This is a genomic window from Corallococcus sp. NCSPR001 (genome assembly GCF_017309135.1).
Classification (GTDB): Bacteria; Myxococcota; Myxococcia; order Myxococcales; family Myxococcaceae; genus Corallococcus.
On record NZ_JAFIMS010000002.1, the window covers coordinates 8,676,802 to 8,732,897 of the forward strand.

48 protein-coding genes (2 of these 48 only partly in view) are annotated in these 56,096 nt (G+C 71.3%); 23 read left to right on the forward strand and 25 right to left on the reverse strand.

Annotated features, from left to right (window positions below; genetic code table 11):
* The 3 genes from JYJ93_RS36905 to JYJ93_RS36915 form a co-directional block, all read left to right on the forward strand.
* On the forward strand, window positions 1-19 hold the final stretch of the coding sequence (locus tag JYJ93_RS36905) for a phosphoenolpyruvate carboxykinase (GTP) (RefSeq protein ID WP_206799347.1). Its footprint begins 1,775 nt before the window's first position; 19 of the gene's 1,794 nt are visible here — the last part of the coding sequence; the start codon falls outside the window, past its left edge; the stop codon is at window positions 17-19.
* Window positions 20-158: 139 nt separating this feature from the next.
* On the forward strand, window positions 159-989 hold the full coding sequence (locus JYJ93_RS36910) for a hypothetical protein (protein ID WP_206799349.1): 831 nt from the start codon (window positions 159-161) through the stop codon (window positions 987-989).
* Window positions 989-2,428: an ABC transporter substrate-binding protein gene (locus JYJ93_RS36915; protein ID WP_206799350.1), complete on the forward strand. Its 1,440-nt coding sequence runs from the start codon at window positions 989-991 to the stop codon at window positions 2,426-2,428. The genes JYJ93_RS36910 and JYJ93_RS36915 overlap by 1 nt, the downstream gene beginning before the upstream one ends.
* Here JYJ93_RS36915 and JYJ93_RS36920 read toward each other — a convergent pair.
* The 6 genes from JYJ93_RS36920 to JYJ93_RS36945 all read right to left on the reverse strand — a co-directional run bounded on the left by JYJ93_RS36920 (window position 2,406) and on the right by JYJ93_RS36945 (window position 7,323).
* Window positions 2,406-3,584, reverse strand: coding sequence for a pyridoxal phosphate-dependent aminotransferase (locus JYJ93_RS36920; protein WP_206799352.1), 1,179 nt, complete (start codon window positions 3,582-3,584; stop codon window positions 2,406-2,408). The two genes, JYJ93_RS36915 and JYJ93_RS36920, sit on opposite strands and share 23 nt — an antisense overlap.
* Window positions 3,581-3,859 carry a hypothetical protein gene (locus JYJ93_RS36925; protein WP_120552248.1) on the reverse strand — a complete coding sequence of 93 codons (279 nt, stop codon included), beginning with the start codon at window positions 3,857-3,859 and terminating at the stop codon, window positions 3,581-3,583. Before JYJ93_RS36925 ends, JYJ93_RS36920 begins: the two co-directional genes overlap by 4 nt.
* A 115-nt stretch (window positions 3,860-3,974) precedes the next feature.
* Window positions 3,975-4,670: a dethiobiotin synthase gene (gene bioD, locus JYJ93_RS36930; protein WP_206799354.1), complete on the reverse strand. Its 696-nt coding sequence runs from the start codon at window positions 4,668-4,670 to the stop codon at window positions 3,975-3,977.
* Window positions 4,660-5,829, reverse strand: coding sequence for an 8-amino-7-oxononanoate synthase (gene bioF, locus JYJ93_RS36935; protein ID WP_206799356.1), 1,170 nt, complete (start codon window positions 5,827-5,829; stop codon window positions 4,660-4,662). Before bioF ends, bioD begins: the two co-directional genes overlap by 11 nt.
* Window positions 5,826-6,851, reverse strand: a complete 1,026-nt coding sequence (gene bioB, locus JYJ93_RS36940; RefSeq protein WP_206799358.1) for a biotin synthase BioB — start codon at window positions 6,849-6,851, stop codon at window positions 5,826-5,828. The genes bioF and bioB overlap by 4 nt, the downstream gene beginning before the upstream one ends.
* 202 nt (window positions 6,852-7,053) lie before the next feature.
* On the reverse strand, window positions 7,054-7,323 hold the full coding sequence (locus tag JYJ93_RS36945) for a GlsB/YeaQ/YmgE family stress response membrane protein (protein ID WP_120561896.1): 270 nt from the start codon (window positions 7,321-7,323) through the stop codon (window positions 7,054-7,056).
* A 180-nt stretch (window positions 7,324-7,503) separates the two neighbouring features.
* Between JYJ93_RS36945 and radA the strand changes: the two genes are divergently transcribed.
* Window positions 7,504-8,865: a DNA repair protein RadA gene (gene radA, locus JYJ93_RS36950; RefSeq protein ID WP_206799360.1), complete on the forward strand. Its 1,362-nt coding sequence runs from the start codon at window positions 7,504-7,506 to the stop codon at window positions 8,863-8,865.
* A 12-nt stretch (window positions 8,866-8,877) separates the two neighbouring features.
* Here the strand turns inward: radA and JYJ93_RS36955 are convergent, their stop codons facing one another.
* Together JYJ93_RS36955 and JYJ93_RS36960 are read right to left on the reverse strand one after the other, a co-directional pair.
* Window positions 8,878-9,495, reverse strand: a complete 618-nt coding sequence (locus JYJ93_RS36955) for a hypothetical protein (RefSeq protein WP_206799361.1) — start codon at window positions 9,493-9,495, stop codon at window positions 8,878-8,880.
* A 171-nt stretch (window positions 9,496-9,666) separates the two neighbouring features.
* Window positions 9,667-11,385, reverse strand: a complete 1,719-nt coding sequence (locus JYJ93_RS36960; RefSeq protein WP_206799363.1) for a hypothetical protein — start codon at window positions 11,383-11,385, stop codon at window positions 9,667-9,669.
* Window positions 11,386-11,625: 240 nt separating this feature from the next.
* On the opposite strand from JYJ93_RS36960, the gene JYJ93_RS36965 reads away from it, so the two are divergent.
* On the forward strand, window positions 11,626-13,107 hold the full coding sequence (locus tag JYJ93_RS36965; RefSeq protein ID WP_206799365.1) for a HAMP domain-containing sensor histidine kinase: 1,482 nt from the start codon (window positions 11,626-11,628) through the stop codon (window positions 13,105-13,107).
* Window positions 13,108-13,113: 6 nt separating this feature from the next.
* On the opposite strand, the gene JYJ93_RS36970 is transcribed toward JYJ93_RS36965, so the two are convergent.
* Entirely contained in the window at window positions 13,114-13,692 is a 579-nt protein-coding gene (locus tag JYJ93_RS36970) for an NUDIX hydrolase (RefSeq protein ID WP_206799367.1), read from the reverse strand.
* Window positions 13,693-13,845: 153 nt separating this feature from the next.
* Between JYJ93_RS36970 and JYJ93_RS36975 the strand changes: the two genes are divergently transcribed.
* Window positions 13,846-15,255, forward strand: coding sequence for a sigma-54 dependent transcriptional regulator (locus tag JYJ93_RS36975; protein WP_206799368.1), 1,410 nt, complete (start codon window positions 13,846-13,848; stop codon window positions 15,253-15,255).
* 197 nt (window positions 15,256-15,452) lie between these two features.
* Window positions 15,453-16,499 (forward strand): TetR family transcriptional regulator, encoded by a 1,047-nt coding sequence (locus tag JYJ93_RS36980; protein ID WP_206799369.1) that lies wholly within the window; start codon window positions 15,453-15,455, stop codon window positions 16,497-16,499.
* Between the two features lie 12 nt (window positions 16,500-16,511).
* Here JYJ93_RS36980 and JYJ93_RS36985 read toward each other — a convergent pair whose 3' ends face one another.
* A complete protein-coding gene (locus JYJ93_RS36985; protein ID WP_206799370.1) occupies window positions 16,512-17,054 on the reverse strand; it encodes a hypothetical protein in 543 nt (180 codons plus the stop codon).
* Window positions 17,055-17,189: 135 nt separating this feature from the next.
* Between JYJ93_RS36985 and JYJ93_RS36990 the strand changes: the two genes are divergently transcribed.
* On the forward strand, window positions 17,190-18,245 hold the full coding sequence (locus JYJ93_RS36990) for a hypothetical protein (protein WP_206799371.1): 1,056 nt from the start codon (window positions 17,190-17,192) through the stop codon (window positions 18,243-18,245).
* A 12-nt stretch (window positions 18,246-18,257) separates the two neighbouring features.
* Here JYJ93_RS36990 and JYJ93_RS36995 read toward each other — a convergent pair whose 3' ends face one another.
* A complete protein-coding gene (locus JYJ93_RS36995; RefSeq protein ID WP_171427373.1) occupies window positions 18,258-18,572 on the reverse strand; it encodes a tetratricopeptide repeat protein in 315 nt (104 codons plus the stop codon).
* Between the two features lie 61 nt (window positions 18,573-18,633).
* Here JYJ93_RS36995 and rsfS point away from each other — a divergent pair, with 61 nt between their 5' ends.
* The 4 genes from rsfS (at window position 18,634) to JYJ93_RS37015 (ending at window position 21,624) form a co-directional block, all read left to right on the forward strand.
* A complete protein-coding gene (gene rsfS, locus JYJ93_RS37000; RefSeq protein ID WP_171427372.1) occupies window positions 18,634-19,182 on the forward strand; it encodes a ribosome silencing factor in 549 nt (182 codons plus the stop codon).
* A 4-nt stretch (window positions 19,183-19,186) separates the two neighbouring features.
* Entirely contained in the window at window positions 19,187-19,651 is a 465-nt protein-coding gene (locus JYJ93_RS37005; RefSeq protein ID WP_014394001.1) for a 23S rRNA (pseudouridine(1915)-N(3))-methyltransferase RlmH, read from the forward strand.
* Window positions 19,652-19,718: 67 nt separating this feature from the next.
* Window positions 19,719-20,864, forward strand: a complete 1,146-nt coding sequence (locus JYJ93_RS37010; RefSeq protein WP_206799372.1) for an RNA ligase RtcB family protein — start codon at window positions 19,719-19,721, stop codon at window positions 20,862-20,864.
* A gap of 58 nt (window positions 20,865-20,922) precedes the next feature.
* Entirely contained in the window at window positions 20,923-21,624 is a 702-nt protein-coding gene (locus JYJ93_RS37015; RefSeq protein WP_206799373.1) for a ComF family protein, read from the forward strand.
* Here JYJ93_RS37015 and JYJ93_RS37020 read toward each other — a convergent pair.
* Window positions 21,611-22,420, reverse strand: a complete 810-nt coding sequence (locus JYJ93_RS37020; RefSeq protein ID WP_206799374.1) for a Uma2 family endonuclease — start codon at window positions 22,418-22,420, stop codon at window positions 21,611-21,613. The two genes, JYJ93_RS37015 and JYJ93_RS37020, sit on opposite strands and share 14 nt — an antisense overlap.
* A gap of 119 nt (window positions 22,421-22,539) precedes the next feature.
* Complete coding sequence (locus JYJ93_RS37025) at window positions 22,540-22,857, reverse strand: DUF3817 domain-containing protein (RefSeq protein WP_120592816.1); 318 nt, start codon at window positions 22,855-22,857, stop codon at window positions 22,540-22,542.
* Between the two features lie 242 nt (window positions 22,858-23,099).
* Between JYJ93_RS37025 and JYJ93_RS37030 the strand changes: the two genes are divergently transcribed.
* From JYJ93_RS37030 to JYJ93_RS37055, 6 genes are all read left to right on the forward strand, one after another.
* A complete protein-coding gene (locus JYJ93_RS37030; protein ID WP_269012997.1) occupies window positions 23,100-24,146 on the forward strand; it encodes an SIS domain-containing protein in 1,047 nt (348 codons plus the stop codon).
* Entirely contained in the window at window positions 24,146-24,316 is a 171-nt protein-coding gene (locus JYJ93_RS37035; RefSeq protein WP_206799376.1) for a hypothetical protein, read from the forward strand. The genes JYJ93_RS37030 and JYJ93_RS37035 overlap by 1 nt, the downstream gene beginning before the upstream one ends.
* Window positions 24,316-25,494 (forward strand): N-acetylglucosamine-6-phosphate deacetylase, encoded by a 1,179-nt coding sequence (gene nagA, locus JYJ93_RS37040; RefSeq protein ID WP_206799377.1) that lies wholly within the window; start codon window positions 24,316-24,318, stop codon window positions 25,492-25,494. Before JYJ93_RS37035 ends, nagA begins: the two co-directional genes overlap by 1 nt.
* A 57-nt stretch (window positions 25,495-25,551) precedes the next feature.
* Window positions 25,552-27,591, forward strand: coding sequence for a glycosyl hydrolase family 18 protein (locus tag JYJ93_RS37045; RefSeq protein WP_206799379.1), 2,040 nt, complete (start codon window positions 25,552-25,554; stop codon window positions 27,589-27,591).
* A 260-nt stretch (window positions 27,592-27,851) separates the two neighbouring features.
* A complete protein-coding gene (locus JYJ93_RS37050) occupies window positions 27,852-31,514 on the forward strand; it encodes a DUF3857 domain-containing protein (protein ID WP_206799381.1) in 3,663 nt (1,220 codons plus the stop codon).
* Window positions 31,515-31,599: 85 nt separating this feature from the next.
* Entirely contained in the window at window positions 31,600-33,897 is a 2,298-nt protein-coding gene (locus JYJ93_RS37055; protein WP_206799383.1) for a hypothetical protein, read from the forward strand.
* A 21-nt stretch (window positions 33,898-33,918) separates the two neighbouring features.
* Here JYJ93_RS37055 and JYJ93_RS37060 read toward each other — a convergent pair whose 3' ends face one another.
* Both JYJ93_RS37060 and JYJ93_RS37065 read right to left on the reverse strand, forming a co-directional pair.
* Window positions 33,919-36,090 (reverse strand): bifunctional alpha,alpha-trehalose-phosphate synthase (UDP-forming)/trehalose-phosphatase, encoded by a 2,172-nt coding sequence (locus JYJ93_RS37060; protein WP_206799385.1) that lies wholly within the window; start codon window positions 36,088-36,090, stop codon window positions 33,919-33,921.
* Window positions 36,091-36,103: 13 nt separating this feature from the next.
* Entirely contained in the window at window positions 36,104-37,246 is a 1,143-nt protein-coding gene (locus tag JYJ93_RS37065; RefSeq protein ID WP_206799387.1) for a hypothetical protein, read from the reverse strand.
* A 229-nt stretch (window positions 37,247-37,475) separates the two neighbouring features.
* Here JYJ93_RS37065 and JYJ93_RS37070 point away from each other — a divergent pair, with 229 nt between their 5' ends.
* Together JYJ93_RS37070 and JYJ93_RS37075 are read left to right on the forward strand one after the other, a co-directional pair.
* A complete protein-coding gene (locus JYJ93_RS37070; protein ID WP_206799389.1) occupies window positions 37,476-41,639 on the forward strand; it encodes a DUF3857 domain-containing protein in 4,164 nt (1,387 codons plus the stop codon).
* A 246-nt stretch (window positions 41,640-41,885) separates the two neighbouring features.
* Entirely contained in the window at window positions 41,886-42,299 is a 414-nt protein-coding gene (locus tag JYJ93_RS37075; protein WP_206799390.1) for a cupin domain-containing protein, read from the forward strand.
* 76 nt (window positions 42,300-42,375) lie between these two features.
* Here JYJ93_RS37075 and JYJ93_RS37080 read toward each other — a convergent pair whose 3' ends face one another.
* Genes JYJ93_RS37080 through speD form a run of 7 tightly spaced genes read right to left on the reverse strand, consistent with a single transcriptional unit; the run spans window position 42,376 to window position 49,486 of the window.
* Window positions 42,376-43,656: a beta-eliminating lyase-related protein gene (locus JYJ93_RS37080; RefSeq protein ID WP_206799391.1), complete on the reverse strand. Its 1,281-nt coding sequence runs from the start codon at window positions 43,654-43,656 to the stop codon at window positions 42,376-42,378.
* 26 nt (window positions 43,657-43,682) lie between these two features.
* Window positions 43,683-45,314, reverse strand: coding sequence for an FAD-dependent oxidoreductase (locus tag JYJ93_RS37085; RefSeq protein ID WP_206799392.1), 1,632 nt, complete (start codon window positions 45,312-45,314; stop codon window positions 43,683-43,685).
* Entirely contained in the window at window positions 45,305-46,801 is a 1,497-nt protein-coding gene (locus JYJ93_RS37090; RefSeq protein ID WP_206799393.1) for a polyamine aminopropyltransferase, read from the reverse strand. The genes JYJ93_RS37085 and JYJ93_RS37090 overlap by 10 nt, the downstream gene beginning before the upstream one ends.
* Before the next feature lie 13 nt (window positions 46,802-46,814).
* A complete protein-coding gene (locus JYJ93_RS37095; protein WP_014393984.1) occupies window positions 46,815-47,042 on the reverse strand; it encodes a DUF350 domain-containing protein in 228 nt (75 codons plus the stop codon).
* A complete protein-coding gene (locus tag JYJ93_RS37100) occupies window positions 47,042-47,203 on the reverse strand; it encodes a hypothetical protein (RefSeq protein WP_206799394.1) in 162 nt (53 codons plus the stop codon). Before JYJ93_RS37100 ends, JYJ93_RS37095 begins: the two co-directional genes overlap by 1 nt.
* Before the next feature lie 19 nt (window positions 47,204-47,222).
* Complete coding sequence (locus JYJ93_RS37105) at window positions 47,223-49,139, reverse strand: DUF4178 domain-containing protein (protein ID WP_206799395.1); 1,917 nt, start codon at window positions 49,137-49,139, stop codon at window positions 47,223-47,225.
* Complete coding sequence (speD, locus tag JYJ93_RS37110; protein WP_120525197.1) at window positions 49,136-49,486, reverse strand: adenosylmethionine decarboxylase; 351 nt, start codon at window positions 49,484-49,486, stop codon at window positions 49,136-49,138. The genes JYJ93_RS37105 and speD overlap by 4 nt, the downstream gene beginning before the upstream one ends.
* Before the next feature lie 75 nt (window positions 49,487-49,561).
* Between speD and JYJ93_RS37115 the strand changes: the two genes are divergently transcribed.
* The 3 genes from JYJ93_RS37115 to JYJ93_RS37125 are packed head-to-tail and all read left to right on the forward strand — an operon-like array spanning window position 49,562 to window position 51,434.
* Entirely contained in the window at window positions 49,562-50,263 is a 702-nt protein-coding gene (locus JYJ93_RS37115; protein WP_242544069.1) for a peptidylprolyl isomerase, read from the forward strand.
* The gene (locus tag JYJ93_RS37120; protein ID WP_206799396.1) at window positions 50,260-50,994 is read left to right on the forward strand and encodes a phospholipase; all 735 of its coding nucleotides are present in this window, start codon (window positions 50,260-50,262) and stop codon (window positions 50,992-50,994) included. Before JYJ93_RS37115 ends, JYJ93_RS37120 begins: the two co-directional genes overlap by 4 nt.
* A gap of 23 nt (window positions 50,995-51,017) precedes the next feature.
* Window positions 51,018-51,434: a secondary thiamine-phosphate synthase enzyme YjbQ gene (locus tag JYJ93_RS37125; protein WP_206799397.1), complete on the forward strand. Its 417-nt coding sequence runs from the start codon at window positions 51,018-51,020 to the stop codon at window positions 51,432-51,434.
* Here the strand turns inward: JYJ93_RS37125 and JYJ93_RS37130 are convergent.
* The 3 genes from JYJ93_RS37130 to JYJ93_RS37140 all read right to left on the reverse strand — a co-directional run.
* A complete protein-coding gene (locus tag JYJ93_RS37130; RefSeq protein ID WP_242544070.1) occupies window positions 51,431-53,206 on the reverse strand; it encodes a L,D-transpeptidase family protein in 1,776 nt (591 codons plus the stop codon). The genes JYJ93_RS37125 and JYJ93_RS37130 overlap by 4 nt on opposite strands.
* A gap of 167 nt (window positions 53,207-53,373) precedes the next feature.
* A complete protein-coding gene (locus tag JYJ93_RS37135) occupies window positions 53,374-54,735 on the reverse strand; it encodes a sigma-54 dependent transcriptional regulator (RefSeq protein ID WP_206799400.1) in 1,362 nt (453 codons plus the stop codon).
* Window positions 54,732-56,096: the 3' portion of an ATP-binding protein gene (locus JYJ93_RS37140; RefSeq protein ID WP_206799401.1), read on the reverse strand. Its footprint extends 63 nt past the window's final position; only the last 1,365 of its 1,428 coding nucleotides appear in the window; the start codon falls outside the window, past its right edge; its stop codon occupies window positions 54,732-54,734. The genes JYJ93_RS37135 and JYJ93_RS37140 overlap by 4 nt, the downstream gene beginning before the upstream one ends.

A 56,096-nucleotide genomic window follows, 5' to 3' on the forward strand; every position in this document is an offset into this window, starting at 1 on the left:
CGCGCGCCTGGACGGCTGATCGCCGTCTGACGCCCCCTGAAGGCCCGTCCGGGGCCGCTTCCTCCCCTGTCGCGACAGGGGTGGGGGTGGCCCCGGCGCTTTTTTAAGGGGGCCAGTGCTTCGACGGCCGGAATGTTCGGCGCTAGGCTCCCCGCCCCATGAGACTGGTTTTCGTGTTGTCGCTGGCGCTGGCGCTGGCCCCGGGGTCCGCCCTGGCGCAGCGGGGTGGCTCCAAGGTCAACGTGCAGGCGCTGTTGAAGGAGGGCAAACGCCTCTACGACGCCGGCAAGTACCGCGAGGCGGCGGAGGCGCTGAAGCAGGCCAACGAGGCGCAGCCGCACCCGCGGCTCGTCTACAACATCGCCGTGGCGCTGGAGTACGCGGGCGAGCCCCGCGAGGCGATGAGCTTCTACCGGCAGTACGTCACGTCCTCCAGCGAGGACACCGACCCCGGCCTGCTGAAGAACAGCAACCGCGCCATCGACCGGCTGCGCGTGCAGCTGGACCGCGAGGACCAGGCGCAGGCGGCGGCGGACGCGGACAGGAAGCGCCTGGAGGCGGAAGCGGACGCGGCGCGGCAGCAGGCGGAAGCGGAGCAGGCCGCGGCCCGGCGCGCGGAGGAGGAGAGCGAGCGCCAGCGGCAGGCGGAGCTCAACCGCGCCATCAAGTCCTACCGCAACCAGCGCATCGCGGCGTTCGCCACGGGCGGCGTGGCGGTGCTGGGCGTGGGCGCGGGCGTGCTCTTCGGGCTGCAGGCGCGCGACCAGCGCGACCAGTTCGACAGCGCCAGCACGCTCGCGGACAAGCAGCGGCTGTCGGACAGCACCAAGAGCAAGGCGCTGCTCGCGGACATCGGTTTCGGCGTGGGGCTCGCGGGGGCCATCACCGCCATCATCCTGTATCCCAAAGAGGGCCCTCCCGCGCAGGGCGAGGTCCGCGTGACGCTCGCGCCGCGCGGCGCCGGGGTCGGCATGGAGGGTCGTTTCTGATGCGCGCGCTGGGAATGATGACGTTGGGCATGGCGCTGCTGTCGTCCGGGTGCAGCTTCACCACGGCGGGCGGCCTGTCCGAATGCACGACGAGCAGTGACTGCGGCGCCAACAGCGTCTGCACCTCCGGCTTCTGCCTGCCGCAGCCCGCCGGGTGCAACCAGGTGGTGGGCGCCACGTCCGCGGCGAACCCCATCGTGCTGGGCGCGGCGCTGCCGCTCACCAACGCGAGCGGCAACGCGGAGATTGAACAGCAGCGCTTCAACGGCCTGAAGCTGGCGCTGGACGAGGTGAACCAGGCGCAGGGCGTGGGTGGCCGCCAGTTCGTCATGTACGTCTGCGACACCGGCGCGGACAGCAACCGGGCGGTGACGCAGGCCAACTGGATGGTGAATGACAAGGGCGCGGTGGCGATCTTCAGCGCGGGCAGCGCGCAGACGCTCGCCATCCATGAGGTCACCACGCCCAAGAACGTGCTCTTGATGAGCCACACGGCCACGAGCTCCGCGTTCACCACGCTGTCGGACAAGAACGGCGGCAGCGTGGGCCTGGTCTGGCGCACCACGCCCTCGGACGTGCTCCAGGGCCGCGTCATCGCGAACGTGCTCCAGGGCGTCACGCCCATCAACGACCCGGGCGTGACGTTCACCCCTCCGACCAAGGTGGGCGTGGCGTACGTCAGTGACTCGTACGGAACCGGCCTCTTCGACGCCATCCAGAACCGCATCCCCAACAAGGACAACGTCGCGGGCGCGCAGTACAACCGCAACGAGGCCGTGAGCGGCGCGGTGGGCCGGCTGGTGTCCTTCAAGCCGGACATGACGGTGCTGGCGGGCTTCCCCGAGGACAACTCGCGCCTGCTGCTGGAGGCCATCGACGCGAAGGTGGGCATGGCCTACGGGAACCGCTGGTTCCTCACCGACGCCAGCAAGGACCGCACGCTGCTGACCTCCCGCAAGGAGGTCGAGACGGAGCTGTCGGGCACGTACGGAACTGCCCCCGCGTCCGCGCGTCCCAACGACGCCACGTACAAGCTCTTCGCGGACCGCTTCATCACCGCCTACAGCACGGACCCCGGGCAGTACTCCTTCACCGCGCACGCGTACGACGCCATGTACCTGGTGGCGCTGGGCTCGGCGTACGCGGTGGGCAATGACTCCAACAACCCGCAGCCGGTGACCGGCCCGCGCATCGCGGAGGGGCTCACGAAGCTGACGCCCGCGTCCGGCCAGACGGCGACCAGCTATCCCCTGGGCTCCACGCAGTTCACCGCGGCGCGCGAGGCGCTGCGCGCGGGCACCGTCATCGACGTCCGGGGCGCCAGCGGCGAGCTGAACTTCAACAACGAGACGGGCGAGGCGCCCTCCCCCTACGAGCTGTTCAAGGTGACGGGCACCACCTTCAAGACCGTGCAGCTCATCGACCCGCCGACGGACTGAGCACGCGCACCAGCGGCTCCAGGGCGGCGGTGAAGACCTCGGGCTTCGGCAGCAGCGACAGCACGAGGTACGCACCGCCGCCGAAGTCGTAGAAGTAGCCCGGCTGCACGCGCACCCCCTCCTCCAGGAGCCGCAGGCAGGTGGCCTCCTCGCCGGGGTGAAGGGGGATGCGCAGCACCGCGCTCCAGCCACCGTGCGAGGACACCACGTCCCACGCGGCGTCCGCCGGACGCGCTCGAAGCAACCGCTCCCGGTTGCCCCTCACCCGCTTCAACAACGCCTGCTGGAAGCGCTGCGCGTGCGCGAGGAGCGCCGGCAGCGCGAGCTGCACGGGCGTGGCCACCGACAGCACCGCGTCCGCCACGTCCTCCAGCCGGGCCAGGGCCTCGTCGCGCGCGTGCGCGGGGCCGCCCACGTGCAGCCACGCCAGCTTAAGGCCGGGCAGGCCCGCCACCTTGGACAGGCCGGAGAGTGAGAACGTCAGGCACGGCAGCGGACGCCCCGCCACGGACGTCACCCGTCCCGCTTCCTCATCCCACGCGAAGTCGGAGAACACCTCGTCGCTGATCAACGTGAGGCCGTGGCGCGCGCACACGTCCGCGAGCGCGTGCAGCTCCCCTTCATGGAGGAAGTGGCCGGTGGGGTTGCCGGGGTTCACCACCACCACCGCGCGGGTGCGCGCGTCGATGGCGGCCTCCACCCGGGCCGCGTCCAGCCCGAAGCCGTGCACGGCGGGCAGGCGGTAGGAGCGCGCGTGCACGCCCTCCAGGCGCGCCAGGACCTCCACCAGCGGGTAGCCGGGCGCCGGCACGAGGACGTTGTCCCCCGGGTCGCACAGCAGCTTCAGGATCCAGCCGTAGGCCTCGCTGGTGCTGGCGCTGAGCACGACGTGCGGGGCTTCCACGGGCGCCCCCCGCTGGGACAGGTGCGTGGCCACGGCCTCGCGCGCGGACGGCAGGCCGAAGGGCTCCGGGGCGTAGTCGAAGGTCCCGCGGTGGGCCCCGAGCTTCACGCGCGGCGGCGGCAGGCCCACGCGGGTGGGGTTGGTCTCCGCCAGGTCCAGCACGGGCAGCCCGCATGCGTGGCGCATGGCGAGGGCCTGGGACAGCGGGTTGGGCGTGCGCGGGAAGGCGGTGCGGAGCGAGAAGCGGCTCACAGCCCCGTCTGGAGCATGGCGCTGGCCACGCGGCGGATCAGCTCGCGGCGCAGCTCCAGGCGGCAGTGCTCGATGGCCTTCTCGTGCGGCCGGGGCAGTTCCGGGTTCCGGGTGCGGATCGCGGTGCGCAGGACCAGTTCGACCTTCGTCGGCTCAATCTGGAAGAGCCGCGGACCGTCTTTCTGGAGGAAGTAGGACAGCCCGCGCTGTTCGATGAGCTTCTGGAAGAAGCGTCGGACGTCCGCGAGGAGCGTGATGTCGATGATGTCCGCCATTCGTGCCGGCTTTCTCGCGCGGAAAAAACGGGCCGTCCAGATCACGGCCACCACCACGCGAAAACTTGCGCGACCTGTAGCACGCGCCTTTCCAGCGAACGCGGCGGAGGCCGATTTATCGGGCCTGCGCGCGTTCGGGCACCAGCGGCGCCAGCGCTCGCCGGAACGCCATCCGGCGCTTTTTTGCGTCCTCCACATACGGCACGGGACCCAGGACCTCCACGCCATGGCGGGCCTCCAGGTAGCGGCGGTTGTCCCGCTCCGCCAGGTCACGTCCGGGCACCCCGCGTGACAGCACCACCGCCCGCACGGACACCTCGCGCGCGGCCAGCGCCTCCAGCGACAGCGCCACGTGGTTGAGCGTGCCCAGCCCCGCGCGCGCCACCAGCACCACGGGCAGGCGGAAGGCCTGGATGAGGTCCACCACGTCGCGCTTCGAATCCACCGGGACGAACAGCCCCCCTGCCCCCTCCACCACCACGCTCCCGCGCTTCAGCTGCTTCCACGCCGCGAGCGTCACGCGGAAGTCCGGCTCCGTCCCCAGCCGTGACGCCGCGATGCCCGGGGCCAGCGGCGCCTTGAAGCGGTGCGGGCAGACGGCGTCCACCGGCAGCGTGCTGCCCGCGGCCTCGCGCATGGCCAGCGCGTCCGCCGGGGCCTTGAGGGACGCGCAGCCGCTCTCGTAGGGCTTGAAGCCCTGGGGCGCGTGGCCCGCGTCCTTCAGGAGCGACAGCAAGGCGCACGACACCTGCGTCTTGCCCACGCCGGTGTCCGTGCCGGTGACGAAGAACTGGAGTGCCTCAGGGGCCACGGGAGACTCCCACCCGGCGCAGGGCCTCCAGCGCCAGGTCGATGTGGCCCATCGTATGGGCCGCGGAGAGACAGAAGCGAAGCCGGCTGGTGCCCTCGGGCACGGTGGGCGGGCGGATGGCCTTCACCAGGAGGCCCGCCTCGCGAAGGCGCTTCGCCGCGTCCAGCGCGCGCGAGGGCTCGCCCAGGATGACCGGGAAGATGGCGCTCCGGGGTTCGGCGGGCAGTCCCAGCGCACGCAGACCCTCGGTGAAACGGTGGATGTGCCCCCACAGCCGCTCGCGCGGGGCGGGGTCATGCTCCACCAGGTCCACCGCGCACTCGGCGCCAGCGCAGAGGGCGGCGGGCAGCGCGGTGGAGTAGACGAACGGCCGGGCGCGGCTGACCAGCAGGTCCGCCACCGCGCGCGACGTGGCCACGTACGCGCCCAGCCCGCCCAGCGCCTTGCTCAGCGTGCCCATGCGCAGGTCCACGCGGTCCTCCACGCCCAGCGCCTCGCACAGGCCCGCGCCGCGCGCGCCCAGGACGCCGGTGGCGTGCGCCTCGTCCACCATCAGCGCGGCGCCGTGGGCCTCGCACGCGGCCAGGAGCTCGCGCAGCGGGGCCACGTCCCCGTCCATGGAGAACACGCTGTCCGTGACGACCAGCTTGCGCCGCGCGGGCGTCTCTTCCAGCGCGCGGGTGAGCGCGGCCACGTCCGAGTGCGGGTAGACGACGACGCGCGCGCGGGACAGCCGGCAGCCGTCCACCAGCGAGGCGTGGTTGAGGGCGTCGGAGAACACCGCGTCGCCGGGGCCCACCAGCGCGGGCAGGATGCCGGTGTTGGCCGCGTAGCCGGAGTTGAAGAGGCGCACGGCCTCCGCGCGCTCGAAGCGGGCGAGCCGCGCCTCCAGCCGCTGGTGCGGCACCATGTCCCCCACCACCAGGCGGCTGGCGCCGGTGCCCACGCCGTAGCGCTCCAGCGCGGACGCGGCGGCGGCGCGCACGGCGGGAGACGCCGCGAGCCCCAGGTAGTCATTGGAGGAGAAGTTGACCAGCCACCCGTCCCCCACGCGCACCTCGGCGCCCTGGGGTGAGTCGAGCGGCTCCAGCGCGCGGCGGAGGCCCTTCGCGGACAGGGCCTCCAGGTCGTCGCGCGCCCACTGCGTGGAGGGCCTCACCGGTCCTGCCGGGGCTCCAGGGGGCGGATGCCCGCCTTCTCCAGGAGCGCCATGTCCTGGGTGTACTCGGGGTTGCCGGTGGTGAGCAGCTTCTCCCCGAAGAAGAGCGAGTTGGCGCCCGCCATCATGCAGAGCAGCTGCGCCTCTTCATTCATCTGCATGCGGCCCGCGGACAGGCGCACCATGGCCTGGGGCATGAGCAGGCGCGCGGTGGCGATGGTGCGCACCATGTCCACCGTCTCCACGCGGTGCTGCTCCGCGAGCGGCGTCCCCTCCACGGGCACGAGCGCGTTGATGGGCACCGACTCCGGGTGCACCTCCTGGTTGGCCAGCGTGCGCAAGAGGTTGCAGCGGTCCTCCACGGACTCGCCCATGCCGATGATGCCGCCGCAGCACACGGAGATGCCCGCGTCGCGCACCCGGTCGAGCGTCTTCAGCCGGTCGTCATAGGTGCGGGTGGAGATGATGTCGCCGTAGTGCTCCGGGGACGTGTCCAGGTTGTGGTTGTACGCGGACAGGCCCGCCTCGCGCAGGCGCTTCGCCTGACTGTCGGTGAGCATGCCGAGCGTGGCGCACGCCTCCATGCCCAGGGCCCGCACGCCCTTCACCATCTCCAGCACGCTGTCGAACTGCGGGCCGTCCTTCACCTCGCGCCACGCGGCGCCCATGCAGAAGCGGGTGGCCCCGGCCTGACGGGCCTGCGACGCGGCGGCCAGCACGTCCGGCACCGCCATCAGCTTCTCCGCCTTCACGCCCGTCTTGTAGCGCGCCGCCTGCGGGCAGTACGCGCAGTCCTCCGGACACCCGCCCGTCTTGATGGAGAGCAGCGAACACAGCTGCACCTTGTTCTCCACGAACACCTGCCGGTGCACCGTCTGCGCCTTGTGCACCAGGTCCAGCAGCGGCAACTGGTACAGCGCCTTCACCTCCGCGAGCGACCAGTCGTGCCGCACCGTCACCCCTTCCGGGGCGGGGGCGGCGTGGTGGGCGTGGCCGTGGAAGGACTCGGCGGTGTCGGACATGCGGGCTCCTTGGGAGACGTCAGGAGGCCGACGGTGCGTGGCCCGGAGGCCATTGTCAACGCTCTTGGGACAGGGGGTTGACGACTCCCCTTTCTCCTCTGGGGGAGGCCCGCCCAAGAGGCCCGCAAAGACAGAAGGGACGCCCGCGCATGGCGGACGTCCCTGGCTGTCTCCCGCCTCATCGGTCGAGGAGCCCTACGGACTAGACGTGGACGCGACGGCCGCGGCCGGCGAGCCCCACGAGGAACAGCACGACCAGTGCGCCCAGGACGGAGAACAGCAGGCCCGTGGGGTGCAGGTCGAAGACCCGCCCGTCACGAGAGAACAGCGAACCGACGAAGCCGCCCACGAACGAACCGGCGATGCCCAGCAGCGTGGTGGCGATGAGCCCCATCGACTGGTTGCCCGGCATGATGGCGCGCGCAATCAGACCCGCGACCAGACCAATCACCAGAAACGCGATAATCCCCATGGCACTCTCCCTGTGTGGGGGGCGCGCTGTTTCGCGTCGCCCGTGGACCAGAAACTGGGCTGTCCCCCCCTGTGGGGCAACCCGCTACCTGATCCACGACATCACGCTTGCCTGCTCTCCTGGCATGGCGTGCGCATGAGGCAGGGAAACGTCAGGGGTCTGGGGTAGACACTCCGACCCATGGCGAAGGCGAAGACGCACTACACCTGTCAGGCCTGCGGCTACCAGACGGCGAAGTGGCTCGGGAAGTGTCCGGACTGCGGGGCCTGGAGCTCGCTCCTGGAGGAGACCGAAGCGAAGGTGGACGACAAGCGCCCGGCGTGGGGCGCGTCCGGGGGCTCCTCGCGGCCGGTGAAGCTGCAGGACGTGACGGGTGAGTCGGAAGTCCGCCGGCGCACGGGCATCACGGAGTTCGACCGCGTGCTGGGCGGCGGCGTGGTGGGCGGCTCGCTGGTGCTGCTGGGCGGCGACCCGGGCATCGGCAAGTCCACGCTGCTCCTGGCGGCGCTGGACAAGCTGTCGCGGCACGGGCCGGTGCTCTACGTGTCGGGTGAAGAGAGCCTGCGGCAGACGAAGATGCGCGCGGAGCGCCTGCGGGTGGAGAGCGAGGCCATCCACCTGTTCGCGGAGACGGACGCGGACCGGGTGCTCCAGGCGGCGGAGGCGCTGAAGCCGCAGGCGCTGGTGGTGGACTCCATCCAGACCATGTACCTGCCGGAGTTGGGCAACGCGCCGGGCAGCATCACCCAGGTGCGCGAGGTGGCGGGCCGGCTGATGGCGTTCGCCAAGCGCAGCGGGGTGCCCACGTTCCTGGTGGGCCACGTGACGAAGGAGGGCTCCATCGCGGGTCCCCGGGTGCTGGAGCACATGGTGGACACGGTCCTCTACTTCGAGGGCGAGCGGGGCCACCCGTTCCGGCTGTTGCGCGCGCACAAGAACCGCTTCGGCAGCACGAACGAGATTGGCGTCTTCGAGATGAAGGGCGCGGGGCTGGTGGAGGTGGCGGACCCGTCCGCGCTGTTCCTCTCCGAGCGTCCGCAGGGCAAGTCCGGCAGCGTGGTGACGAGCACGCTCAACGGCACCCGTCCGCTGCTGGTGGAGGTGCAGGCGCTGGTGGCGCCCACGGGCTACGGCACGGCGAGGCGCACGGCGATCGGCGTGGACGGCAACCGCGTGGCGCTGCTGGCGGCGGTGCTGGAGAAGAAGGAGGAGATTCCACTGGTGGGCTGCGACCTGTTCGTCAACGTGGCGGGCGGCATGCAGTTGAGTGAACCGGCGTGCGATTTGGCGGTGTGCGCCGCGCTGGTGAGCAGCCTGCAGAACCGGCCGTTGGACGCGAAGACGCTGGTGCTGGGAGAGGTGGGGCTCGCGGGCGAGGTGCGCGCGGTGGGCCAGGTGGAGCCGAGGCTCGCGGAAGCCGCGAAGATGGGCTTCCAGCGGGTGGTGCTGCCGGCGGGCAGCGCGCGGCGCGTGGAGGCGACGAAGCTCCAGGTGGTGGGCGTGGAGACCCTGAGCGAGGCGCTGGCGGCGATGTTCGACTGAACGTCGGGTGCGTCAGTGCGTGTGCAGCATCCAGGACACGTCCGGCACACGCGTGGGCCTGGTGAGGGTGGGCAGGTCGAAGAAGGCGTCGCGGCCCAGGGTGGCGATGAGCTGGCCTTCCGCGGCGTCGCCTTCCGGAGTCATGGCCTGGGTGGGCAACTCGTAGGGCTGGACGAGGACGAGCCCCCCGTCGAGTGACTGGCGCTGGGACGCGGGGATGGCGTCCAGGCGCGGGCCGAAGAGGTCCACGAAGGGGGCGCCGAAGACGTTGCGCCAGTAGAGACCTTCCAGGCCTTCGCTGTAGTCACGCAGGTTGAACTCATGCCTGGAGCCGAAGCCGTCTTCGTTCGGAACCCACCGCCAGTTCTTCCGCTCGAAGTCGACATCGAGTCCGGACTGGGCGAGCGGCGAGCCCAGCAGGCGCATGACTTCGACGACCTGGCGCAGATGTGCTTCGCGCCAGCGCGCGGTCCTGGCTTCCGCGACGGAAGTCGTCCAGCTCAGCTTGCCGATGAAGGAATGCTTCGTGTCCCTGCTGGGGGAGAGCATCAGGAAATCGCGGTCCGTTGCCGCTGCGATGGTGATGCTCTTGAACTCCCCGTAGTAGGTGATGAAGGGCTCGACATCCACGGGTCCAGGCTCGACCCGTTCATTCATCAAGGCACGCCCGAACCGCTTCGGCTGAAACCAGCGGTACTCCCCGAAGATCCGCTGAAAGAGTTCGCGGACGACTTGCTCCCCGGGAGGCCCCGGGGGCATGTGGAACTCGGTGTTGAGGGACCGCCGGGCCATGACCTGTCCTCACGGGAAAGACTGGATGCGGGCCTTGCCGTCCTGTTCCAGGGACCGCAACCGCCGCATCAACGGATCGGTGAGCCTCGTCGCACCCTCTGAGTGCCTGGCGGAGCGGATCCAGAGCTCGATGGAACCGCCATATGACTCCACGTACTCAATCATGGCCTTGAGGTTGCCACTAAGCGCCATCTCCTTGCGGCCCTTCACCTCCACGAAGTCGTAGGGGCTCCCCCAGACGAGGTCGCCTTTGTGTCCCGTCACGGCATCCGGGACGAAGCCCTGGGCCTTGCTCCCCGGAGGTGGCAGCAGGAGGTCCGTGTTCTTCGGCAGCTTCCGGCTCTGGAGCACGGACTGTTCGAACGCGGTGCCCGCGCCCTTGTTCTGGATGACCGTCTGGTAGAGCCGCTCCCACTCCGGATCCACGGCGTAATTGAAACGCGGGTATTTGCCCGGGTGACGGAACTGGTAGTCCACCCACGCCTGCGCCAGGTGCTCCGCGCTGCCCGGCACCAGCCGCGCGCCCTCCGCCGTCGCCCGTGAGCCCACCAGCGCCACGCGCTTGCCCCGCGCCAGCACGCGCCCGGCTTCCGCGAGCGGCGCCTCCAACCGCTTCGCCAGGGCCCGCAGCTTCTCCACGTCCTCCGCGGACACGGCCTCACCGCGCCCCGCCGCGCGCAGCACCTGGCGAAGCTCCTGCGACTCCCGCGGCGACAGGTGCTGCACCACCCGCTGCAACACCTGCACCTCGCGCAGGCTCCGGCCCGTGAGCAGTGCGACGCGCTCCGCCCCCTGAGCGCCTTCCGACAGCAAGCGCCCCGACACCACCGGCAGCGCCACGCTCACCGCGCACAGCAGCCGCTCGCCGTCCGTCAGCGGGTAGCCCAGGAGGCTCTTCCCCAGCACCACGCCGCCCACGTCCGCCACCTCACCGGTGACGGGCAGCAGGCCCAGGGCGATCTCCAGCACCACCTCCTCCGGCGGAATGCCCGGAGGCGCGAGGGCCGCGTCCCAGACCGGAGGCGCGAAGCGGCCCGCCTCCACCGCGGAGGCCAGGAGGCTGTCGCGCGCCAGCAGGTAGAGCGCCACCTCACTGGGACTCTTGCGCGGGAAGTCCGGGTCCTCTGTATGCGTGAACGCCCAGTCCAGCACCGCATCCACCAGCGCCAGTTGCGTCTCCTCGTAGAGCGCGCTCTCGGTGAGCAGCCCATCACTCCCGAGCCGACGGAAGTGCGCGTCCGCCAGGACCTGACGGCGAGCATCCGCCCAGCGGTGGAACTCCTCCAGCTTCGCCTCCGCCCGCGCGGACCGCTTGCCGTCCTCGAGCAGGGCCTCGGCGTGCTTCGCCTTCAGCCGCAGGTACACCTCCAACGGCTCGTCCTTCGCGAGCTCCGCCTCCGTCCGCGCGGACGCCCAGAGCATCAGGTCGTTGAGCGCGGCATGGCCCACCTGGCGCTCCGTCTCCATCACGGCGGGCTGCTTCAAGGCGGCTCGCTTCTCGCGGATGAACGCGAGGTAGCGGCCCAATTCCTCTCCACCCACGGTGCCGTTCGAGCCCGCGCCGCCCCAGGCGGAGTCGCGCGTGAACGACGCCGGTGAAGCGCTGCGATAGCGCCCGTAGCCGTGCATCCCCACCGGCAGGGTCCGGGAGCCCGGCGTCCCGCAGGCCGTGAGCGACAGGACCCCCACCAGCCCCGCGCTGAATCGTCCCAGCCATCCGGTCAGCATGACGCGCCCCCTCAATCACTCACATCTACCAGTCGTGTCTGACGTGTTTCGTGAACTGATTCCTGACGCACAGGGCCCTGCGCGCGGGCCCACGGCACGCGCGCCATCTGCTCACGCATGTCGCATCGGAGACATCCCTCCTTCGGGGGATTCCCGCGCCGCGTTCCGGAACGCGGAACGAGGACTGGCCACGGACGGAGGCATGCCGTTTGATGCGAGGGTGCGAGGAGCACCGCCCGGATGACGCATCGCCCTCATTCCTCCCGTCTGCGGGACGCGCTGGGCTCGCTGTCCGCGCGGCTCCTGCTGGCGTTCCTCCTGCCCACCCTGCTCTTCCTGTCGCTCGCGGGCGCGTCCGTGTACGCGCTGGCCCGCGCGAGCCTGGAGGACGAGCTGGGCGCGAGCCTGTCCGCGCTCGCCGCCGCCACCGCCAGCCAGGTCAGCGGCGAGCGCATGCTCACCATCGAGCCCGGCGACGACGTGTCCGGCACCCGCACCTGGCGCGCCCTCGTGCGGCTGCTGGACGGCGTGCGCACCGCGAGCGGCGTGCGCCGGGTCTACGCCGTGGACGCGCGGGGCCGCGTGCGCGCGGACGTGGGCGGCAACCTGCCCGTGGGCACCGAGCTGCCGGACCTCGCGCGCGACCGGCTGGAATTGACGCGTGTCCTCGCGGGCAAGCGCGCCGCCAGCCAGGTGCTCTTCACCGGCTCCGACGGGCTGCTCTACAAGACGGGCTACGCCCCCGTGGTCCAGGACGGCCAGGTGGTGGGAGCCATCGGCGTGGAGGGCAGCGCGGCCTTCTTCGGACCGCTGCGGCGGCTGTGGCGCACCTTCGTCATGGCCAGCGCCGTGGCGCTCGCCGCGCTCGCCATCATCGCCGTCATCACCGCCCGGGGCCTCGCCGGTCCGCTGCGGCGGCTGATGGACTCCGCGCTAAGAATCGCCCGGGGAGACCTGACCACGCCCGTGCCGCCGGAGCCCACCCGCGAAATCGGCGTGCTCGCGCGCGAGCTGGAGGTCATGCGCGGCGCGCTGGAGAGCCGGGACCGGCAGCTCAAGCTCATGCTCGCGGGCGTGGCCCATGAAGTGCGCAACCCGCTGGGCGGCATCGCGCTCTTCTCCGGCCTGTTACAAGAGGACCTGCGCGCGGGCTCCCACGCGGACGCGAACAGCCACGTGGACCGCATCCAGCGCGAGGTCGCCTACCTCCAGCGCATCGTCGAGGACTTCCTCGCCTTCGCCCGCGAGCAGCCGCTGGCGCGCGCGCCGGTGGACGCGCCCGACCTCGTGTCCAACGCCTGCGAACTACTCTCCGTGGAGGCGCAGGGCAAGGGCGTGACGCTGGACGTGGCCGCCGCGCCCGCGCACCTGGAGGCGGACGGCAGCCTGCTCACCGCCGCGCTCGTGAACCTGGTGAAGAACGCCGTGCAGGCCGCGCCAGGCGGGAGCCACGTGCGGATCCGCGGCGAGGTGCGAGACGGGCGCTATGCCATCGACGTCCAGGACGCGGGCCCGGGCGTGCCCGAAGCCGAGCGTGAGCGCATCTTCGAGCCCTTCTTCACCACCCGTGAGCAGGGCACCGGGCTGGGCCTGCCGCTCGCGCGTAAAATCGTCCGGGCCCACGGCGGCGAACTCTCCCTGCGCTCCACGCCGGGCGAGACCGTCTTCACGCTGACCCTGCCCTGCCCGCCGGACGCGACAGGGCGAGGCGCGAACGCCTGACGCGCCCTACGCCGCGCCACCCGCGCGCAGCACCTCGCGCGCCTTGCTCAGCATGCGGCGCAGGGGCGCTTCATCCGCGCGCGTCAGCGCTTCGTCCCAGCCCAGCCACTGGATGCCGAACGACTCCGCGGGGTCATGCGCGAGCGACTCGGGGTCCTCCGCCACCACGAGGTAGCGCACGTCCAGGTGACAATGCTCCGGCTCGTCCTTGCGCGCGGGGATGACGTGCACGTCCACGTCCAGCGGGCGCGGCGCGGTGGGGTGCAGGTACACGCGGCAGCCCGTCTCCTCACGGGCCTCGCGCAGCGCGGTGGCCTCCATGTCGCCGCCGTCTCCCGCTTCCGCGTGGCCGCCCGGCTGCAACCAGCGCTTGAGCTTCGCGTGGTGCAGCATCGCCACCCGTCCGCCCGCCGCGTCCACCACCACCGCGCTGCCGGTGAAGTGCGCCTCCACCTGCGAACGGGAGAAGGGCTCCTTCAGCGACGTGGCGAAGTCGCGCATGCGCGAGAGGTCCTCGCGCTCCTTGTCGTCCGTGGGGACGTGGCGCGCGAGCAATTCAGTGAGGGCGGCGGAGACGGGGGCCATGCGCCGGGATAGACACCCACCCGGCCCTTTGCGCCAGCCCTTTCGCGGAAGCCCCCGCCTGCACCCCGCCGGGTCCGGTGTAGGGTGGCCTGGCATGTGCATTCCGCCGCCCACCCACCGGTGGCACCCCACCCTTCCTTCCCGAGCAGGCGCATGGCCCGCATCCTCGTCATCGACGACCACGACACCCTCCGCGAGGGCATGACCGTCACCCTCACCCGCTCCGGCCACACCGTGTCCGCGGTGCGCAGCGGGGCGGACGGGCTCGCCGCGTACAAGAAGGGCCCCTTCGACCTGGTCGTCACGGACCTGAAGATGGACGGCATGGACGGCATCGCCGTGACGCGCGCGCTCAAGCAGGTGGACCCTGGCGCCGTCGTCATGGTGGTGACGGCGTTCGGCACCATCGAGACCGCCGTGCAGGCCATGCAGGAGGGCGCCTACGACTTCATCACCAAGCCCTTCCCGCCGGACGTGCTGCGCGCCAAGGTGGACAAGGGCCTGGAGCTGTCCGCCACGCGCCGCCAGGTGGAGCGCCTCACCGCCCGCACGGACGCGCATGACGCCGACGCCGCCCTCACCCACCGCGACCTCGTGGGCGACAGCGAGCCCATGCAGCGGCTGCTCGCCCAGGTGCGCAAGGTGGCCGCGAGCGACGCCACCGTGCTGGTGCGCGGCGAGAGCGGCACCGGCAAGGAGCTGGTCGCGCGGATGATCCACCAGCGCTCCCCGCGCAAGGACGGCCCCTTCGTCGTGGTGCACTGCGCGGCCCTGGCGGAGACGCTCCTGGAGAGCGAGCTGTTCGGCCACGAGCGCGGCGCCTTCACCGGCGCGGTGAAGCGCAAGCTGGGGCGCTTCGAATTGGCCGACGGAGGCACCCTCTTCCTGGACGAGATTGGAGAGATTCCCGCCTCCGTGCAGACGAAGCTGCTGCGCGTGCTCCAGGAGAAGGAGCTGCAGCGCGTGGGCGGAGAGGAGACGCTCAAGGTGGACGTGCGCGTGGTGAGCGCCACGCACCGCGACCTCCAGGCGGAGGTGAAGGCGGGCCGCTTCCGCGAGGACCTCTACTACCGGCTGCACATCGTCCCGCTCACCCTGCCGCCCCTGCGCGAGCGCCCCGAGGACCTGCCCGCGCTCGCCCGCCACTTCGTCGCCAAGCACGCGCCCCGGGTCAACCGGCGCGTCACCGGCATCGACGACGCGACGCTGCACGCGCTCACCCGCCACGCGTGGCCCGGCAACGTGCGCGAGCTGGAGAACGTGATGGAACAGGCGCTCGTCTTCGCCGAGGGCGAGACGCTCACCCCGCAGGATTTGCCCTCGCACCTGGCCGGCCAGACGCCGCGCATGGACGCGGGGCTGCCCGTGCCCCAGGGCGACCGCCCCCTGCCGGAAATCCTGGAGGACCTGGAGCGCCAGCTCATCGCCCGCGCCTACGAGAAGGCCGGCGGCGTGAAGACGGAGACCGCCCGCCTGCTGGGCATCAAGACCTCCGCGCTCTACTACAAGCTGGAGAAGTACGGCTTCCTGCCGCGCGGCGAACGCCCCGAGGAGGCTCCGTAGGCGAGGAGAGGTGCCTGGCCCCGGGGCCTCGGAAATCCGTCATCCGCGCCCCGGCCCCATGACTTTCCACCGTCCGGCCCACCCACTCCGTCCCACCCTGCCCGTGCAGGTGCCCGGAACCAGGGCGCTTTCCGTCGGGCCTGGGAACGGGGTAGGAGGGAAGGACTGGCATCCGCCTTGCTGACGGTGTCCCCCCGATGATGTTGCGCGCCCTCCCCCTCCTCCTGAGCCTGTTCGTGGCCGCTCCCGCCGGGGCGGCGTCCGGCCTGGAGCAGGCGCGCGCGAAGGCGCAGACGGCGCGCACGGAGGCACGCTCCCTGCGCACCCGGCAGCAGGGGCTGCGCGACGAGCTCAACGGCGTGGCCGCGCGCATCGAGGCGCTCAAGGCCCAGCGCCAGGGGAAGCTCACGGCGGGCGGTGAGCTGGAGTCCGCGCTGCGCCGTTCGCAGGAGCTGAGCGGGGAGCTGACGGGGCTGGCGCAGTCGGTGTCCGGCGCGGACGGCGAGGTGGAGCGCGCGCACCTGGCGCTGCACGGCGCGCTGTCCCAGGAGCTGACGCGGCTGCGCGCGGCGTGGGACGCGACGACGGACCGGACAGAGCGCGCACGGCTGCTGGAGCAGATGCGCTCCGTGCGCGGCGAACGCGAGGCCGTGCGCGCGGCGCTGCCCGCCTCCCAGGTGCCAGCGCTGGATGGCGCGGCGCGCGGGGATGATCCAGAGGACCTGCTCGCGCAGGCGGACGCGCTGCGCGACACCCAGGACAAGGTGCGCCAGCGGCTCCAGGCCCTGAAGGCCCGCATCACGGAGGTGCGCGAGGAGCGCGACCTGGACCGCCGCATGAACGACTTCCTGGGCGAGGAGTCCATGTTCGACGACCAGGACCGCCGCCTGCGCATGCGCACGGTGGGCGACCGGGGCCTGCAGGTGGCCCCCACCCAGCGGGGCGGCCGGCAGCCGGAGGTGATTCCGACCGACTCGATGGTGGAGTCTCCGGACTACGCGGGCGACCCGACCCACGGCCCGGGAGTCGGAGGCAATCCCGCCGTGGACAGCCCGGCCCTGTCCGCCACCGCCAGCGACCGCCGTCCCCAGGTGGACCCGGTGCGCGCCCAGGCGCTGGCCGCGGGCGGCCTGGAGGACCTGTCCTCGCTGGAGCAGGAGGCCACCCGCCTGGAGTCCCTGGCGCGCGAGTTGGACGGGCGCGCGGGCGCGCTGGAGCGCCGCGCGAAGACGCTGGCGCCCTGAAGCCGCGGGCCCCTACAGCAGGCCGCCCTCCACCTCCAGCACCACCGTGGCCTGCACGCGCACCTCGCGCTCCGGCAGGCGCCCCGTGCCGCGCAGGATGATGGACATGCTGGGCGCGGCCACGTAGGGCCGCAGGTCCACGCTGCCGTCCGTGTTCAACCCCACCGTGGGGTTGGGCGGGCTCAGGCGCAGGCCCGCGATGCCGTCGCGTCCCGCGAAGCGCGACTCGGAGTTGCCCGCGCGGGCCACGGCCTCCAGCGAGTCCAGGAAGCCGAAGTCCTGCTCGTTCGGGCTCAGGACCTTGAGCGTCATCGACTTCACCTGCACGCGCGTCACCTCGTCCTTGGTGACGTCGCGGTTCTTGAAGTCCTGGTTCTCGTTGAAGTCGAGCGCGGAGAAGCTGCTGATGGAGGGAAAGGCGTTGAGGAGCGTGGAGGTGCCGGCGGGGTTCGCGGGCACCGTCGCCTCGCCCTGGACCTCCGTGGTGAAGGACGCCGGGGAGCAGGCGGCGAGCCCCAGGCCGGCCACCGCCGCGAGGAAGGACGCGTAAGACATGGCCGCAATGTACCGGGCGGCCGGGTGCGGCGTCACCGACCGCGGGCACACCCCGGGTGTCCCCGGGACGACGTGGCCGCACAGGGCACTTGCGAGCGTGGGGATGCCAGCGGGCCGGAGTATGGTGCGCGCGTCTTGGACCGCCGCCTCCTCCCGCTCCTCCTGGCCCTCTGCATCCCCTGGGGCGGAGGTGCGCGCGCGGCCGAGTGGCAGGGCTCGCTGAGGGGCACCGGCCGGCTGCTCGGGGACAGCAACGCCCCGCGCGACTTCTCCGACGGCGCCACACCCGGCCCCGGCGCGGACCTGGCCCTGAGCGTGCTGGGCGTGGCGGAGGGACGGGGCACCGGCGAGCGCTCCCAGGTGGTGGGCCGGTACGAGCTGGGCGCGCGCAAGTACCTGGCCTACGACAACGAGGACACCCTGGTGCAGGCGGGCGCGCTGGAGGGCTCGCTCGCCCTGGGCTCCGAGTGGGGCGTGGGCGCGGAAGGCCACGCCAAGGACCGGCGGGGCGGCAGCCGCGCGTACTCGGACCTGGGCGCCAGCCTCTTCGCCGAGTACGCCCCGGACGTGCGCCTGGCCCTGCGCCTTCGCCTGGGCGCCCGCCGCTTCGTATACCGCCCGGACCACACGGCCGACTTCGGCGGCCCGGAGGTGGGCGTCCTGGGCCGCTACCGGCTGAGCCCGCGTCACACCCTGAGCGTGTTCGGCGAATGGGGCTCTCGCCGCTACGGCCCCTTCGCCCGGCCCTTCCCGGGCGTCAGCGCGGCCCCCGTGCGGCGGCAGGACGGCGCGCTGCTGGCGGGGGCGGGCTACACGTACCGGGGGCCGGTGAAGCTGTCGCTCACCTATGCCTTCCAGGAGGTCAGCTCCAACAGCTTCGGTGAGACGGCCCTGAGACACCGGCTCGTCGGCAGCGCCGGGCTGCGGCTGCCGTGGCGGGTGACGCTGCTGGCGCAGGGGACGCTGGGCCTGGCGCGCTACCCGGACGGCATCTTCCTGTCGCCGGAGATCATCCTGGTGGAGGAGGACGAGGGGCAGAACTCGCTGTCCCTCAAGCTGGCGCGGCCCGTCTCCGCCCGCGTGGACCTGGAGCTGTCCTGGGGCCTCTGGAGCACGCGCCTGCCGCGCAATGACTTGCGCTACACGCGCCAGGTGTTCGGCGTGGGCTTCACCTGGCGGGACCAGGACTAGGAGCGAAATCCATCAATCCAGGTCGGCGATGCGCTCGTCGATCTCCTCGGCCAGGCTGGGGTGCTGCTGGGCGAGCGCGTGGTCCCGGGCGGTGGTGAGCACCTGCTTCGCCTTGTCCGTCTGGCCGGCCCCCGCGTAGGCATCCCCCAGGGAGACGAGGGCCGCGGCATACTTCGGGTCCAGGCGGACGGCGGTCTCCAGACTCTGGATGGCGCTGTCGTACTCCTTGCGCTCCAGTTGGAGCTTCCCCAGGGAGAACCAGGCCATGGGGGCGTCGGGGAACTGGGCCGTCATCTTCTTGAACTGCTCCAGGCGGGCGTCGCTCATGGACGGAACCCATTAGAGGAGCGCTGGAAGCTTGCCAAGGGTGCGCTAGGGTATCCGCCACATGGCCACGAAGAAGAAGACCCCTGCATCCAAGAAGGCGAAGGCGAAGAGCGCGACCCGGGCTCCGGCCCGCAAGAAGACGACGGCCGCCAAGAAGGCGAAGCCGGGCGTGCGTCCGCCGCCGCGCAAGAAGACCGCCGCCGCGCGCAAGAAGGCTCCGAAGCCCGCCGCCCCGCCCGCGCCTCCCAAGCCCGCGGAGAACGCGAAGGCGCGTGAGCTGGCGCGCCGCATCGGCAACCTGCTGCTGGACAAGAAGGCCACGGACGTCGTCATCCTCGACATGCGCGGGATGACGTCCTACGCGGACTACATCGTCATCGCCTCCGGCGAGAGCGACCGCCAGGTGAGCGCCATGGCGGAGAACGTCCAGGTGCAGCTCAAGCAGGAGGCGCAGCCCCTGCGCCCCATCAGCACGGAAGGCCTGGAGACGGGCCAGTGGGTGCTGCTGGACTACGACGACGTCGTGGCCCACCTGTTCAACGGCGAGGTGCGCGCCTTCTACGACCTGGACGGGCTGTGGGCGGACGCGCCCCGGGAGAAGCTGTCCTAGTCCCGTGAAGGTCCGCCTCCTCTCCATCGGCAAGGACCGCTCCGGGTTGTTCGAGCCCGCCGTGCAGGAGTACGCGCGGCGGCTCGAGCACTACACGCGCTTCGAGCTGCTGGAGCTGAACGAAGCGTCGGGCCGCAAGCTCAAGCCCGGCGAGGCGAAGTCCGCGGAGGCCGCCGCCATCCTGGGCAAGCGCAAGCCGCAGGACTGGATTGTCGCGCTGGACGAGCGCGGCACGCTGCTGGATTCGGTGGAGCTCGCCCGCTACGTCGCCAAGGCGCAGACGGGCTCGAAGGACCTGCTCTTCGTCATCGGCGGGGACGAGGGCCTGGACGACTCGGTGCGTGGCGCGGCGCATCAGGTGATGTCGTTGTCGCGGATGACGCTGCCCCACCGGCTGGCGCGGGTGGTGCTCATCGAGCAGCTCTACCGCGCGTTCACCATCCTGAAGGGCGAGCCCTACCACAAGTAGGCAGCCGGGCAGGCCTTGGGGCCGTGAGCGTCAGGGCGCGTGAAGGGACCGCGTCGAAGCGGCCATCATGAACACGCCTTCTTCTGACACCTCCACGGCCGCCACCGTGCGCATCATCGCCTCGCCCCAGTCCTGGGTGGAGGGCGAGGCCGTCCGCCAACTGGAGGCCGTATCGCGCCTGCCCGGGATGAGACTCGCGGTGGGCTTGCCGGACCTGCATCCCGGCAAGGGCGCTCCGGTGGGCGCGGCCTTCGAATCCGAGGGCTTCCTCTATCCCTATCTCGTGGGCAGCGACATCGGCTGTGGCATGGGCTTGTGGGACGTGGACCTGCTGAAGCGCAAGGCGAAGGCGGAGCGGTGGGCGGCGAAGCTGGACCTGGAAGGGCCGTGGGTGGGGGACACGGAGGCGGTGCTCGCGGAGCACGGCGCGAGCGGCGCGGGCTTTGAGTCGGCGCTGGGCACGGTGGGCGGCGGCAACCACTTCGCGGAGGTGCAGCGGGTGGAGGAGGTGCACGACGCGCGCGTCTTCGAGGCGCTGAGCCTGCGGGAGGAGCGGCTGCTGTTGCTCGTGCACTCGGGGTCGCGCGGGCTGGGAGAGGCCATCCTGCGCACGCACGTGGACCGGCACGCGGCGGGGGGCCTCGCGGCGGATTCGGACGAGGCGCGCGCATATCTCAAGCGGCATGACGGCGCGGTGCTGTGGGCGAAGGCGAACCGGGCGCTGGTGGCGCAGCGGACGTTGGATGGGATTGGGGCGACGGGGCGGCGGGTGTTGGACGTGTGCCACAACAGTGTCACCGCGCGGCATGCGGGTGGACGCGTGGGGTGGTTGCACCGCAAGGGCGCGGCGCCGTGGGACGAAGGGCCGGTGGTGATTCCCGGCAGCCGCGGAGCGCTGAGCTATCTGGTGTTGCCGGTGGGCACGGGCGAGCAGAGCGCGTACAGCCTGGCGCACGGCGCGGGACGCAAGTGGACGCGCACGGCGGCGCGGGAGCGGCTGAAGGAGCGCTTCACGGCGGAGTCGCTGACGCGCACGTCCTTCAAGAGCCACGTGGTGTGCGAGGACCGGGACCTGCTCTTCGAGGAGGCACCTCCGGCGTACAAGGCCATCGACCGCGTGGTGACGGACCTGGTGGAGGCGGGGTTGGTGCGGGTGGTGGCGACGCTGGCGCCGGTGCTCACGTACAAGACGCGAGGCCGCACGGCGGAGTGAGCGGCACGGGGCTCGCACGAGGGGCGCGAGGATGCGCTGCCCCCTGTGAGGCCCGTTGATGTGGAAGGCACTGTTGGACCTGGTTTATCCGCCCATGTGTCTGGCCTGCGCGAAGGTGCTGCCGGGCGTGGGCGCGGTGTTCTGCGAGCCGTGTGACACGGCATTGGAGCGGCTGCCGCCGGTGTGTTGCCGGACGTGCGCGGAGCCGGGTGCGTTCCCGGGGAACGCCTGTCCCCGTTGCCGGACGGTGCCGCCGCCGTTCAGCCGGGCCTGGGCGCCCTTCGCGCACGAGGGGCCGGTGGCGAGGGCCATCCACCGGTTCAAGTACGAGGACCACCCGGACCTCGCGGCGCCACTGGGGGTGCTGCTCGCGGACGAGGCGCGGCGGTTCCTGAGGACCGCGCCGGAGTGCGTGGTGGCGCTGCCGCTGCACGTGCGACGATTCCGGAAGCGGCAGTACGACCAGGCGCGCCTGCTCGCGGGGCAACTGGCGAAGGCCACGGGAAGGACAGCGCCGGTGGGGTGGCTTACGCGCACGCGGGAGACTCGGAGACAGGTGGGGCTGAGTGAAGCGGAGCGCGCGGGCAACGTGGCCGGTGCGTTCGTGGCGTCGCGAGCGGTGGAGGGGCAGGAGGTGTTGCTCCTGGACGACGTGTTCACCACCGGGTCCACCGCGCGGGCCGCCGCTGTCGCCCTGAGGGACGCGGGGGCCACGCGCGTGGAGGTGCTGACATTGGCGAGGGCGTTCACCCTCGCTTGAGCCGGGCGAGCTCGGCTTCGAGTTCCCTGAAGCGGCGTTCGGCCTCATTCGCGCGCCGGGCCTCCTCGTCCGCGCGCCTGGATTCTTCGTCCGCGCGCCGGGATGTTTCCTCTGCGAGGCGTTGCAGGCTCATCGTCTGATCTTCCAGACGGTCAATGAACTCATCGGAAACCAGCAGCGGCGCGTTGCCCGCCCAGAAACGCACGTCCTCGCCCTCGACTTGGAGTTCGAGCCCCAGCACCTCCGAGATGAAGCGGCCATTCCGGGACTCCATGCGCGTGTAGACACGCGCATCCGGTGTCGCCAGCCGGTAGCCCTCCAGCGTGAGCCGTCCCCCATCGAAGATGAAGTATTCGGGGATGCCCAGACGGGCATACCGGCTCACGTTGAACTCGGCATCCTTCTTCCGGTCGCCCCCGACGTGGACCTCCATCACCCAGTCGAGCCCGTGCCCCTCGTGGCTGACCAGCCACTTCTTCCGACGGTGGTTCTCGACGTCCAGCACGACCAACAGGTCCGGCGCGAATCGGCGCTCCGCCGGGTAATACACAGGCAACTCCGAGCCCACGTAGGCCTTGCGTCCACGGCGCTTGAAGTAGCCCCGGAGTGCCTCGCGCGCGAGCGCCTTGGGCTCCTGATGGCTGTCCCCCTCCGGCATCGCCATCTCTTCGTACGTCACCTCACCCGGCAGTGTTGCCACCACCCGGTCCCGCTCCTCCTGCCCCATCCGCTCCCACTCTTCCTGAGAAGGCGCCCGGGGGAAGGCGTCTCCAACCTTGTCGGTATGACGTCCCATGACCCTCAGCCTGCGTCGGGCAGGCCCTTGGGTCAATTGCCCCCGCGCGGGCCTTGAGCAAGCAACGCGCCAAGGAGTTCTCAGACCGCCGTCCAGGCTTCGCGGCGAATGACCTCGAATCAGCGCGTCTTCGCCGTCTCCAGCGCGAGCGCCTCACCGCGCAACTGCGCGTCCAGCCAGAACGTCCCGCCCGGCACCAGCGAGGCCAGGAAGGCCACGGCGATCCGCTTCACGCCCCAGCGGTATTCGATGGCCGCCATCATCAGCGTGTAGAGGTACGCCACGAACAGCACGCCGTGCGCCATGCCCACCACTCGCACGCCCAGGGGCATGTGAAGCACGTACTTCAACGGCATGGCGATGAGCAGCAGCACCAGGAAGGACAAACCTTCCCAGAAGGCAACGGCGCGGAAACGGCCCAGGGCGGTCTTCAGCATGACGTCCTCTCTCCTCCGCCCCTCTCGCACCGTCAAGGCACGCGGCCGAAGCAGTATCGCCTTCCGTCGTCAGCGCGGTGAGCCCCGGTGATACAGGTCCCATTGTCGCAGGGCATCCTCGCCTGCCCGCTCCAGGTCCCGCCTGACGTCAGGGCCTCGCCGCCGCACCCCGGATGTCGGACGCATCACGCCTGGCCCCTTCCTCCCCCCGTCCACCCCCGGAGCTGTTATCCCCCCTGCGCGTGGACTCCATCCCGAAGAATCCCTCCCTCCCCGCCCTCGCGCGCGAGGCCGCCGAGGCTCCGGCCGCCGCCCGCCGCCAGCTCGAACGCTGCCGCGACACCTTCGCCTACCTGGGCGCCCGCCTGCGCCGCACACCGCCCCGCTTCGTCGTCACCTGCGCCCGGGGCAGCTCCGACCACGCGGCCGTCTACGGCAAGTACCTCATTGAAACCACGCTGGGCCGCGCTGTCGCTTCGCTGGGCCCCAGCGTCGCGTCCGTCTACAACACGCGCTCCCTGGACCTGCGCGACGCGCTCTTCATCGCCGTGTCCCAGTCCGGCCAGAGCCCCGACCTGCTGCGCATGACCGAGGCCGCCCGCGCGGGAGGCGCCGTCGTGCTGGGCTTCATCAACGACGAAAGCTCTCCACTCGCGGCGCTGTGCGACGTGCGCATCCCGCTGTCCGCGGGCCCCGAGCACAGCGTCGCCGCCACCAAGTCCTATCTGCTCTCCGGACTCGCCTTCCTCCAACTCGTCGCGCACTGGTCGGACTCCGCGGAGCTGCATGACGCCGCCCGGCGGTTCCCGGACGCGCTGGAGGCCGCCGGGAAGCTCGACTGGTGGCCGGCGCTCGCGACGCTCAAGGACGCGAGCAGCCTCTATGTCGTCGGCCGGGGCAGCGGCCTGGGCGCCGCGCTGGAGATGGCCCTCAAGCTCAAGGAGACCTGCCGTCTGCACGCGGAAGCCTTCAGCACCGCGGAGGTCCTCCATGGTCCGCTCGGGCTGGTGCGGCCCGGCTTTCCCGTGCTCGCGCTGGGACAGGAGGACAACGCCGCGCAGGGCACGCGTGATGTCGTCCAACGCATGGTCGAGCTGGGCGCGAGCGTCCACACAGCCCTGCCCGTCCCCGGCGCGCAATCCCTGCCCACGCTGCCGGACGTTCCCGCAGCCATCGCTCCGCTCTGCCAGGTGCAGAGCTTCTACTTCGCGGTGCACCAGCTCGCGACGGCGCGAGGCCTGAATCCGGATGCCCCCGCGCACCTGCGCAAGGTCACGGAGACCGTGTGATGCTCACCCGTCTCCAGGGTGCCCGCGTCTTCACCGGGGACCCGCGCCTCGCGGGTCAGGCCATCGTTCCCCCGCAGGCGCACGGAGACGGCATGATGCCCACGCCCACCGTTCATCAAGACACTCACGCCCGCGCCGTCATCCTGCACATGCTCACGGGAGCCGAGTGATGCCCACGCCCACCGTCCTTAAAGGCGCACGCGTCTTCACCGGGGACCAGCTCCTCGAAGGTCACGCCGTCGTCATCGAAGACGGCACCGTCCGCGCCGTGGTGCCCTCATCCGCGATTCCCACCGGCGCCACCGTGCACACGCTGCCCGGGGACACACTCCTGGCCCCCGGCTTCGTGGACGTGCAGGTCAACGGCGCGGGCGGCGTGCTCTTCAACGACACGCCCACCGAGGCGGCCGCGCTCGCCATCGCCTCCGCCATGCGCACGTGCGGCACCACGGGCCTGCTCCCCACGTTCATCACCGACGACGCCGCCCGCATGCGCGAAGCCTGCGAGGCCGCGCTCACCGCCACCGCGCGCCCCGACAGCGGCGTGCTCGGCATCCACCTGGAAGGCCCCTTCATCAGCCGCGAGCGCGCGGGCGTCCACGTGCCCTCGTTCATCCGCACGCCCGACCCTCGCGACCTCGACTACCTCACCGCCCTGCCCCGCCGCTTCGCCGCGCACGGAGGCCGCGTGCTGATGACGCTCGCTCCCGAGTGCGTGGACGATGCCACCTTGCGCCGCCTCGCCAACGCGGGCGTCGTGCTCAGCGCGGGCCACACCGCCGCCACCAGCGAGCGCACCACCCAGGCCCTGAGCTCAGGCGTGCGCGGCTTCACGCACCTGTTCAACGCCATGCCCCCGGTGATGAACCGCCAGCCCGGGCCCGTCGTCGCCGCGCTCACCCATGACGACGCGTGGTGCGGCGTCATCGCGGACGGCGTGCACGTGCACGCGGACAACCTGCGCCTGCTCCTCAAGGTCAAACCGCCGGGCAAGGTGTTCCTCGTCACGGACGCCATGCCCCCCGTCGGCACGCCCGTCACGTCCTTCACCCTCCAGGGACGCACCATCCTGCGCCGCCACGGCCGCCTGGAGACGGAGGACGGCACGCTCGCGGGCGCGGACATCGACCTCACCGCGGCGGTGCGCCACTGCGTCCACTCGCTCGGCGTCCCCCTGGAAGAGGCGCTGCGCATGGCCTCGCGCCATCCCGCCACCTTCATGGGACTGCATGGCCACCGGGGCCGCATCGCGCCGGGGCATCGCGCGGACCTCGTGCTGTTGAAGCCGGACCTTTCCGTCCACACCACATGGGTGGGTGGGCAGACACAATCCAACGCCAGCCATTAACCCGGAAAAATGGGTGCGTGACTCCTTCCGCGTGTACCGCAGGCGAGGAGAACACGAATGCGTCGTAGCAAGTGGATTGTGGGCCTGGTGGCGTCCGCGCTGACCGTCGCGGGCTGTGGTCAGGAGTCCTTCGCTCCCGAAGCCGGAGGTCCTGGCAGCGTGATGAAGGCGCCGCTGGATGCCGCGTGGGCCGTGGGCGTCGCCTACTCCGTGGGCACTCGCGTCACCTATGAGGGCCGCGTCTATCAATGCCGTCAGGCCCACACGTCCCAGGCGGACTGGACGCCGACGGCCGTGGCGGCGCTGTGGCTGGACCTGGGCCCCGTCACGGGCGGCGGCGACACCACCGCCCCCGTCGTCACCGCTTCGAGCAGCAAGACGAGCGTCACCGCCGCGGGCTCCATCACCGTCTCCGCCAGCGCCACCGACGACACCGGCGTGACGAAGATTGAAATCCTGGAGAACGGCACGCTCGTCGCCACCGCGTCCTCCTATACGCGCAGCTTCTCCGGCTCCGGGCAGAACGGCACGTACACGTACACCGTGAAGGCCTACGACGCCGCGGGCAACGTGGGCTCGAAGACCGTCACCGTCACCGTCGCAATCCCCTCCACCGGTGACGTCACCGCCCCCGTCGTCACCGCCAACGCCAGCGCGTCACGCCTCACCGCCGCGGGCTCCTTCACCGTCTCCGCCAGCGCCACGGACGACACGGGCGTGACGAAGATCGAGATCCTGGAGAACGGCACGCTCGTGGCCACCGCGTCGTCGTTCACGCGCGCCATCTCCACGTCCGCGCAGAACGGCACGTACGCGTACACCGTGAAGGCGTACGACGCCGCGGGCAACGTGGGCACCAAGACCGTGAGCGTCGTGGTGGAGCTGCCCACCACGCCACCTCCTCCGGGCGGCAAGCGCATCGTCGGCTACTTCACCGCGTGGGGCATCTACGGCCGCAACTACCAGGTGTCCAACGTCCCGGCGTCGAAGCTCACGCACATCAACTACGCCTTCTCCAACATCTCCCCGGACGGCAAGTGCATCCTCGGGGACGCGTTCGCGGACATCGACAAGGGCTTCGGCTACCCCGGCGAGTGGGACCCCGGCGCGCTGCGCGGCAACTTCCGCGCGTTCAAGGAGCTGAAGAAGACGAACCCGAACCTCAAGCTGCTCATCTCCATTGGCGGCTGGTCCTGGTCCAAGTACTTCTCGCAGGTCGCCGCCACCGCCGCGTCGCGCACCGCGTTCGTGAAGTCCTGCGTGGACCTGTACGTGAAGGGCCAGTTCCCCGGCGTCACCCCCGCCAACGGCGTGGGCGTGTTCGACGGCATCGACGTGGACTGGGAGTACCCCACCGGCGGCGGCCTGCCGGACAACATCAGCAGCCCCGCGGACAAGGTGAACTACACCCTGCTCATGCAGGAGTTCCGCACCCAGCTGGCCGCCGTCACGGCGCAGACGGGCCAGTCCTACCTGCTCACCATCGCGTCGGGCGCGTCGCCGGACCTGCTCGCCAACAAGCAGGAGACCGTGAAGCTGGCCGGCATCCTCGATTGGATCAACGTGATGTCCTACGACTACCACGGCGCCTTCGAGAGCACGGTCAACTTCCACTCCGCGCTGAACCGCGTGACGGGGGACCCGGGCGCCAACGACGGCTTCTACACGGACGGCTCCATCGCGAAGATGCTCCAGCTGGGCGTGCCCGCCTCCAAGATCGTCGTGGGCGTGCCCTTCTACGGCCGCGGCTGGGGCAACGTGCCCAACGTGAACAACGGCCTGTTCCAGTCCGGCGTGCCCACCAAGGGCACCTGGGATGATGGCCAGTCCGGCCTCACCGGCGTGTTCGACTACAAGGACCTCAAGGCCAACTACGAGCGCGCGGGCTCCGGCTACACGAAGTTCTTCCACCCGGAGAGCAAGCAGGCCTACGTCTACAGCCCCACGACGAAGGTGTGGGTGGCCTACGACGACGTGCAGAGCATGAACGCCAAGTCGGACTACATCCTATCCAAGGGCCTGGGCGGCGCGATGTTCTGGGAGCTGAGCGGCGATGACGGCAGCCTCGTCAACGCGCTCTACAACAAGCTCCACTGACGCCTCCCCCCTCGGGGGAACGCACCCACACCGGGGCCGGCACGGGCATCCACGCCCGCGCCGGCCCTGTGCGTTTTCGTGCCCTGGCCTTCACGGGCCCACCCCGCCCCACACCGGTCCGGCATAGAGTGGGGCTCGGATGGGTTGCCTGCCCGCCGTCCGGGGCCGCATGCAGGGGAAGGCCGTGACGGGTCCGCCTGTTCACTGGCGTCACCGCCCCCTGCCTGCCCCCGGGCGCCGTCGAACTTCGAGGAGAACGGATGTCGCGTTTCACATCGCTGGCCGCACTTGTCGTGCTCACCTGCCCCGTGCTGGGGCTCGCGAAGCCGAACGCGGACGACCGGGCCCGCGAGTACGCGGCCGAGGCCGTCAAGGCCGCCAACTCGCCACGCGGCGGCGCCGCGCTGCTGCGCATGCACGCGTTGGTGGATGACGTGGAGGACCTCACCCCGCTGGTGAGCACCTATCAGCAGATTGCCTCGCGCCGCGCGTCGGACGTGAACACGCGCACCACCGCGCAGCTGCTGCTCATGGACGCGGAGCGCTCGCGCGGCCGCATGGTGCGCGCCAACGAGGTCCGCCAGTGGCTGGGCTTCGTCAACGACTACTACGTCGTGGGCGGCTTCGAGAACGAGGGCAAGGCCGGCTGCGACACGGACTTCGGTCCGGAGGCCGCCAACCTGGACCTCACCGCGCGCTACCCCGGCGCCAAGGGCCACGAGGCCACCTGGCGCAAGCTGTCCGTCACGTCCGCGGACGGATACGTGGACCTGGCCACCGCGGTGCGCCCCAACAAGGAGTCCGTGGCGTACGCGCTCACCTGGCTGGAGGTGCCCCAGGACACGCGCGTGGCGCTGGGCCTGGGCACTTCCGGCGGCTACCGCCTGTGGGTGAACGGGCAGCTCGCGTCCAAGGAGGACCGCTACAACCTGCCGCGCCCGGACCAGACGCGCGTGTCGGTGAAGCTCAAGAAGGGCCTCAACCGCGTGCTGGTGAAGGTGTGCCAGGAGTCCGGCCCGCTGGGCTTCTACCTGCGCTCGGAGACGGCCTCCGCCCGCGCCTCGCTGCCCGCCAAGGCCCCCGCCCTGGAGCGCATGCCCGCGCCCGCGCCGCAGCCTTTGCCCACGCTGACCTCCTCGCTGCGCGCGCTGGTGGAGAAGAACCCGGACGACGCCCAGCTGCGCGGCGACTACGCCCAGGTGCTGTCCTTCTTCCGCGCGTATGACGAGCGCGAGCACACCGCCAGCGCCGAGGCCGCGCTCGCGGCGGAGACCGGCCCCAACGACGCGCGCCTCCAGGTCCTGGCCGCCAACACCCAGACGGACGACCTCAACGAGCGCCGCCGCTTCCTGGAGGCCGCCGTGAAGGCGGACCCCACCTACGCCCCCGCGCGCCTGGCGCTGGCGGACCATGAGATGGACCGCGGCCACCCGGAGCGCGTGCAGCCGCTGCTCGCCCCCCTCCTGGAGGTGGAGGACGGCCGCAATGTGCCGGGCGCGCGCCTCCTGCTCGCCCGCGCGGCGGAGGCCCTGGGCGAGCGCGCCCGGGCGCACGCGTTGATTGAAGAGGCCTTCCGCCAGCAGCCGCGCGTGCCCCGCGTGGTGCGCGTGGCCGCCGCGGCGTCCCGTCAGCTGGGCCGCGCGCAGGAGGCCATGGACCGCATGCGCGTGGTGCTGGCGCTGCGCTACGACGACACCAACACCCGCCGCCAGCTGGCCTCCATGCTCGCGGACGCGGGCAAGGTGGACGCCGCCGAGCGCGAGTACGCGAAGCTCACCGACCTGAACCCCTTCGACAACGGCAGCCGCGTGCGGCTGGCGGAGCTCAAGGCCGCCAACGGCGCCGTGGAGGAGGCCTCCGCCCTCTTCACGGAGGCCAAGGCGCTCTCCCCGGACGAGCCGGAGGTGTACGAGCGCGAGGGCCGCGCGCTGCTCGCCGCCGGTCAGCGCGAGCCCGCCCTGGCCGCCTTCGAGAAGTCGCTGGTGCTGCGCCCGCAGAACCCCGGCCTCAAGGAGGCCCTGCGCACGCTCAAGGGTGAGTCCGAGAGCGCGGGCACCCAGTACCTGGTGGACGCGAAGCCCCTGTCCAAGGAGGCCGAGGGCTACATGAACGAGGACGCCCTGTACCTCGTGGACAACACCTACGTGCGCGTGCAGAAGAGCGGCCTGTCCAGCCGCATGCAGCAGATGGTGGTGCGCGTGTTCAACCAGCGCGGCGTGGACGCGTTCCGCAGCGTGCCGGTGACGTACTCGCCGGACCGCCAGGAGGTGCGCGTGCTGCGCGCCCGCGTGACGAAGCCGGACGGATCCGTGGTGGACAGCTACGGCGACGCGGACCGCAACATCAACGAGCCGTGGACGGGCATGTACTACGACGCCCGCGCGCGCATCCTGTCGTTCCCGTCGCTGTCCGCCGGTGACACGCTGGAGCTCACCTACCGCCTGGACGACACCGCGCAGGACAACCTGCTGTCCGACTACTGGGGCGACGTGGAGAGCGTGCAGGGCGTCTACCCGAAGGTGCGCTTCCAGTACGTCGTGGACATGCCCAAGGAGCGGCCGCTGTACTGGAACAAGAGCCGCCTGGCCGGCGTGGACCAGCAGCAGGAGGCCCCTGAATCCGGCCGCACCGTGTACCGCTTCGGCGCGAAGCACGTCTCCAAGGTGGTGCCGGAGCCGGGCATGCCGGGCTGGGCGGAGGTCGCCCAGAACCTGCACATCTCCACGTACAAGACGTGGGACCAGGTGGGCCACTACTGGTGGGGCCTGGTGCGCGACCAGCTCCAGCCCAACGCGGAGCTGAAGACCACCGTGGACCAGGTGCTCACCGGCGTGGACCGCAAGGACCAGCTGGCCGTGGTGCGCGCCATCTACTCCTTCGTCGTCACCAACACCCGCTACGTGGCGCTGGAGTTCGGCATCCACGGCTTCAAGCCGTATCGCGTGGACCGCGTGCTGGCCCGCCGCTTCGGCGACTGCAAGGACAAGGCGAGCCTCATCCACTCCATGCTGAAGGTGGCGGGCGTGGACAGCCGGCTGGTGCTGCTGCGCATGCGCAACCTGGGCGCGCTGGACGCGGAGCCCGCGTCGCTGGCGGCCTTCAACCACGCCATCGCGTACGTGCCCAGGTTCGACCTGTACCTGGACGGCACGGCGGAGTTCCACGGCGCCAAGGAACTGCCCAGCGCGGACCGCGTGGCCAACGTGCTGGTGGTGGACCCCAACGGGACGAGCAACTTCCTCACCACGCCGGAGGCGAAGGCGGAGGACAACAAGACGACGCTGGCCATGGACGTGGCGCTGCGGCCGGACGGCGGCGCGGACGTGAAGGGCCAGAGCAGCGTGTCCGGCCAGTCCGCGCCGGACTACCGCCGCGCCTACCGTCCGGAGTCCACGCGCAAGTCCACCTTCGAGCGCGCCTGGGCCCAGAGCTTCCCCGGCCTCACCGTGCGCGAGGTGAAGCTCAGCGACACCACCCGCCTGGATGACGACGTGACGCTGGACTTCAACATGGGCATCCCGCGCTACGCGGAGGTGCTGCCCGGCGGCAGCCTGCGCTTCCTGCCCTTCGGCACGGGGCGCACGTATCAGCAGGCCTACGCGTCGCTCGCCGAGCGCCGCTTCGACCTGGTGATGCAGAGCCCGTGGGTGAACACCTTCAAGCTGCGCTACACGCTGCCCGGCGGCTACACCGTGGCGGACATGCCGCAGGCGGTGGAGGAGACCACGAAGTTCGGCCGCGTGAAGCTCAGCTACCGCGTGGAGAACGGCGCGCTCATCGCCGACGGTGAAGTGGCCCTCTCCGTCGCCCGCATCAAGGCGGACGAGTACCCGCAGTTCCGTGAGTTCCTGGGCCGGGTGGACCGCGCCTTCGGCCGCCGCATCCTCTTGCAGGGGCCGGGGCAGAAGACGGCTTCGCGGTAATCGCGGACACTCGCGACGCCTGCCTGCTGTCGCAGGAGCACGGAGGGCTTGACCCGGACGCGGCCCTCCGTGCTTAAGCAGATGCATGCACCCTGCACGCGCGCTCGTCCTTGGCTGCCTGCTGGTGGCGACGGCCGCCACCGCCTCCCCTGTCGTCCAGCTTCCCGAAGGCGCGCGGGCGGTGGAGGTCATCCCCAAGGGCGTGCTGTGCGGCCCCGTGCGCGGCGGCTGGGTGCTGGGGCCGGAGGGCCGCACGCTCAAGCCGCCCACGCGCGCGGATGAATCCAACCGCACGCTGGAGCTGAAGGTCGCCGCGGACGAGGCCTCCTGCGCCACGGCCACCGAGACCGTGGTGGTGGTGGCCACCGGCCCCTTCCCGCGCATCGACAGCGCCTCCACCACGTTCTACCCGGACGACGGGCGGCTGGAGCTCAAGGGCACCGGCCTGAAGAACGTGGCCATCGCCTGGTCCGGGACGCCCCGGGGCGTGGATCCGAAGACGGCCTCCCTGGACGGGCAGGACGTCTGCATGGAGCCCAACGGACCCAACGAGTGCGCCGTCCCGCTGACGCCCGGCCTGCCCACGGACGCGGTGCTGTCCTGGGTCCCCGCCTACGGCCGCCGGGGCGCGGACGTGTCCACGTACGACGCCAACGGGCGCTTCCTGGACGACGAGTACTTCCGCCTGCGCCCCGGCCGCACCGTGCTCACGCGGCCCCTGGTGCAGTCCTCCGGCGTGGACCTGTCCAAGGGCCCCGGCTACGCGGCGGTGACGCACTCGGAGGCCATCGCGTCCGTGGACTGCGGCACCGCGCGATGCGAGGTGACCGAGGGCGCTGTGTCCATCCGCAACGTGCCGGGGCTGAACCCCACGGTGGCGCTGCGCCTGCGGCTGGTGCCGCGCGTGTTCTTCGCGAAGGGGGACGCGCTGGAGACGTCCTTCTCGGAGACGCTGCCCGTGCTCGCGTGCCCCATCACCGCCGTGGAGGGCACGGTGCTGCGCGACGCGGAGAACTCCGGGCTGGTGATGCGCCTGGACGCGTCCTGCGCGCACGACCCGCGCGGCCTCTTGTGGACGGTGAACGGCGCGCGCGTGCGGGTGGAGCGCGTGGTGAAGGCGCAGGACGGCACGTACGTGCTCCTGCGCACCAGCGGAACCAACGAGCCCCAGGTCGTCGTCACCGCCATCACGTCGCGCGTGGACGGCACGGTGGTGGCGTCGGATACGGCGGACACCCATGCGGCCCCCGTCCCCCGCGCGACCCTGGAGCTGCCCGGCCACGGCGCCATCGACTTCGTGCCCACCAACCGCCCCGCGGAGGTGACGGTGGCGTCCAACGGCGGCCTGGGCCGCTTCGTGCTGCGCCCGCTGGGCGGGGCCTACACCGTGACGGTGCGCGAGTCCGCCACGCTCATCCAGGGCGAGGCGACCTCCGGCGGCTTCGTGTCGCTGCGCTTCGGCTACCGGCTGCCCACGCTGCCGGCGGAGCTGGCCACGTCCGACCTGTTCCTCACCGACGAGCGCGTGCAGCGCGCGGTGCGTGAAGCCAGCGTGCCCACCAACGTGGAGAACCTGGTGGAGCTCGTCTGCGCGGACAAGGAGGGCAACGACGAGAAGCTCTCCCCCAGCCGTCCGCACCGGCTGGAGTACGCCATGCGCAACACCTGCCGCGTCGTCGTCCACCGCGAGCGCCTCACGCCGGAGGAGGGCAACCAGGAAATCACCCTGCGCATCACCGTGACGAAGTCGGACGGCTCCGTCCGGGGCGAGAGCAGCGTGGACCAGCGCCTGTTCCTGCGGCCCAAGGGCGAGATGCGCGTCATCCCCGTGCAGGGCAACCTGGGCCAGTACGACCGCATCCTCGTGCAGGTGGCGCACGTCGCGGACGAGTCCCGCTACGCCCTCTCCACCGTGGACCGCACGGGCCTGCCGTCCGCGCAGTGGACCGCCATCGTGCGCGGCGGCATGTTCCGCCTCTACACCATGGCCACCATCCCCGCGGGCCTCTACCGCGCGACGCAGCCCACGGGACAGCTGGCGGTCAACTTCGGCGTGCTGTCGCGCCTGGCGCTGCTCAACAACGAGGGCCAGGAGCGCCTGCTGGGCATTGAAATGGGCCTGATGGGCCTGGGCCTGGTGCCGCAGTCCGGGGACATCCAGTTCCCGCCCACGCTCGCGGCCGTGCTGGGCCTGGGGCTGCGGGTGCCCATTGGCCCGGGCGCGGCGGTGGGCGCCAACGCATGGATTGCCCGCGAGTTCCGGGGCGACATCACCCGGCGCACCAGCGGCGACCCCACCACCGACACCGTGGTGCCCTCCAGCAAGTGGTCCTTCATCTTCGGGCCCAGCATCTCCGTGGGCAACGTGGGCTTCAACCTCTGAGGCCCACGCCGCGCCCGGAGGCTACTTGCCGAGCAGCGCCCTCAGGAACCGCCGCACCTCTGGCGGCCCCTCGACACGGTAGGCCGCGCGCGTGTGCTTGTTGCCCGCGTGCACGGTGATGCCGCCCGGGGGCACCGCGGCGAAGAGGTCCTCGTCGGTGACGTCGTCGCCCAGGGCCACCACGCGCACGTCCGGCGCCTCCTCCTTCAGCACCTCCGGCACCACGCGGCCCTTGTTGACGCCCCGGGGCCGCACCTCCACCACCCGGTCCCCGGGCAGGATGTGCATGGGCTCCTGGGAGAACTTCTCGTAGAGCAGCAGGCGCAGCTCGCGCGCCTGGAGCGCGCCGAACTCCGCGTCCACCTTGCGGTAGTGCCACGCGAGCGACGCCGTCTTCTCCTCCACGAACGAGCCCGTCACCCGCGCCGCGAACGTGTCCAGCACGGACTTCACCTTCGGCTTCCACTCGAAGGACACGCCCGGCAGCGCCTGCCACGGCTGGCCCCGCCGCATGCGCGACCACAGGCCGTGCTCCGCGTGCAGCCCCGCGGGCAGCTCGCTGAACCACGCCTCCAGCGTGTCGCGCGGGCGGCCGCTCACGATGTGCACGGACAGGTCCGGCCGGGCGCACAGCTCCTTCAGCAGCGTCATCAACTCCGCGTCCGGCGCGGCCAGCTCCGGCGTGGGGGCGAAGCCCACGAGCGTGCCGTCGTAGTCCAGGAACAGCACCTTGCGGCCCGGCCCCTTCAGCTTCTCCACGGCGAGCATGCCGTCCGGCAGCGGCGGCTTCTCCTCCACGGAGGGAAGCCCCTGGAGCCGGTCCAGGAAGCTGGCCACCCACCAGTGCACGTCCCGCGTCTTCACGCCGGCGCGCAGGGAGCGCATGCGCTCCTTGCGCTCGGGGGCGGGCATCTCCAGCGCCTGTTCGATGGCGTCCGCCATGCCCTCCACGTCGTAGGGGTTCACCAGCAGCGCGTCGCGCATCTCCGACGCCGCGCCCGCGAACTCGCTGAGCACCAGCACGCCGTCCTCGTCCGGGCGGGCCGCGCAGAACTCCTTGGCCACCAGGTTCATGCCGTCGCGCACGGGCGTCACCAGCATCACGTCCGCGCCGCGGTAGAGGCTCACCAGCTGCTTCTCGTTGAGCGAGCGGTAGAGGTAGTGCACGGGCGTGCTGTGCACGGTGCCGTAGAGGCCGTTGATGCGGCCCACCAGTTCGTCCACCGTCTCGCGGTACTCGGCGTAGGCCTGCACCTGCGTGCGGCTGGGCACGGCCACCTGGATGAAGCGCAGGCGCCCGCGCAGGGACGGCTGCCGCTCCAGCACGCGCTGCACCGCGAGCAGGCGCCGGGGAATCCCCTTGGTGTAGTCCAGCCGGTCGATGCCCACGAGCAGCCGCTCATCCCGCGAGCGCTCGTGCAGGACCTTCACCTCGTCCATCACGGCGGGCTCGCCCGCCAGCGTCTCGAAGGCGGTGGCGTCGATGCCCATGGGGAAGGCGCCCACGCGCACCTCGCGCCCCTGGAAGAGGACGCGGTCGACGTCCGTGTCCAGCCCCAGGTGCCGCAGGAGCGTGCCGGAGAAGTGCCGCACGTAGCTCACCGCGTGGAAGCCGATGAGGTCCGCGCCCAAGAGGCCCTTGAGCAGCTCCCCGCGCCGGGGCAGCGTGCTGAAGATTTCGGAGGACGGGAACGGGATGTGGTGGAAGTAGCCGATGCGCGCGTGCGGCAGGCGCGCTCGCAGCATCCCGGGCACCAGCATGAGCTGGTAGTCGTGCACCCAGATGGTGTCGCCCGGCTGATAGTGCTTCGCGGCCAGGTCGGCGAAGCGCTCGTTCGCCTTGCGGTAGGCGTCCCAGTCCCGGTCCTGCCGGGGGACGCGGTCCAGCATGTAGTGACACAGCGGCCAGAGCACCCGGTTGGAGTAGCCCTCGTAGAAGCGGCTGACCTCGCTGGCGGACAGGTACAGCGGCACGCAGCGCAGGTCCGCCAGCTGCTTCTCCACCTGCGCGCGCTGGGCATCCGTCAGCCGGGAGACATCCCCGGGCCAGCCGATCCACATGCCCCCGGAGCGCTCGTGCGGGCGGCTGAGCCCGGTGGCGAGTCCCCCGGCGCTGCGCACCACGGAGACAGAATCCTTCTCCGCCTTGACGGTGACGGGAAGACGGTTCGAAACGAGCAGGAGTCGAGCCATAGACCCACTAGCTCTATTCACCTCTTCCGGGAATGGCTACCACCTTGTGCGCCTGGCTGACGTTTGAGGGCCCCTGGCCCGCCCGGGACCAGCCGAGCCGGACCAGCAACGCGGGCTCCCGGCCAGCCTTCCAGATGAATGCATCCAGCACGTAGTGCGTGGCCTGCGGCAGCGCAAGCAGCGGCACCACGAGCGCCAGCACATCCGCCTCCAGGGCGGGTCCACCGTCGCCAAACAACACCGGGCGGTCGTGCCACACCAGCACGTCCCACAACCCCTCTTCCATGAGCGCCAGTCCCGCGAGGAACAGCAGGAAGCCCGGCAGCCCCGCACGCAGGAGCACGCCCATGTCGCCGAAGCCCCCTTCCGCGTGGCGCCCGCGTGCGTAGCGGAACAGGAGCGCGAAGTACGGCACGCCGTGCAGCACCACGTTCATCACCGTGAACGCGAAGTCGTCCCGCGCCAGCACGATGCCGCCGAACCACGCCACCCACGTGGCCACCACCAGCAGCACCTTGCCGGCCTGCACGCCTTCACCGCGCGCGATGCGCACGGCCTGGAAGCCGGCCCACAGCGTGAGCACCGCCGCGTGCGCGCCCAGCGCCGCGGTGCCCATCCACCGCGGGAGGCCGGAGAGGAAGTCGTTCTCCACGAACCACCAGAACGCGCGGGGCAGGTTCGCGTGCCACCACACGACGGGGCCCAGCGTGGCGGCGTAGACGGCCGCGGCGTCCAGGCGCCGCTCGAAGGCGGACGCGCGCGCCTTGCGGTCGTAGAGCGCCACCCAGCCGTACTGCTGGCGGATGAAGTGGAACAGCGCCACGTACGCGAACAGGCTCCAGAACGCGGCCGGGGACACCATGTACGCGAAGACGCCCGCCGTGTACGCGGCGAGCGGCGCGCCCACGTAGAGGCCCGGGCGGCGAGACACCTCCTCGCCATCCAGGTACGTGCGGAACAGCGTGGACCAGACGTGCGCCACGTCCACGCCCACCACGAACAACAGCCACGCCCACGCGGGCGTGTCCCCCACCGCCCCCAGCCACGGCGCGGCCAGCACGAAGGCCACGGACACGAGCGCGCTGCCGGCGAACACGGTGAGGTCCACGCCACGGCCGAACAGCCAGGCCTGCGCGGGCGAGAGGAGACGGGGCATCGGGCCCGGGAGATTAGCGCATTCTCCGGCCCTCCCCGGTCCTGGCGCACCCACCTGATTTACCCGGTATCCAATCAATCCATTACATTTGAGCAATCATTGGGACGAAAGCCGCTCGCGGCCATGACAGCCCGTGCGTGTCATTCCATACGGGGGATTCGTTAGGCTTTGCGCCGCGCGTCCTCCTTCATCCGCCGATCCCCGTCTGGACGGGCGCGCTTCCACGCCCATGCGCCATGCCTCATCCGTTCCGGCCCGCCGGAACGCGACGTCCTCCACGCTGCTCTGCCTGCTCCTCGCCGCACTTCCCGCCCTGGGCGCCGAGCGCGCCCTGCCCTGGGAAGGGCCGGCCTTCACGGCCTCCGCCTCCGCCATGGCCGCCAGCGCCGCGAAGCTTCCCGCGCCCGCCGGGGGCGGAGACGTGGAGGTGCTGCTGCGGGAGGGCAACTACCAGGAGCTGGGGCCCCACCGCTGGCGCACCACCCACCGCAACGTCTTCCGCATCCTCACCGCCGCGGGCGTGCGCCAGTGGGCCGAGGCCCGCGCCGAGTGGTCCCCCTGGCGCCAGCAGCGCCCCGTCCTCCGCGCCCGCGTGATTACACCGGACGGGAAGGAGCACCCGCTGGATGAGGGGACGCTGCACGACGCGCCCGTGGAGGACTCCGCGCCGGACGTCTACAGCGACACCCGCGCGTTGCGCGCGCCGCTGCCCTCGCTGCGGCCCGGCAGCATCGTGGAGATGGAGTCCGTGGTGGAGGACACGCAGGCGTTCTTCGACGCGGGCGTCGTCACGCACTTCTACTTCGCCAGCCCCGTGCCCGTGCGCAAGGTGCGCCTGGCCATCGACGTGGCCCCCAGCACCCAGCTCGCGCTGCGCGTCCAGGGGCTGCCGCTGGAGCCGCTGCCGCAGCACCAGTCCGACCGCAAGCGGCTGAGCTTCGAAGGCGGGCCCTACGCCGCCGTGACGCCGCTGGAGGCGGACCTGCCCGCCGCCCAGGCCTTCCAGCCGCACGTGGCCTTCTCCACGGGCCGCTCCTGGAACGAGGTGGCCCGGGCCTATGACGCCATCGTGGAGGCGCAGCTGGACGGCGCGTCGCTCCAGGCCCGGGCCCGCGCGCTCGCGAAGGGCACCAAGGACCGCCGCGTCGTGGCGCAGCGGCTCTTGGAGGAGGTGCGGGAGTCGGTGCGCTACACGGGCCTGGAGTTCGGCGCCGCCGCCATCGTCCCCGCACCGCCGAAGCAGGTGCTCGCGCGCCAGTACGGCGACTGCAAGGAGATGTCCACGCTGCTCGTGGGCCTGCTGCGCGGCGCGGGCATCCCCGCGCACGTGGCGCTGGTGCGCTCCGGGCGCGAGGACGTGCCGGAGCTTCCGGGCATGGGCTTCTTCAACCACGCCATCGTCCACGTCCCCGGCACGCCCGCCCTGTGGATCGACCCCACGGACCCGGGCGCGGAGGCCGGGATGCTCGCCCCGGAGCTGCAGGGGCGCCACGCGCTGGTGGCCGCGCCGGACACCCAGGGACTCACCGTCATCGACGAGTCGCTGCCTTCCGCGAACACCGCCCTCTTCACCCGCACCGTGGAGCTTTCCGACGAGGGCCCGGCCCGCGTGAAGGAGACGCGCGAGCTGTCGGGCTCGCTGGCGGTGCAGTACCGCCGCATGCTGCGCGCGGTGCGCCCGGACGACCTGCGCCGCAACCTGGAGGCGCTCGCCACCGCGCAGTACCAGGGCACCCTGGAGGGCATGAAGCACACGTCGCTGGAGGAGGGCTCCGGCCCCTTCCGGCTGGAGCTGGACGTCGCGTCCGCGCGCTTCGCCACCACGGGCTGGCGCAGCGTGCGCGTCCCGTTGCGGCTCGACTCGCCCCTGGCCTGGCTGCCGGACTCCCTGGACGACGTGCGGGAGCTCTTGCCGGATGAGCTGGGCCGCAAGCCCGTCCTGCCCGCGAAGCGCAAGGCGGACCTGGTGCTCCCGGTGGCCTACCGCGCGGAGGTGCGCTACCGCCTGCGCCCGCCCCAGGGGTTCGCCGTGCGGACCGTCCCCCGCGACGAGACGCTGCCGCTGGGGCCCGCGACGCTCGCGCTGGGCTACACGCGCGAGTCCGACGGTGGCCTCACCGCCACCTTCCGCTTCGACACCGTGAAGCGCCGCTACACGCCGGACGAGGTGACGGCCTTCCGCACCGCGCTGGCCACGTTCGCGCACCGGCCGCCGCTGGAGGTGGAGTTCGAGGACCGGGGCGCCCGGCTCGTCGAGGCGGGGCGGGTGAAGGACGGCCTGGACCTCTACGAGAAGCGGCTCACGTCGCGCGCGGAGTCGGCGCAGGTGCGCGCGCGCTACGCCGGCACGCTCCTGCGGTTGGGCTTTGGCGGCCAGGCCCGCATCGAAGCGCGCCGGGCCGTGGAGCAGCGGCCGTCCTCGCCGCTGGTCCACCACGTGCTCGCGTGGGTCCTGCAGCACGACCCGCAGGGCCAGCCGATGCGCCCGGGCGCGGACCTGGAGGGCGCGGTGGCGGCATGCCGCAAGGCCATCGCGCTGGAGCCGGACAACATCGCCGCGAACGCGCTGCTGGCGGACCTGCTGGAGCACAACCGCGAGGGTGAGCGCTTCGGCCGGGGCGCGCCTCTCACCGAGGCGGTGGCCACCTGGCGCCACCTGCGCGACGACCTGCACGCCCAGGACGTGGATGACCGGCTCATCGCGGCGCTGTTCCGCTCGGGCGCCACCGCCGAGGCGCTGGAGGCCGCGCGCCAGGCAGCGCCCTCCGACCTGCGGACGAAGGTGCTGGTGATGACCACGGCGGAACGCCAGGGCATCCCGGAGGCCATCGCGGCGGCGGACCTCGAGTTCGAGGGGCCGGACGCGCGCCGCCAGGCGCTGGCGCTCGCGGGCAACCACCTGCTCACGCGGGGCCGGGCGGGCGACGCGGTGAAGCTCTTCGAGGCGGCGCTCAAGGGCGCGTATGACCCGGACCGACAGTTCCAGTTGGAGCTGGCGAAGAACGCCCGCGACGGCAAGAACGCGAAGGAGGAGAAGGGGCCGGAGGCGCTGGTGCGCCGCATCGTCAAGGCGGCCTGGACGGCGCGTGACGCGAAGGACTTCAAGGCCACCATCCGCCCCCTGCTGTCCAACCGCGACCGCGAGGACAGCACGCTGGGCCGCAAGCTGGAGCTGCTCCAGGCCCAGGCCTCGCGCTTCTCACGGACCTCCCTGGACACCGTGGGCGAGTCCTCCATGGCGGACCTCGCCGTGGCCGCGCTCGACCTCAAGGTGGAGGGCCAGGAGAAGATTGGCTACCGGGTGCGGCTGAAGTTCCTGCTGGGCGCGCAGGTGTACGAGGACGCCTGGTACATCGTGAACGAGAGCAACCAACTGCGCCTGCTGGGCTCGGTGACGGATCCGCGCCCGCTGGGAGCGGAGGCGCTGCGGTGGCTGGATGCCGGCAAGCTCAAGCAGGCCCTGGTGTGGATTGAATGGGCCGTGGCGGACACCCGCGCGGTGGGGCCGGCGGGCCTGTCCCCGCTGGCCTCCTTCGCGAACACGCTGCGGGGCTTCTCCGGGGCGGAGGGCGTGACGCACCTGCGCGCCGCGTGCGCCTACCTGGGCGCGAGCACGGGGGACGCGCGCGTCCTCGCCGCGCTGCGGGCCCAGGCGCAGTACGCGTCGGGCGACGAGCGGCACCGGCTGATGCTGGCGTTGGCGGTGGCCACGCGGGCGAGCGGCCAGAGCCCGAACGCCGAGGTCATCCTGGACGAGGTGCGCTCGGACGTACCGCAGTCCGCGGATGCCTTCTGGCTCAAGCGCGAGATGCTCACCGAGCGCGGCCGGTGGGCGGAGCTGCGCCAGGTGTCCGAGAGCCGGCTCGGGCTGCTGCACACGGACAGCCTGGGCTTCGAGTCGCTGATGCTGGCCTCCCTGAACCTGGGCGACTGGGCGCGCCTGGACGAAGTCACGCGCGAGTTGATGGACCTGGGCGGCGCGGGTGCGGACGCGTACCGGACCCTGGCCTGGGCGGCGCTGCACCGCGGCCGGGTGAAGCCCGAGGACATCGCGTGGGCCCAGAAGGCCGTGCGCCTGGGCGCGGAGGGAGACACGACGCCCACCACCCTGCTCGCCGCGCTGCTGGTGGAGTCCGGCAAGCTGGTGGAGGCACGCAAGCTGGTGGACGACGCCATGGACCTGGGCGGCGCCGACACACCGGCGGACGCGGGCCTGCTCTACGTGAAGGCCCGGCTCGCGGAGTCCTTCGGGTTGACGGAAGCGGCCCGGGGGCTCTACCGCGCGGTGCCTCCCGACGATGCGACCGACGCGCGCTCGTTCCACCGGCTGGCGCAGGCCCGCCTCCACCGCCGGGGCGCCGCGTCCCCCGCGACCGCGACCCGGACGGAGTGAGCCGGGTGCGGGTTTCCCCCTGGGTCCGCCACCACCGGACTCTTTCTGCCTGATCAGAAAATACGGCTGGCAGCGGCGGTGGCGGACAGCCGCCGTGAAATCTTCCTGAGACAAAGGGGTGGCTCAAAGACAACAACCCGACACGTGTGACTAACTTGCAAGGTTTTCCTTTCCGGGCGTTATCATGGTTGAAGACACACAGACGCAGGGCTGACCGCGGAGGCTTTCATGTCCGGAATGTCGATGATGAATGGACTGGTTCACACCGCCGACCTCGAGTGGAAGCCGCTCGGTCCTGGAACGTCCTACCGCCTGCTGCGCGTGAGCGCGGAGACGGGCGTGTGGAGCGCCATCCTGAAGATGGAGCAGGGCGCCGTCTTCGCGCCGCACAAGCACCTGGGCCCGGCTGAAATCTTCATCCTCTCCGGCTCGACGCAGGACCGCCTGGGCATCACCCGCGCGGGCGACTACGAGTTCGAGCCGCTGGGCGCCGAGCACCCCGCCACCACCGCGCTGGAGGAGTCGCTCGTGCACTTCACCGCGCACGGCCCCATCGCGTTCCACGACGACAAGGGCCGCATCGTGATGCTGCTCGACTCGGAGTTCTTCCTGAAGGCGCAGGAGCAGGAGCCGCAGTACAGCGTCAAGAAGGCGGCCTGACGCACGACCGCGGTGCTGTGTTTCATACGTCGGGCGTCTGACATTGACACCCGACGTCAGGGTTGGCGGCCAGACGTCAGGCCGCCTCCAGCAGGCGCAGGAAGGCCCTGGCCGCGTCCGCGTCGCTGATGTTCTGGAGCCCCTCGCTCACCTGCAGCTCCGTGGACACGACGCCGGGCACGCGCGTCTGTCCGAAGCCCCACGCCACCCAGACGCGGTCCTCGCGCGCGATGCGGTCGCGCTGCTTCGCGTAGGCCTGGGGTGAGCCGCGCAGGAACACGTGGAACATGTTCGTCTGCACCGGCTGCGGCAGCACGGTGACGCGCGGGTCCGCCGCGATGAGCGCGGTGAGCGCCTTCGCGCGCTTCACGTAGCCGGGGATGGCGGCCAGCGCCGCGTCGAGGCGCATGGCGGCGGAGGCCACCAGCGGCGCCAGGTGGAACAGGTTGCCGCCGTGGCGGTGCCGCCACACGCGCGCTTCCTGGATGAAGTCGCGGCTGCCCACCAGCATCGCGCCGCCAATGCCGCCCACCATCTTGTAGAAGGACACGTAGACGGAGTCGAAGCCCTTGCAGATGTCCGCGTAGGAGCGGCCATAGAAGGGCTGGCTCTCCCACAGCCGAGCGCCGTCCATGTGCAGCTTCACCTTCCTGTCGCGGCAGGTGCGCTTGAGCTCCTGGAGCTGCTCCCACGTCTGGAGCTGCCCGCCCAGCCAGCGCACCGGCAGCTCCACGCTGACGCTCCCCAGCGTGTCGCGCGCACCGGCCACGTCCTCCGCCAGCAACGGCCGCGTCCACGGGCCCAGGTACACCGCGCGCAGCTGGTGCAGCACGGAGTAGGCGTCGTCTTCATGCAGCACGTGGTGTGACGACGGGTGCACGCCCACCGTGCGCACGTTGCTTGCGTCCGCGTAGATGCGCAGCGCGATGAGCTGCGCCATGGTGCCCGTGGGCATGAAGCACGCGTCCTCGAAGCCCAGCAGGTCCGCGATCTTCTTCTCGAAGGCCTGCACGAAGTCGCCGTTGCCGTAGGTGTCGCTGGACAGCTTCTGGCGCTGCATCCACTCGCCGATGCGCACGTACTCCGCGCCGTCGTCGGACGTGGAGGTGACGGGCAGGGACGCGATGCAGCTCCGGTGCAGCTGGGCCATCTCCTCCGGCGAAGGCGAGCCCGGCCTGGGCGCGGGGGCCTTCGCGTTCGCCGCGGGGACGCCCGCGAGCCCCGGCGACTTCGTGGTGCGCAGGGACGGCGTGCCCCCGTCCGGGGCCGCCTCGCCCCGGCTCGGGAACAGCGTGGAGCCCGCGAGCAGGCTGGTGAGTCCGAGGAACTCCGCCCGGCTGAAGCGACTGTCCTTCATGTGCCCTACCCTCCCGCTTCGGATGGCTATAACCAACTGGCGCTCTTGAGCCCCATTCCCGCCAGGGCCCGCTCCGCGGCCTGCACGCCGAACCAGTTGGCCTCCTCGAAGAGGGCCATGCCGCCCAGGTCCGTGTGCGCGAAGTGCAGGTGCCGCCCCAGGCTCTGTTGCGCGGAACGGCGAGCCTCGCCCCAGATGAAGCCGGGCTGGGGCCGCACCATGGCGTGGCCCCAGCGCTGCACCTCCAGCCGCTGCGCGAGCGCGCCCACCCCGGGGTGCGCCGGCAACAGGTCCGCCATCACCAGCGCCTCCCAGTCCCCGTACGTCGCGGAGAGGGCCTGATTGCGCTCCGCCTTCACGTCCGCGCCGGCCATGGGCAGGTACCAGGTGAGCACCGTGGGCCCGCGCACGTCCTGGCGCAGCGACTGGTGCGTGGCGACCACGTAGCCCAGGCTCCGGCTCTCGTAGAAGACGTTGTCCCAGGCCAGCGGGAAGCCTCGCGACGCCGGCGGCGCGGACACCGTCAGGTTGGCCACCACCCACGGGCTGTAGACGAAGGCGTCCATCCACGCGGGGCGGGCCTCGCGCCACGGTGCCACCACGTGCGCGGCGACGAAGCGCGGGCACGCCAGCACCACCTGCCGGGCGTGGAAGGCACGGGGCGCCCCGGTGCGCGCATCCAGCGCGTGCACGCGGCAGCCGTCCTCGCCCGGCTCCACCGTGTGCACCAGCACCTGCGTCTCCAACTGGCGCGGGCCCAGCGACGACGCCAATTGCTTCACCAGCCGGCCGTTGCCCTCGGGCCAGGAGAGGAAGCCGTCGCTGCGCTCCCCCTTCCCGTTCTGCCGCGCGGCGAAGTACCAGATGCCCGCCCAGGCGGAGACATGCTCGGAGGTCGCGCCGTAGTCGTCGCGGCACGCGTAGTCCACGAACCACTTCAGCCGGGGCGAGCGGAAGCCCTCCGCCTCCATCCATTGCGCCATGCTCACCGCGTCCAGCGCGGTCCACTCCGCGTCGTCGCTGGAGAGCGCCCCCGGCACCGCGAACGCCTTGCGCCCCTTCGCGTCGCGCGCGGCGGCGAAGGCGTTCATCCGCGCGTCGAAGCGCTCCAGCTCCGCCAGGTCCTCCGGGCTCGCGCCCGCGCGCAGGTACAGCCCTTCGTACCAGTGGCCCCGGTAGAAGACGCGCTCGTCGGGCTCCTGGATGAGCAGCTCCTCCGCGAACGACGGGTGGCCCTCCGCGTCCACGCCGGTGACGGCGTCCATCTCTCGCAAGAGGCGCATCACCGGCCCTCTGTCCTCCAGGGGGGAGGGCAGGTAGTGCGCGCCCCACGGGAACGCGGACACGGCGTTGCGTCCGGAGCGGGACGTGCCCCCGGCCTCCGTCTCCAGCTCCACCACGCGCACGTCCTTCACGCCCGCGGCGGACAGGCGCCACGCGGCGGACAGCCCGGCTGCGCCCGCGCCGACAATCAACACGCCCACCGGTTCGAAGTCCTGCGCGCGCGGCAGCGGCCCTGTGCGCAACTTGTGGCCGGTGTCCACCGCCCGGTCCACGATGGCGCCCGGCACCGGCGCGCGAGCGGCCTGCCGCGTACAGGCGCTCGCCACGGAGGCGCCCAGGAACGCTGCCACCAGCTCGCGCCGCGTCAGTTCCACCGGCGCCACTCCTCTTCGTAGTAGTGCACCAGCACCTGGTTGTTCAGCCGGTTCACCTCCGCCGGCAGCGGCGCCATGTCCGGGGAGAAGCGCGTGAGCCCCTCCAGCGTGTCCTCGTCCAGGAAAGCCAGCCCCTCCGGCAGCGCGCGGAGGCGGCCGGCCGGCTCCTGCGCCACCAGCACGTAGCCCCACTCCCCGAAGGACGGCACCAGCGCGTGGTACGGCTGCGTCCAGAAGCCCGCCGCCTTCAACGTGGTCTCCACGCACCAGAACGAGCGCCGCGCGAACAGGGGGCTGGTGCTCTGGATGACCGCCACGCCGCCCGGCGCCAGGCGCTTCTTCAGAATCTTGTAGAAGCCCGTCGTGTACAGCTTCCCCAGCGCGAAGTTGTTGGGGTCCGGGAAGTCCACGATGACGACGTCCCAGGCGTTGGCGCCTTCGGCCAGGAACTGCATGGCGTCCGTGTTGATGACGCGCATCTTCGGGTGCGTCATGGAGTGGTGGTTGAGCGCCGCCAGCTCCGGGTAGTTCATGGCGAGCCCGGTGATGGCGGGGTCCAGGTCCACCAGCGTGACGGACTTCACCTCCGGATACTTCAGCACCTCGCGCGCCGCGAGCCCGTCACCGCCGCCCAGGATCAGCACGTGCTCCACCTTCCGCGCGCGCACCATGGCCGGGTGCACCAGGGACTCGTGGTAGCGGTACTCGTCGATGCTGGCGAACTGGAGGTTGCCGTTGAGGAACAGCGAGAAGCCCCGCTTGCCGCGCGTGACGATGATGCGCTGGTAGGGAGAGCTGGTGGCGTGGACGACGTCGTCCGCGTAGAGCTGGTCCTCGTAGAACGTGGTGAGCCGGTCCCCCAGCGCGAAGCACACCAGCAGCCCCGCGCACAGCGCCACCGCCTTGACGCGCAGGCGCACGGGGTTGGCCAGGATGGGCGCGAGCAGCCACGTGCTCCACAGCCCCACGCCCGCGTTGAGCAGGCCGAAGAGCAGCGACGTGCGCACCAGCCCCAGCTTCGGCACCAGCAGCAGCGGGAAGGCCACGCTGGCCGCGAGCGCGCCCAGGTAGTCGAACGTCAGCACCTGGCTGACCAGGTCCTTGAACTTGAGCTGGTCCTGCAGGATGCGCAGCAGGAGGGGAATCTCCAGCCCCACCAGCGTGCCGATGACGAGCACGCTGCCGTACAACACCACGGGGAACACGCTGGTGAGCGTGAAGGTGAGGAAGAGCATCGGCGCGCACAGCCCGCCGACCAGGGCCACGGCCAGCTCAATCTCCACGAAGCGCTGGGCCACCCCGCGCTCCACGAAGCGCGACAGGTAGCTGCCAATGCCCATGGCGAAGAGGTAGCCGCCAATGACGGTGGAGAACTGGGTAATGCTGTCCCCCAGCAGGTAGCTGGCGAGCGTCCCGACGATGAGCTCGTAGATGAGCCCGCACGTCGCGATGACGAGGACGGTGAGGAAGAGCAGCGTCTTGTTCAAAGCGTCACGTGTTTCAGCCGCTGATGGCCGCCGCGATGATGATGGCCAGGCCCAGGATGAACGAGCCGATGACGATGCCCAGCGCGGTGTTCTGGTCGACCTCGATCTCCTTGTGCACGTCGTACGGCAGGATGAGGCGGATGACGTAGAAGCCGGCCACGAACACCACCAGGCCGATGAGCGAATAGATGACGCTCGCCAGCACTCCCTGCAGGGTGACCACCACTCCGAGCAACAGCATCACTTGCCTCCCATGAATCCACCGGTCCACAGCAGCACGCCGCCGGGACCGCGCTTCACGTCGCCGGTCACCCGCCCGCGCTCCTCGTTACTGAATGGGGCCCACCCCGTATAGGTGGCCCACGCGTACGCCACGAGCACCAGTCCGCCCAGGTACTTCATCGTCCACCTCCCTGCCCGCTCACAGGTTGCTCTCCTTCCAGCGCTCGGTCTCGAAGCCGTTGGCGAAGAAGAACGACACCGCCGGAATCACCAACAGCAGCACCAGCGAGATGACGAACCAGCTCTCGTTGGGCGTGTCGTGCGTGAGCACCACCTGGTAGCTGACGACGGGCCCCAGCTGGGGCCCCGTGAGCTTCAGCGCCGGGTCGAACGACGTGGTCGTCCGCAGCACGTACTTCCCCTTGGGCAGGGACGACAGGAACACGCTGCCGTTCTGGCTGCCCTCGCTCCAGGAGCCGTCGCTGTCGCGCCCGTGGTAGTAGCTCACCTCTTCGTAGAAGCTCACCACGTCCTGCGTGTCCTGGTTCACCAGGTCGCCCTGCACGCCCACCCAGGCATTGTTGAGCGACTGCGACATGTGGATCTCCGCCCGCACGTTGCCGGCCCGCACGAGTTCGAAGGGCTCGCTGAAGTGCATGGCGTCCGGGGTGCCGGAGTTCGCGGTCCTGGGCAGCGTCACCTGCAGGTCCAGCACCCGCGCGTTGAGCGCGCGCGCGTGGAGCACCGCGGACAGGGCGAACAGGCCCAGCAGCCACACCGCGGACCAGCGCAGCGTGCGCATCATCGAGTCGCGGCGCAGGTTGGGCTGGCTGGGCGCGATGCCCCGGGGCCTGGGCAGCGGCTCCTTCAGCTTGAACGCGTCGCGCACCGCCTCCGGGGAGAGGTACTCGCCATGCGTGTAGGTGACTTCGTTGTCGGTGGCGTCCTCGTTCACCGAGTACGGCGGCGCGACGTACTCCGTGGCGCGCGCCTTCTCGCCCTGGAAGACCTTCCAGTAGAACTCGCCCACCACCGCGTCGGTGACGGCGGTGACGGACTGGAAGGCCTTGTAGCGGCGGCGCTCGTAGAAGGCGGACACCTGCGGCACGACGCTCACGTCACCGGCGGCCATGGGCGTCAGGAACACCCAGTGGCCGTTGGACTCCATCAGCCAGGTGAAGCCGCGCGCCGCGTTGTAGAGCAGGTACTCCATCCACGGGTAGCGCGTGCCCTCCACCACGCACGAGCGCTCCTGGTAGCCGATGCAAATCCACTCCGTGCCGTCGAGCGTGCCCTTCTGTCCCAGTTGGAGGGCCGCCGGCAGCTCCGGCTTCTGGAGCAGCTTGAGGAAGGCCAGCTTGCCCTGCGCCACGCTCATCAGCGCGCCGCAGTACGGGCACGCCACGCGCAGCGTCTGGTCCGGCGCGCGCAGCTCCAGCGGGCCGTTGCAGTGGGTGCAGCGCGCCTGCTGGAGCTGGGCCTTGCGCACGCGGGGGCGCATCTCCCCCGCGGGGATGCCCAGTTGCTTGAGCTCCAGCCGCTGCCCCAGGAAGACCTCCGGGTCGCGGTCGCGCGTGCCGAAGTCCAGCGTGACGAACAGGCCGCGCGGGCCGGTGGCGTCCACGTAGTAGCTGTCCGCGGTCGGATCCACGTCGCTGGGGAGCTGCCCCTCCGCGGCGACGACGCGCCCGTGGCCGCGCTCCTCCACCACCAGCGGGCGGTTGCGCAGGCGCAGGCGGTCCCCGGGGTGGAGGTGCTCCAGCTCGATGCCCTCCTCCACGCCCGCGTCGGAGAGCAGGTGGAAGGCGCCCTCGGACTCGCTGAGCCAGCCGGTGCGGCCGTCGGACATCTCCACGTACCACTCGTCCCAGGGGCCGGCGCCGTGGTCCTTCTGGAGGTGCCCGACGATTTGATACGCGGTGCCGTTGACGCGGCCCTCCAGGCCCAGGCGCAGCGGGGAGTCCGTCTCCACGATGCGGGACACCTTGCCGTGGTCCTCCAGCTCCGCGCCCACGCGGGCCACCATCGTCTGGCAGTGGCCGCACACCACGACCTGCGCCGACCCGGCGGAGAACTCCACGCTCGCGCCACACGACGGACACGCCCCCTGCGTCACGCCTCCACCCCTCTCGACAGCTCGCGCACACGGCACGACGTGGCGCCCAGGTGCTTCGCCGCCAGCGCGTCGAAGTCCGGACGCGCGCGGGTGCGGCAGCAGTAGACGTTGAGCGCCGCGAAGCCATGCTCCGGGAAGGTGTGGATGGCCAGGTGGCTTTCGGCCAGGAGCGCCAGGCCGGTGACGCCGCCGGGCTCCGGGAAGACGTGCCACTGCGGCTGGCCCACGACCTTCAGGTCCATCAGGACGACCAGCTCCTCGAAGAGCGCCGCCAGCGCGGCCGCGTCCTTGAGCCGCTCCGGCGCGCAGCCGCTCGCGTCAACCAGCCATTCCTGTCCGGTTGTCACAGGGGAAACCTCCGGGAGTGGAGACCCTCTTTAACACGCTGGAGCCGGGTCGAAAGCCGCTAGGATGCCCGCCCCATGCGCACCCGATTCCTGACCGCTGGACTCCTCTGCCTCGCCCTGACCGCGTGCTCCAAGGACAAGGAGCAGCCGCCCGCGGCGAAGGCCCCCTCCAACTCCGCGCCGGCCCCCCGCACGGTGAGCCTGCAGACAGACCCGGCCTCCGCGAAGGGCTTCCAGAAGAAGGCCCTGGAGGGCCAGGACCTCTGGGCCACGATGGAGACGAGCGAGGGCACCGTCGTCATCAAGCTCTTCTCCAAGGACGCGCCCAAGACGGTGGCGAACTTCGTGGGCCTGGCCACCGGCGAGCAGCCGTGGATCAACCCCAAGACGGGTGAGCGCGAGGAGGGCAAGCCGCTCTACGACGGCGTCCTCTTCCACCGCGTCATCCCGGACTTCATGATCCAGGGCGGCGACCCCACGGGCACGGGCCGGGGCGACCCGGGCTACCGCTTCGGGGACGAGTTCCAGAGCAACCGGGACTTCGACAAGGAGGGCCTGCTGGCCATGGCCAACGCGGGCCCGGGCACCAACGGCAGCCAGTTCTTCATCACCACGTCCAAGCCGCAGTTCCTCAAGGGCAAGCACACCATCTTCGGTGAGACGGTGAAGGGCTACGACGTGGTGCAGAAGATCGCCGGCGTGGAGCGCAACCGGGCGGACCGGCCGTTCACGGACGTGAGCATCAAGCACATCACCATCAGCGACACGCAGCCGTGAGCCTCCGCCCGCGCCACGTGCGCACCCGGCTGGGAGAGCTGAACTGCCACGTGGTGGACGCGCTCCCCGAGGGCGCGGCGCCGGAGCTGGTGGTGCTGTTGAGCCACGGCTTCGGCGCGCCGGGCACGGACCTGGTGGCGCTGGCGCCCGAGCTGATGACGGCGGCGCCCCGCCTGGCGCAGGGCGTGCGGTTCGTCTTCCCGGAGGCCCTGCTGTCGCTGGACGCGCTGGGCATGCCCGGGGGCCGCGCGTGGTTCGAGATCCCCATGGCCATCCTGATGGGCCAGGGGCGGGACTGGGCGCAGTACTCCCAGGCCGTGCCGCCGGGGATGCCCGCCGCGCGCCGGGCGCTGATGAGCGTGATGGCGGCGCTCCAGGTGCCGCCGGGCCGCGTGGTGCTGGGAGGCTTCAGCCAGGGCGCGATGATGTCCACGGACGTGGCGCTGCGGCTGGAGGAGTGCCCCGCCGGCCTGTGTCTCTTGTCCGGGGCCATGGTCGCCGGCAAGGAGTGGGAGCCCAAGGCCCGAGGCCGTCCGGCGCTGTCGGTGTTCCAGGGCCACGGCCGGCAGGATCCGGTGCTGCCCTTCCAGGAGGGCGAGCGCCTGCGCGACCTGCTGACGGGCGCGGGGCTGCCGGTGGAGTTCCTGCCATTCGACGGCGGGCACACCATCATCACGGAGGAGCTGGAGCAGCTGGCGGCGTTCCTCGTGAAGCGGCTGGACGGGCGCTGAGCCGCGGGACGGAGGGTTTCCGGGTGTATCAGGCGAAGGAGCTGACGGTGTCCACGCGGGGCCGGGGCCTGGTGGACATCACCGGTGAGGTGCAGCGGGCGGTGAAGGGCACGGGCATCCGCGAGGGCCTGTGCACGGTGTTCCTGCACCACACCAGCGCGTCGCTGATCATCGGCGAGAACGCGGACCCCGTCGTCCAGCGCGACCTGGAGGCGTTCTTCTCCCGGCTGGTGAAGGACGGGGACCCGCTGTTCCAGCACGACGCGGAGGGGCCGGACGACATGCCGGCGCACGTGCGCACGGTGCTGACGCAGCTGTCCCTGAGCATCCCGGTGAAGGACGGACAGGCGGACCTGGGCACGTGGCAGGGCGTCTACGTCTGGGAGCACCGCACGTCACCGCACCGCCGCCGCGTCACGGTGTCCGTGCTGGGCGACTAGAGGTCCCGGACGGTGGCGACGACGGGGGCGCCCTTGCGGCGCTTCTTTGGCGCCTCGTGGGCCTGGCCCCGGATGCGCACCCAGGTGCCGGGGTCGTCCGGCATCGCGTGGACCATGGACCAGCCGGTGGGCACTTCGGGCGTCGTCCACCCGTAGAGGGCTCGCGCGTCCTTGGGGGCCAGGTTGATGCAGCCGTGGCTCACGGGTTCGCCGAAGCGGTCGTGCCAGTAGGCGGTGTGCAGGGCGAAGTCGCCCTCGAAGAACATCGTCCATGGCACGGTGGCCACGCGGTAGCTGGCCTTGCCCGTGGTGCCCGTCATGTCGGCTTCCGCGAACTTCACCCAGATGCGGAAGAGACCTTCTGGCGTGTCGGTGCCGGGTTGGCCGGAGGAGATGAGCGTGGCGTAGACGGGGCGGTCGCCCTCGTAGGCGACGAGCGTCTGGGCCTCCAGGTCCACGTCCAGCCAGCGCGCGCCGGGCTCCACGATGGACGGTGACGCCAACGGCCAGGCGACGTGCAGGTCGCCGCGCGCCACCCAGTGGTCCTCCGCGATGCGGACCCACTGGCCGTCGGGGGACAGCTCGCGCACGGAGACGAGCGTGCGCGGCGGGAGAGTCGTTTCTCGTTCCGCTTTCGCGTCCGGGGCTTTGCGCACCACCACGTCGGTGCGGGGGGCGGTGCGGGACTGGGCCCAGCCGAAGGGCATGGGCAGGGACGCGAGCGCCTCCGCGTCCAGGCCGCTGAAGTCGGAGGGGCGGTGTTCGCGCAGCACGCGCGCCTCGAAGTACTGACCGTCGGAGGTGCGCCAGAAGGTGCGCCGGCCGACCTTCACCTGGCCCAGGAGCTTCACGGTGACGGAGCCCTTGAGCAGCACGCCCTGCTTCTTGCGGCGGGCGAGCGCGAGGCTCGGATAGGCGCGTACGCGGTGGCCCACCACGCGCGCGTAGACGCCCGGGGTGAGCGCACCCTCTTCTACTCGGGGCAGCGGGCGGACGCGGGGCTCGCGGAAGTTCTGTTCCAGGTAGCGCTCGCAGACCCAGCCACGCGGTTGCAGTTGCACCCAGTCGCAGTCCGGCCCGCGCATCGCGCCCTGCCACTTCACGCGCATGTCCTGGGCCACGGTGCCCAGTGAAGGCGAATCCTGCCGGGGCTCGGAGCGCACCGCGATGGAGCGGCGCACACGCAGCGAGCCCGCGTCCGGCGCGTATGGGATGGCGTAGGGCTCCATGCCCGCGTCGGCTTCCATGGACGGTGCTTCAGCGACGACGTCTTCGTCACCGTCGACGCCTGTGACGATAGCGGCGCTTCCTCCGTCCAGCGCATTGGCATCGACTTGAGCAAGAGCATCCGCATTGGTCGCCGGGTCCTCCGCGTCGATCAACGGCTCACCATCCGGTCCCAGTTCCAGCACGGGGACATCGGACTCGGTGATGACCTGCGGTTCCTCTTCGCCCGGCAGGGCCTCGGTGCTCGACCCGACGGAGATGGATTGCGCCAGCGAGGGCTCACTGCCCGCGTCCTCCGAGCCTTCCATGACGTCCAGCAGCGCAGGCGCAGCGGCATGCGTGACACCACCGTCGTCGGACGACTCGGGCGCGGTGGCCTGCCATGCGGAGTGGAGCGCCTGCGCGGCCTCCTCTCGCGCGGCCTCTACATCAGGCGCGGAGGCCTGCGTCTGCACAGTCGGCGCGGGGGCCTGTGCCGCCACGGTGCCCGCGTCCACCGGTACGGCGGGAACGGGGGGCTCCACCGGAGCGCACGCGAAGAACAACAGGGGGAGTCCGAGGGGGAACCAGCGGCGGCGCATACAAGCCGCAACGCTACGGGTCCCCGCTGACATCCTCAACGTCGGCCCAGGTGCGATCTCCTACGCGTTGGTGGGCAGTCCTTGCGCCCTGAACGGCGATTGCCGCGAGCGGCGGAAAGTGCCTCCGCGGATCAGCTCCGCCCATCCGTGGGCGGAATGCCTTCGGGCGTCTCCTGGGCCTCCAGCAACTTGTAGAGCGTCTTGCGGTCCACGCCCAACAGGCGCGCGGCTTCGCTCTTGTTGCCACCCACGTGCTGGAGCACGTGCGCCGCGTACCGCCTGGACAGCTCCGCGAGGGGAGGCAGGTCCCCCGCGAGCCCCGTCAGCCGCTTGGGCGCGTCACCGATGGGCTCCGGAAAGTCCGGCGGCCCCAGCACGCCCGTCACGTTCAGCGCGAGCGCCCGCGCCATCACGTTCTCCAACTGCCGCACGTTGCCCGGCCAGTCGTACACCGTGAGCCGCGCCATCGCGTCCGCCGTCACCACCGGCCGCACCCCGCCCCTCGCGTGCAGCGACGCGAAGTGCTCCACCAGCGCCGGGATGTCCTCGCGCCGTTCACGCAAGGGCGGCAGGTGCAGGTGCACCACGTCCAGCCGGTACAGCAGGTCCTCGCGGAACGCCCCGTCAGCCACCCGCGCCTTCAAGTCCTTGTTCGTCGCCGCCAGCACCCGAACGTCCACCTTCACCGGGACGCTCTCGCCCACGCGGCGGATCTCGCCTTCCTGGAGCACGCGCAAAAGCTGGGACTGGACCTTCATCCCCACGTCGCCAATCTCGTCCAGGAACAGCGTGCCGCCGTTGGCCTCCTCAAACAGGCCGCGCCGCGCGCCCGACGCTCCTGTGAAGCTGCCCTTCGCGTGGCCGAACAGCTCGCTCTCCATCAGCGACTCGGTGATGGCGCCGCAGTCCACCGGGATGAACGGCCCGGACGTGCGCGCCGAGCGCTTGTGCAGCGCCCGCGCCACCATCTCCTTGCCCGTGCCCGTCTCACCCGTAATCAGCACCGGCACGTTGCTGGTCGCCGCGCGGGCCACCTGCTTGTAGACCTCCAGCAGCGCCTGGCTGCGGCCCACCAGCGACGTGCGCTCCACCTGCTTGCGCAGCGTGCGGTTCTCCTCCACCAGCCGCTTCTGCTCCAGCGCGCGCTTCGCCACCCGCATGATGGCGTCCACGTCGAACGGCTTGGACAGATAGTCGAAGGCGCCCTGCTGGATGCTGTCCAGCGCGCCCTCGATGTTGCCGAACGCCGTCACGACGATCACCGGTGTGTCCGGCAGGTTCTGCCGCACCAACTGGAGCACCTTCAGGCCGTCGCCCGGGTCGGGCATGGCCATGTCCGTGAGCACCAGGTCGAAGGACTGCTCGCCCATCCGCTCCGCCGCGCCCTTGGGGTCCGGCGCCTGCGTCACCGGCCCCAGCACGCCCAGCAGGCGCTGGAGCAGGTCGCGCGCATGCGGATCATCATCGACGACGAGGATTCGGGCTGTGCTCATGAGGCCTTGCGGATGGAGGGGGCGTCGCGCTGCGCCCCGGACTCCACCACAAGCGGCGCCGGAGTGCGCGCCACACGTGCGAACCGCACGCGGATCCGCGTGCCCTTGCCCTCTTCTGAATGCACCGTGAGCGTGCCGCCGTGCGCCTCCACCACGCGCCGGGTGGTCGCCAGCCCCAGGCCGTGCCCGGGAATGCCCCGCACCTCCGCGGCCCGGAAGAACGGCTGGAAGAGCGACGCCTGCGTCGCCGCGCTCATCCCCAGCCCATTGTCCGTCACCTCCACCACCGCGTCCGTCCCTTCCGTCGCCACCCGCACCTTCACGCGCGGATCCGGCCGCCCCGCCGTGTACTTCACCGCGTTGGACAGCAGGTTGCGCGCCACCACCTGGAGCAGTTGCGCCGGACAATCCACCAGCACGCCCGGCTCCAGCTCGCGCTCCAGCGACACGCCCAGCGCCGTGGCCGTCTGGCTCACCTCCAACAAGAGCGTGCTCACCGCCGTGTCCAGCTCCCCCATCGTCCCGTCGCCCCGGGTGCCCGCGCGGCAGAAGCGCAGCAGCGCTTCAATGAGCTCGCCCATGCGCACCGCGCTGGACTCGCACTGCGAAATCATCTCCAGCGCGCCCGGGTCCTTCACCGCGCCGGAGCGCCGGATGAGCGTCAGGTAGCCCTTGAGCGGGGACAGCGGGCCCATCAGGTCGTGCGCCACGCGCCGGGTGAACGCATCCAGCTCCTGGTTGTGCCGCCCCAGCTCCTCTAGCTGCCCCTGGATGGTGGCGTCCTGGCGCTTGAGCAGGGAGATGATGTGCCAGCCCACCAGCATGGACAGCAGGATGGCCAGGAGCGTGGTGGCCGCGCCCAATGCGGTATTGCGCACCCGCAGCGTGCCCAGCCTCCCCACCAGCACGCGCGCGTCGGACGCGTTCTCCGTGGCCAGTTGTCCCGCCAGTTGGTCCACCTCCGCCGCCAGGGGGCGGATGCTCTCCACCAGGTGGCGCCGGGCGCGCTCCGCGTCGCGCTGCCGTGAGAACACCGCCGCCGCGCGCACCTGGTCCGCCAGCCCCTGGCACGCGCCGTTGAAGCGCAGCCAGATCTCCTTCTCGCCGGGCGGCAGGTGGCGCATGTACGCCTCCGAGGACTGGCGGATGCTGCCCAGGATGTCCTCCATCACCGCGTCGGCTTCCTTGCGCTCGGCGTCGCCGCTGGAGCGCACGTGGGCCTCGATGGCGGACTCCAGCGACATCACGTCCACGCGGATGCGGCCGATGAGGCTCGCGCGCTCCAGGGCCTCCAGCACCAGCGCGTCCACCTGACGCCCGGTGCGCACCTCCGTCAAGAGCATGAAGCCGATGACGCCCGA

What these genes read in the sequence shown, in the direction of transcription:
- JYJ93_RS36910 (WP_206799349.1), top strand. Translation starts at nt 159, where the DNA reads ATGAGACTGGTTTTCGTGTTGTCGCTGGCGCTGGCGCTGGCCCCGGGG.
- JYJ93_RS36915 (WP_206799350.1), top strand. Translation starts at nt 989, where the DNA reads ATGCGCGCGCTGGGAATGATGACGTTGGGCATGGCGCTGCTGTCGTCC.
- JYJ93_RS36925 (WP_120552248.1), bottom strand. Translation starts at nt 3,859, where the DNA reads ATGGCGGACATCATCGACATCACGCTCCTCGCGGACGTCCGACGCTTC.
- bioB (WP_206799358.1), bottom strand. Translation starts at nt 6,851, where the DNA reads ATGTCCGACACCGCCGAGTCCTTCCACGGCCACGCCCACCACGCCGCC.
- JYJ93_RS36945 (WP_120561896.1), bottom strand. Translation starts at nt 7,323, where the DNA reads ATGGGGATTATCGCGTTTCTGGTGATTGGTCTGGTCGCGGGTCTGATT.
- radA (WP_206799360.1), top strand. Translation starts at nt 7,504, where the DNA reads ATGGCGAAGGCGAAGACGCACTACACCTGTCAGGCCTGCGGCTACCAG.
- JYJ93_RS36960 (WP_206799363.1), bottom strand. Translation starts at nt 11,385, where the DNA reads ATGCTGACCGGATGGCTGGGACGATTCAGCGCGGGGCTGGTGGGGGTC.
- JYJ93_RS36965 (WP_206799365.1), top strand. Translation starts at nt 11,626, where the DNA reads ATGACGCATCGCCCTCATTCCTCCCGTCTGCGGGACGCGCTGGGCTCG.
- JYJ93_RS36970 (WP_206799367.1), bottom strand. Translation starts at nt 13,692, where the DNA reads ATGGCCCCCGTCTCCGCCGCCCTCACTGAATTGCTCGCGCGCCACGTC.
- JYJ93_RS36975 (WP_206799368.1), top strand. Translation starts at nt 13,846, where the DNA reads ATGGCCCGCATCCTCGTCATCGACGACCACGACACCCTCCGCGAGGGC.
- JYJ93_RS36980 (WP_206799369.1), top strand. Translation starts at nt 15,453, where the DNA reads ATGATGTTGCGCGCCCTCCCCCTCCTCCTGAGCCTGTTCGTGGCCGCT.
- JYJ93_RS36985 (WP_206799370.1), bottom strand. Translation starts at nt 17,054, where the DNA reads ATGTCTTACGCGTCCTTCCTCGCGGCGGTGGCCGGCCTGGGGCTCGCC.
- JYJ93_RS36995 (WP_171427373.1), bottom strand. Translation starts at nt 18,572, where the DNA reads ATGAGCGACGCCCGCCTGGAGCAGTTCAAGAAGATGACGGCCCAGTTC.
- rsfS (WP_171427372.1), top strand. Translation starts at nt 18,634, where the DNA reads ATGGCCACGAAGAAGAAGACCCCTGCATCCAAGAAGGCGAAGGCGAAG.
- JYJ93_RS37010 (WP_206799372.1), top strand. Translation starts at nt 19,719, where the DNA reads ATGAACACGCCTTCTTCTGACACCTCCACGGCCGCCACCGTGCGCATC.
- JYJ93_RS37015 (WP_206799373.1), top strand. Translation starts at nt 20,923, where the DNA reads ATGTGGAAGGCACTGTTGGACCTGGTTTATCCGCCCATGTGTCTGGCC.
- JYJ93_RS37020 (WP_206799374.1), bottom strand. Translation starts at nt 22,420, where the DNA reads ATGGGACGTCATACCGACAAGGTTGGAGACGCCTTCCCCCGGGCGCCT.
- JYJ93_RS37025 (WP_120592816.1), bottom strand. Translation starts at nt 22,857, where the DNA reads ATGCTGAAGACCGCCCTGGGCCGTTTCCGCGCCGTTGCCTTCTGGGAA.
- JYJ93_RS37035 (WP_206799376.1), top strand. Translation starts at nt 24,146, where the DNA reads ATGCTCACCCGTCTCCAGGGTGCCCGCGTCTTCACCGGGGACCCGCGC.
- nagA (WP_206799377.1), top strand. Translation starts at nt 24,316, where the DNA reads ATGCCCACGCCCACCGTCCTTAAAGGCGCACGCGTCTTCACCGGGGAC.
- JYJ93_RS37045 (WP_206799379.1), top strand. Translation starts at nt 25,552, where the DNA reads ATGCGTCGTAGCAAGTGGATTGTGGGCCTGGTGGCGTCCGCGCTGACC.
- JYJ93_RS37050 (WP_206799381.1), top strand. Translation starts at nt 27,852, where the DNA reads ATGTCGCGTTTCACATCGCTGGCCGCACTTGTCGTGCTCACCTGCCCC.
- JYJ93_RS37055 (WP_206799383.1), top strand. Translation starts at nt 31,600, where the DNA reads ATGCACCCTGCACGCGCGCTCGTCCTTGGCTGCCTGCTGGTGGCGACG.
- JYJ93_RS37060 (WP_206799385.1), bottom strand. Translation starts at nt 36,090, where the DNA reads ATGGCTCGACTCCTGCTCGTTTCGAACCGTCTTCCCGTCACCGTCAAG.
- JYJ93_RS37065 (WP_206799387.1), bottom strand. Translation starts at nt 37,246, where the DNA reads ATGCCCCGTCTCCTCTCGCCCGCGCAGGCCTGGCTGTTCGGCCGTGGC.
- JYJ93_RS37070 (WP_206799389.1), top strand. Translation starts at nt 37,476, where the DNA reads ATGCGCCATGCCTCATCCGTTCCGGCCCGCCGGAACGCGACGTCCTCC.
- JYJ93_RS37075 (WP_206799390.1), top strand. Translation starts at nt 41,886, where the DNA reads ATGAATGGACTGGTTCACACCGCCGACCTCGAGTGGAAGCCGCTCGGT.
- JYJ93_RS37080 (WP_206799391.1), bottom strand. Translation starts at nt 43,656, where the DNA reads ATGAAGGACAGTCGCTTCAGCCGGGCGGAGTTCCTCGGACTCACCAGC.
- JYJ93_RS37095 (WP_014393984.1), bottom strand. Translation starts at nt 47,042, where the DNA reads ATGCTGTTGCTCGGAGTGGTGGTCACCCTGCAGGGAGTGCTGGCGAGC.
- JYJ93_RS37100 (WP_206799394.1), bottom strand. Translation starts at nt 47,203, where the DNA reads ATGAAGTACCTGGGCGGACTGGTGCTCGTGGCGTACGCGTGGGCCACC.
- JYJ93_RS37115 (WP_242544069.1), top strand. Translation starts at nt 49,562, where the DNA reads ATGCGCACCCGATTCCTGACCGCTGGACTCCTCTGCCTCGCCCTGACC.
- JYJ93_RS37135 (WP_206799400.1), bottom strand. Translation starts at nt 54,735, where the DNA reads ATGAGCACAGCCCGAATCCTCGTCGTCGATGATGATCCGCATGCGCGC.